Annotated in this window: 57 protein-coding genes, 2 pseudogenes, 1 riboswitch and 1 other annotated feature (2 of these 61 running past the window's edge); of the genes and pseudogenes, 15 read left to right on the top strand and 44 right to left on the bottom strand. The window is 43.9% G+C overall.

Going from position 1 to position 57,459, the window contains the following annotated elements:
- On the bottom strand, positions 1-200 hold the 5' portion of the coding sequence (locus IGJ25_RS06610; RefSeq protein WP_010747832.1) for a MarR family winged helix-turn-helix transcriptional regulator. Its footprint begins 172 nt before the window's first position; 200 of the gene's 372 nt are visible here — the first part of the coding sequence; its start codon is at positions 198-200; its stop codon lies beyond the left edge, outside the window.
- Between the two features lie 308 nt (positions 201-508).
- On the opposite strand from IGJ25_RS06610, the gene IGJ25_RS06605 reads away from it, so the two are divergent.
- Complete coding sequence (locus IGJ25_RS06605) at positions 509-1,165, top strand: hypothetical protein (RefSeq protein ID WP_118214837.1); 657 nt, start codon at positions 509-511, stop codon at positions 1,163-1,165.
- Between the two features lie 44 nt (positions 1,166-1,209).
- On the opposite strand, the gene IGJ25_RS06600 is transcribed toward IGJ25_RS06605, so the two are convergent.
- The 10 genes from IGJ25_RS06600 to IGJ25_RS06555 all read right to left on the bottom strand — a co-directional run bounded on the left by IGJ25_RS06600 (position 1,210) and on the right by IGJ25_RS06555 (position 11,083).
- The gene (locus IGJ25_RS06600) at positions 1,210-2,586 is read right to left on the bottom strand and encodes a TrkH family potassium uptake protein (protein ID WP_225000945.1); all 1,377 of its coding nucleotides are present in this window, start codon (positions 2,584-2,586) and stop codon (positions 1,210-1,212) included.
- Positions 2,587-2,664: 78 nt separating this feature from the next.
- A complete protein-coding gene (locus tag IGJ25_RS06595; protein ID WP_438779178.1) occupies positions 2,665-3,294 on the bottom strand; it encodes a V-type ATP synthase subunit D in 630 nt (209 codons plus the stop codon).
- On the bottom strand, positions 3,275-4,672 hold the full coding sequence (locus tag IGJ25_RS06590; protein WP_438779177.1) for a V-type ATP synthase subunit B: 1,398 nt from the start codon (positions 4,670-4,672) through the stop codon (positions 3,275-3,277). The genes IGJ25_RS06595 and IGJ25_RS06590 overlap by 20 nt, the downstream gene beginning before the upstream one ends.
- Positions 4,656-6,443, bottom strand: coding sequence for a V-type ATP synthase subunit A (locus IGJ25_RS06585; RefSeq protein ID WP_225000947.1), 1,788 nt, complete (start codon positions 6,441-6,443; stop codon positions 4,656-4,658). The genes IGJ25_RS06590 and IGJ25_RS06585 overlap by 17 nt, the downstream gene beginning before the upstream one ends.
- Before the next feature lie 15 nt (positions 6,444-6,458).
- Positions 6,459-6,767, bottom strand: coding sequence for a V-type ATP synthase subunit F (locus IGJ25_RS06580; RefSeq protein ID WP_005225570.1), 309 nt, complete (start codon positions 6,765-6,767; stop codon positions 6,459-6,461).
- The gene (locus IGJ25_RS06575; RefSeq protein ID WP_225000948.1) at positions 6,757-7,743 is read right to left on the bottom strand and encodes a V-type ATPase subunit; all 987 of its coding nucleotides are present in this window, start codon (positions 7,741-7,743) and stop codon (positions 6,757-6,759) included. Before IGJ25_RS06575 ends, IGJ25_RS06580 begins: the two co-directional genes overlap by 11 nt.
- 3 nt (positions 7,744-7,746) lie before the next feature.
- Positions 7,747-8,331 carry a hypothetical protein gene (locus IGJ25_RS06570; RefSeq protein WP_225000949.1) on the bottom strand — a complete coding sequence of 195 codons (585 nt, stop codon included), beginning with the start codon at positions 8,329-8,331 and terminating at the stop codon, positions 7,747-7,749.
- A 13-nt stretch (positions 8,332-8,344) separates the two neighbouring features.
- Positions 8,345-8,815 carry a V-type ATP synthase subunit K gene (locus IGJ25_RS06565; protein ID WP_005225567.1) on the bottom strand — a complete coding sequence of 157 codons (471 nt, stop codon included), beginning with the start codon at positions 8,813-8,815 and terminating at the stop codon, positions 8,345-8,347.
- The gene (locus IGJ25_RS06560) at positions 8,812-10,773 is read right to left on the bottom strand and encodes a V-type ATP synthase subunit I (protein ID WP_438779176.1); all 1,962 of its coding nucleotides are present in this window, start codon (positions 10,771-10,773) and stop codon (positions 8,812-8,814) included. The genes IGJ25_RS06565 and IGJ25_RS06560 overlap by 4 nt, the downstream gene beginning before the upstream one ends.
- Positions 10,751-11,083: a V-type ATPase, subunit F family protein gene (locus IGJ25_RS06555; protein WP_225000951.1), complete on the bottom strand. Its 333-nt coding sequence runs from the start codon at positions 11,081-11,083 to the stop codon at positions 10,751-10,753. Before IGJ25_RS06555 ends, IGJ25_RS06560 begins: the two co-directional genes overlap by 23 nt.
- A 110-nt stretch (positions 11,084-11,193) precedes the next feature.
- Positions 11,194-11,247: a sequence feature (sodium ion sensor (DUF1646 type); this cis-regulatory element may regulate processes involved in with the transportation of sodium ions), on the bottom strand.
- 673 nt (positions 11,248-11,920) lie between these two features.
- Here IGJ25_RS06555 and IGJ25_RS06550 point away from each other — a divergent pair.
- From IGJ25_RS06550 to IGJ25_RS06515, 8 genes are all read left to right on the top strand, one after another.
- Entirely contained in the window at positions 11,921-12,133 is a 213-nt protein-coding gene (locus tag IGJ25_RS06550; protein ID WP_005225563.1) for a hypothetical protein, read from the top strand.
- Between the two features lie 24 nt (positions 12,134-12,157).
- Positions 12,158-12,685 (top strand): GNAT family N-acetyltransferase, encoded by a 528-nt coding sequence (locus IGJ25_RS06545; protein WP_060793075.1) that lies wholly within the window; start codon positions 12,158-12,160, stop codon positions 12,683-12,685.
- 57 nt (positions 12,686-12,742) lie between these two features.
- Entirely contained in the window at positions 12,743-13,228 is a 486-nt protein-coding gene (locus IGJ25_RS06540) for a tetratricopeptide repeat protein (protein ID WP_438779175.1), read from the top strand.
- Between the two features lie 228 nt (positions 13,229-13,456).
- Positions 13,457-13,828 carry a hypothetical protein gene (locus tag IGJ25_RS06535; RefSeq protein WP_015509341.1) on the top strand — a complete coding sequence of 124 codons (372 nt, stop codon included), beginning with the start codon at positions 13,457-13,459 and terminating at the stop codon, positions 13,826-13,828.
- Positions 13,829-13,946: 118 nt separating this feature from the next.
- Positions 13,947-14,531, top strand: a complete 585-nt coding sequence (locus IGJ25_RS06530) for a hypothetical protein (protein WP_438779174.1) — start codon at positions 13,947-13,949, stop codon at positions 14,529-14,531.
- A gap of 103 nt (positions 14,532-14,634) precedes the next feature.
- Positions 14,635-15,057, top strand: a complete 423-nt coding sequence (locus tag IGJ25_RS06525; protein ID WP_225000954.1) for a VOC family protein — start codon at positions 14,635-14,637, stop codon at positions 15,055-15,057.
- Between the two features lie 223 nt (positions 15,058-15,280).
- A complete protein-coding gene (locus IGJ25_RS06520; RefSeq protein ID WP_005225554.1) occupies positions 15,281-15,469 on the top strand; it encodes a hypothetical protein in 189 nt (62 codons plus the stop codon).
- Positions 15,470-15,874: 405 nt separating this feature from the next.
- The gene (locus IGJ25_RS06515; RefSeq protein ID WP_086294895.1) at positions 15,875-16,726 is read left to right on the top strand and encodes an Rgg/GadR/MutR family transcriptional regulator; all 852 of its coding nucleotides are present in this window, start codon (positions 15,875-15,877) and stop codon (positions 16,724-16,726) included.
- Positions 16,727-16,799: 73 nt separating this feature from the next.
- Here IGJ25_RS06515 and IGJ25_RS06510 read toward each other — a convergent pair.
- The 4 genes and pseudogenes from IGJ25_RS06510 to IGJ25_RS06495 all read right to left on the bottom strand — a co-directional run bounded on the left by IGJ25_RS06510 (position 16,800) and on the right by IGJ25_RS06495 (position 20,527).
- Positions 16,800-18,026 (bottom strand): annotated as a pseudogene (locus IGJ25_RS06510) (glycoside hydrolase family 3 protein).
- Between the two features lie 130 nt (positions 18,027-18,156).
- Positions 18,157-18,687, bottom strand: coding sequence for a folate family ECF transporter S component (locus IGJ25_RS06505; protein WP_005225551.1), 531 nt, complete (start codon positions 18,685-18,687; stop codon positions 18,157-18,159).
- Between the two features lie 26 nt (positions 18,688-18,713).
- Positions 18,714-18,815, bottom strand: a riboswitch (THF riboswitch).
- Positions 18,816-19,047: 232 nt separating this feature from the next.
- Positions 19,048-19,230: a hypothetical protein gene (locus tag IGJ25_RS06500; protein WP_005225550.1), complete on the bottom strand. Its 183-nt coding sequence runs from the start codon at positions 19,228-19,230 to the stop codon at positions 19,048-19,050.
- Positions 19,231-19,261: 31 nt separating this feature from the next.
- Complete coding sequence (locus IGJ25_RS06495; RefSeq protein WP_074932126.1) at positions 19,262-20,527, bottom strand: MFS transporter; 1,266 nt, start codon at positions 20,525-20,527, stop codon at positions 19,262-19,264.
- Positions 20,528-20,749: 222 nt separating this feature from the next.
- Here IGJ25_RS06495 and IGJ25_RS06490 point away from each other — a divergent pair, with 222 nt between their 5' ends.
- Positions 20,750-21,406, top strand: a complete 657-nt coding sequence (locus IGJ25_RS06490; protein ID WP_225000955.1) for a Crp/Fnr family transcriptional regulator — start codon at positions 20,750-20,752, stop codon at positions 21,404-21,406.
- 55 nt (positions 21,407-21,461) lie between these two features.
- On the opposite strand, the gene IGJ25_RS06485 is transcribed toward IGJ25_RS06490, so the two are convergent.
- The 15 genes and pseudogenes from IGJ25_RS06485 to IGJ25_RS06415 form a co-directional block, all read right to left on the bottom strand.
- The gene (locus IGJ25_RS06485) at positions 21,462-21,854 is read right to left on the bottom strand and encodes an OsmC family protein (RefSeq protein WP_010747810.1); all 393 of its coding nucleotides are present in this window, start codon (positions 21,852-21,854) and stop codon (positions 21,462-21,464) included.
- Positions 21,851-22,741, bottom strand: a complete 891-nt coding sequence (locus IGJ25_RS06480) for an ATP-binding cassette domain-containing protein (RefSeq protein ID WP_002316738.1) — start codon at positions 22,739-22,741, stop codon at positions 21,851-21,853. Before IGJ25_RS06480 ends, IGJ25_RS06485 begins: the two co-directional genes overlap by 4 nt.
- The gene (locus IGJ25_RS06475; RefSeq protein ID WP_144770780.1) at positions 22,741-23,619 is read right to left on the bottom strand and encodes an ABC transporter ATP-binding protein; all 879 of its coding nucleotides are present in this window, start codon (positions 23,617-23,619) and stop codon (positions 22,741-22,743) included. Before IGJ25_RS06475 ends, IGJ25_RS06480 begins: the two co-directional genes overlap by 1 nt.
- 3 nt (positions 23,620-23,622) lie before the next feature.
- On the bottom strand, positions 23,623-24,453 hold the full coding sequence (locus IGJ25_RS06470) for an ABC transporter permease (protein ID WP_010747808.1): 831 nt from the start codon (positions 24,451-24,453) through the stop codon (positions 23,623-23,625).
- Positions 24,453-25,412 carry an ABC transporter permease gene (locus IGJ25_RS06465; RefSeq protein ID WP_002307597.1) on the bottom strand — a complete coding sequence of 320 codons (960 nt, stop codon included), beginning with the start codon at positions 25,410-25,412 and terminating at the stop codon, positions 24,453-24,455. Before IGJ25_RS06465 ends, IGJ25_RS06470 begins: the two co-directional genes overlap by 1 nt.
- 72 nt (positions 25,413-25,484) lie before the next feature.
- Positions 25,485-27,065: an ABC transporter substrate-binding protein gene (locus IGJ25_RS06460; RefSeq protein ID WP_368263984.1), complete on the bottom strand. Its 1,581-nt coding sequence runs from the start codon at positions 27,063-27,065 to the stop codon at positions 25,485-25,487.
- Positions 27,066-27,116: 51 nt separating this feature from the next.
- Positions 27,117-27,947: a MetQ/NlpA family ABC transporter substrate-binding protein gene (locus tag IGJ25_RS06455; protein ID WP_438779173.1), complete on the bottom strand. Its 831-nt coding sequence runs from the start codon at positions 27,945-27,947 to the stop codon at positions 27,117-27,119.
- Between the two features lie 256 nt (positions 27,948-28,203).
- Positions 28,204-29,298, bottom strand: a complete 1,095-nt coding sequence (locus IGJ25_RS06450; RefSeq protein ID WP_016608218.1) for an aminotransferase class I/II-fold pyridoxal phosphate-dependent enzyme — start codon at positions 29,296-29,298, stop codon at positions 28,204-28,206.
- On the bottom strand, positions 29,288-30,487 hold the full coding sequence (locus IGJ25_RS06445; protein ID WP_118214825.1) for a MalY/PatB family protein: 1,200 nt from the start codon (positions 30,485-30,487) through the stop codon (positions 29,288-29,290). Before IGJ25_RS06445 ends, IGJ25_RS06450 begins: the two co-directional genes overlap by 11 nt.
- Positions 30,477-31,445, bottom strand: a complete 969-nt coding sequence (locus IGJ25_RS06440) for a homoserine O-succinyltransferase (RefSeq protein WP_010747802.1) — start codon at positions 31,443-31,445, stop codon at positions 30,477-30,479. Before IGJ25_RS06440 ends, IGJ25_RS06445 begins: the two co-directional genes overlap by 11 nt.
- 399 nt (positions 31,446-31,844) lie before the next feature.
- Positions 31,845-32,615, bottom strand: a pseudogene (locus tag IGJ25_RS06435) (C39 family peptidase).
- Between the two features lie 138 nt (positions 32,616-32,753).
- Positions 32,754-33,365: a hypothetical protein gene (locus IGJ25_RS06430; protein ID WP_005225537.1), complete on the bottom strand. Its 612-nt coding sequence runs from the start codon at positions 33,363-33,365 to the stop codon at positions 32,754-32,756.
- Between the two features lie 118 nt (positions 33,366-33,483).
- Positions 33,484-34,371: a 16S rRNA (adenine(1518)-N(6)/adenine(1519)-N(6))-dimethyltransferase RsmA gene (gene rsmA, locus IGJ25_RS06425; protein ID WP_005225536.1), complete on the bottom strand. Its 888-nt coding sequence runs from the start codon at positions 34,369-34,371 to the stop codon at positions 33,484-33,486.
- Complete coding sequence (gene rnmV, locus IGJ25_RS06420) at positions 34,368-34,940, bottom strand: ribonuclease M5 (protein WP_225000961.1); 573 nt, start codon at positions 34,938-34,940, stop codon at positions 34,368-34,370. The genes rsmA and rnmV overlap by 4 nt, the downstream gene beginning before the upstream one ends.
- A complete protein-coding gene (locus IGJ25_RS06415) occupies positions 34,933-35,703 on the bottom strand; it encodes a TatD family hydrolase (protein ID WP_005225534.1) in 771 nt (256 codons plus the stop codon). The genes rnmV and IGJ25_RS06415 overlap by 8 nt, the downstream gene beginning before the upstream one ends.
- 185 nt (positions 35,704-35,888) lie before the next feature.
- On the opposite strand from IGJ25_RS06415, the gene IGJ25_RS06410 reads away from it, so the two are divergent.
- From IGJ25_RS06410 to IGJ25_RS06400, 3 genes are all read left to right on the top strand, one after another.
- Positions 35,889-36,605 (top strand): hypothetical protein, encoded by a 717-nt coding sequence (locus IGJ25_RS06410; protein WP_438779172.1) that lies wholly within the window; start codon positions 35,889-35,891, stop codon positions 36,603-36,605.
- A 173-nt stretch (positions 36,606-36,778) separates the two neighbouring features.
- Positions 36,779-37,639, top strand: coding sequence for a metallophosphoesterase (locus IGJ25_RS06405; RefSeq protein WP_010747797.1), 861 nt, complete (start codon positions 36,779-36,781; stop codon positions 37,637-37,639).
- A 134-nt stretch (positions 37,640-37,773) separates the two neighbouring features.
- Positions 37,774-37,947, top strand: coding sequence for a hypothetical protein (locus IGJ25_RS06400; protein ID WP_010747796.1), 174 nt, complete (start codon positions 37,774-37,776; stop codon positions 37,945-37,947).
- A gap of 28 nt (positions 37,948-37,975) precedes the next feature.
- On the opposite strand, the gene IGJ25_RS06395 is transcribed toward IGJ25_RS06400, so the two are convergent.
- Positions 37,976-39,733, bottom strand: a complete 1,758-nt coding sequence (locus IGJ25_RS06395; protein WP_318248586.1) for a metal ABC transporter permease subunit — start codon at positions 39,731-39,733, stop codon at positions 37,976-37,978.
- A 1-nt stretch (position 39,734) separates the two neighbouring features.
- Complete coding sequence (locus IGJ25_RS06390) at positions 39,735-40,457, bottom strand: metal ABC transporter ATP-binding protein (protein ID WP_010747795.1); 723 nt, start codon at positions 40,455-40,457, stop codon at positions 39,735-39,737.
- A gap of 573 nt (positions 40,458-41,030) precedes the next feature.
- Between IGJ25_RS06390 and IGJ25_RS06385 the strand changes: the two genes are divergently transcribed.
- Positions 41,031-42,545, top strand: coding sequence for a flavocytochrome c (locus IGJ25_RS06385; RefSeq protein WP_438779171.1), 1,515 nt, complete (start codon positions 41,031-41,033; stop codon positions 42,543-42,545).
- Positions 42,546-42,629: 84 nt separating this feature from the next.
- Here the strand turns inward: IGJ25_RS06385 and IGJ25_RS06380 are convergent, their stop codons facing one another.
- From IGJ25_RS06380 to IGJ25_RS06365, 4 genes are all read right to left on the bottom strand, one after another.
- Positions 42,630-44,696 (bottom strand): beta-galactosidase, encoded by a 2,067-nt coding sequence (locus IGJ25_RS06380; RefSeq protein WP_225000963.1) that lies wholly within the window; start codon positions 44,694-44,696, stop codon positions 42,630-42,632.
- 9 nt (positions 44,697-44,705) lie between these two features.
- Complete coding sequence (locus IGJ25_RS06375; protein ID WP_010747791.1) at positions 44,706-45,560, bottom strand: sugar ABC transporter permease; 855 nt, start codon at positions 45,558-45,560, stop codon at positions 44,706-44,708.
- A 3-nt stretch (positions 45,561-45,563) separates the two neighbouring features.
- Positions 45,564-46,799 (bottom strand): carbohydrate ABC transporter permease, encoded by a 1,236-nt coding sequence (locus tag IGJ25_RS06370; RefSeq protein WP_016608233.1) that lies wholly within the window; start codon positions 46,797-46,799, stop codon positions 45,564-45,566.
- Positions 46,800-46,937: 138 nt separating this feature from the next.
- Positions 46,938-48,209, bottom strand: a complete 1,272-nt coding sequence (locus IGJ25_RS06365; RefSeq protein ID WP_225000964.1) for an extracellular solute-binding protein — start codon at positions 48,207-48,209, stop codon at positions 46,938-46,940.
- 254 nt (positions 48,210-48,463) lie between these two features.
- On the opposite strand from IGJ25_RS06365, the gene IGJ25_RS06360 reads away from it, so the two are divergent.
- Positions 48,464-49,462, top strand: a complete 999-nt coding sequence (locus tag IGJ25_RS06360; protein ID WP_081116594.1) for a LacI family DNA-binding transcriptional regulator — start codon at positions 48,464-48,466, stop codon at positions 49,460-49,462.
- A gap of 82 nt (positions 49,463-49,544) precedes the next feature.
- Here the strand turns inward: IGJ25_RS06360 and IGJ25_RS06355 are convergent, their stop codons facing one another.
- The 8 genes from IGJ25_RS06355 to IGJ25_RS06320 form a co-directional block, all read right to left on the bottom strand.
- Positions 49,545-50,066 (bottom strand): GNAT family N-acetyltransferase, encoded by a 522-nt coding sequence (locus IGJ25_RS06355; RefSeq protein ID WP_438779170.1) that lies wholly within the window; start codon positions 50,064-50,066, stop codon positions 49,545-49,547.
- 17 nt (positions 50,067-50,083) lie between these two features.
- Entirely contained in the window at positions 50,084-50,845 is a 762-nt protein-coding gene (locus tag IGJ25_RS06350; protein ID WP_438779169.1) for a YibE/F family protein, read from the bottom strand.
- A complete protein-coding gene (locus tag IGJ25_RS06345) occupies positions 50,842-51,873 on the bottom strand; it encodes a YibE/F family protein (protein ID WP_225000965.1) in 1,032 nt (343 codons plus the stop codon). The genes IGJ25_RS06350 and IGJ25_RS06345 overlap by 4 nt, the downstream gene beginning before the upstream one ends.
- A 168-nt stretch (positions 51,874-52,041) precedes the next feature.
- Positions 52,042-53,001 carry a D-2-hydroxyacid dehydrogenase gene (locus IGJ25_RS06340; RefSeq protein ID WP_015509314.1) on the bottom strand — a complete coding sequence of 320 codons (960 nt, stop codon included), beginning with the start codon at positions 52,999-53,001 and terminating at the stop codon, positions 52,042-52,044.
- Entirely contained in the window at positions 52,998-54,329 is a 1,332-nt protein-coding gene (locus IGJ25_RS06335) for an APC family permease (RefSeq protein WP_010747783.1), read from the bottom strand. Before IGJ25_RS06335 ends, IGJ25_RS06340 begins: the two co-directional genes overlap by 4 nt.
- A 123-nt stretch (positions 54,330-54,452) precedes the next feature.
- Entirely contained in the window at positions 54,453-55,673 is a 1,221-nt protein-coding gene (locus IGJ25_RS06330; protein WP_438779168.1) for an MFS transporter, read from the bottom strand.
- A gap of 188 nt (positions 55,674-55,861) precedes the next feature.
- On the bottom strand, positions 55,862-56,461 hold the full coding sequence (locus tag IGJ25_RS06325) for a YczE/YyaS/YitT family protein (protein ID WP_005225521.1): 600 nt from the start codon (positions 56,459-56,461) through the stop codon (positions 55,862-55,864).
- Between the two features lie 107 nt (positions 56,462-56,568).
- Positions 56,569-57,459, bottom strand: partial view of a response regulator transcription factor gene (locus IGJ25_RS06320; protein WP_225000967.1) — the 3' portion only. Its footprint extends 594 nt past the window's final position; only the last 891 of its 1,485 coding nucleotides appear in the window; its start codon lies beyond the right edge, outside the window; it ends in the stop codon at positions 56,569-56,571.

Genomic DNA, 57,459 nt, shown 5'->3' with positions numbered 1-57,459 from the left:
GCACTTTGACTCAGATCAAAATGGGCGATCAAATCATTGAGGCGCATGCTATGATTGGGGGTCTTTTCTAAGTAATAAAGCACGTAATACTCATTCAAAGACAGATTGCTTTCTGCTTTGAGGGCTTGCTCCAAACGAGCTTCGATCGCTTGATGCTGATTCGTAAAGGCTAACCATTGCCCCATCCGTTCTTTTTCCATCCTCTTCACCACCCATTCTTCTATACCAAGGTATTTTAATCTAGATCCCTGTGTTACGCAAGCCGCCAGAAATGGCTAACACTTTATTATACAAAACTAGCCAGCTGCTGCGGGCATTCATGAATATTTTATGATAGAATTGACAAAAAATTCAGCAAAATCTCCCTATTCTTTTTCAGTGTTATGGACTACAATATCTTTAACACCAAAGAATATTTAAACACTATATCAACATAATTGTACATTTTCACACAATAATTTGTTTTTTTTAGATGTTTTAGTATTCGTAGGAAAGGATGAAACAAACGATGAAAAAAACAATTTCTTTGATTGGGACACTGACGCTGGTCAGTGTGGGGCTTTTGACAGGCTGTAACAACGAAAAAGATACCGCGCAATCAACCAGCGAGCTAAGCCAAAGTCATGTGTCTACTGTAAGCAAGCAAAGTACGACGATGCAAACGACTGAAAGCAGCTCCTTAGCGTCAACCTCTACTTCAGAAACTTCAACCACAAGCCAGCAATCGACGGACCACTCTGACGCAACGCAAACGACAGCAAGCTCAGTATCCAATGAGTTTCCATATGCGGTTGATCTTTCCCAATATGGCCCTTCACTGACGTTTTATTTCCATGGCGTCAATGTACCAGATGCTGTCACGATTCAAAATACGAGCCCATTGATCATTTCGATCGACGACAGCGCAAGCTATGAAGCACAAGTCGATACGATCGCAACAAAAGAGATTCGCGTGTTTTCTGCGAAAAACAATGAGATTCGCACCGTAAAAGTGAACACTCAGTTGACCTTTGCAAAAGGGATCACTTCCAATGGAAATCCTGATTTTAGCCACAACCTGTACCTATTTACAAATAAGGAGGGTGGTCTATCTTTGATCACACCGAACTATGCGGGAAATGTCAGCGATGACCAACGAGATGTGATGTTAGAAGTACTTCAATAAACGAAAAAAAAGGGAAACGAAGCGTGCTTCGTTTCCCTTTTTCGTTACCCGATCATCACGGTTTCATCAGGATATTTGTAGCCAGCTTCTTGTTTGTTGGCTTTTTTCATCAATGAAAAAGCAACGGTCATGATGCCGACTCGACCAATGAACATCAAAAAAATAATCAAAAGTTTGCCAAAAACCGACAAGTAAGGCGTCAACCCCATGGTCAATCCCACCGTTCCAAAAGCGGAAAAAACTTCAAAGGCAATGGTTGGCAACCCAAAGTTTGGGGTTTGCGGCATACGCTCAGTGATCGACAATAAGAAAATCGCTACGAAGCATAACGTCAAGGTAAGGAAGAACAACGTAAAGGCACGCGATACAGCAGATTCTTTGATCGTGCGACCAAAAACTTCCGCTCGACTGCGCCCTTTCAATAAGCTGCGGATCTTGATGATCAAGACCGCAAATGTCGTTGTCTTCAATCCCCCAGCAGTTGATCCAGAGGTCCCACCGATATACATTAAAATCATCGTCAGCATCAAGCCTGCTTGACTCATTTGTCCGTAATCAATACTGAAAAATCCCGCGGTTCTTGGGGTGACCGCTAAGAAGAGGTATTGGAAAAAACGTTCGATGACCGAATCACCCGTGATCAACTGTGAATTGGCTTCGGTCAAAAAGAACCCTGCCGTTCCAAAAACCACCAAAACGATCATAGCGATCCATGCCAAGCGGCTATGCAAGGACCGTTTTTTGGACGCCGTATGCAGGAGATCGAACCAAACGAGAAATCCCAGACCACCTGCGATGATCAAGAAACTGATGACCCCCAGCACAAATGGGTCGTTTTGAAACCCTACCATGCTGTTGCCGAACAAATCAAACCCAGCATTACAAAAGGCCGAGATCGCATGAAAAACACTGTACCAAAGGCCTTGCTCCCAACCAAAACGGGGCACGAATGCAAAAGCCAGCAAGATGATCCCACTGACTTGGATCAAAAAGGCGATCCGAATCAGGTACCATGCCAAATGGATCTCTCCAGACATTCGGTCCAGATTCAATGATTCCCGCAAAATCATCCGAGTACTAAGATGGACTCTTTTTCTCGCCAAGATGTAAAAGAAGACGGGAATCGACATGAAGCCGATCCCACCGATCTCAATCAGCATCAGCAAGATCCCTTGGCCCCACAGGTTGTAATGATCGGCTACGGTCAAGGTCGAAAGACCCGTCACGCAAACAGCCGATGTGGCAGTAAACAGCGCATCTAAAAAGTTGGTGCCTTCACCACTTTGGGTGACAGCCGGCAGCATTAGCAAGCCAGTTCCTGCCAATATCAGCAAAACGAAGACCAGAGTGACGATCTGCGGAATCAAAAAGCGTTGCGATGCCAGCTTTTTTTTCAAACGATTTCTTTTTTTCATTTTCATTTCCTTTGACCTTTTGCAAAAACCAATGTCTTAGTAATCCAAGTTTATTGCATTTATTTTTTTTCTTATCATACCATTTTATTTTGATTTATTCTTCACTTTGATCATTCTTGTTACGTTTGCTCGTTCATTTTCTTCCAGCCGCATTTTGATTCCATAAATGGCTTCTTCCAGCTCGGGAATCGTCAAATATTCTAGGGCATTGACGCGTCGGCGCGTCCGTTCGATTTCCCCTGCCATCAATTGACAGGTCTTTTCGATTTCCGTTAGCTCCAACAGCTTCGGCATAACGTCGGTAAAACGGGCGACCGCATTATCTAACGGAACATTGGAATTCAAAAAGCCGTACTCGATCGGCGCTTGCATCACCGTATCGTCGTAATCAAAATGCATCACTGGCACTTCCACACTCATGATATTTTTCGTGGATAACTCAAGGGAGACTTCAGTTACTGGTAAAATAAACATTTCTTCAATATATTTTTCATTGATCGTGGCATTGGCTAAGCGAAATGCCTTCATGGCACGCTGCAATTGTTCTTCGACTTCTTTACGCAAGCGGTAATTCTTTTTGATCAACTCAATAAATTGACGCATGAGTTCGTCTTGTTTGTCTTTTAATAATTTGTGTCCGCGTTTGGCTGTCGCCAATTGTTTGCTGAGGCGCGACAGCTCCATGCGGGTTGGATTAACGGTTTTTTGCGCCATTGTTCTCCTCTCCCGGTAAGTATTCCGCCAGTAGGGCATCGCTGATCCGCTTCAGCTCGACTTTTGGCAGCATCGCCAATAATTCCCACCCTAATTCCAAGGTTTCGATAATCGAGCGGTTGGTGCGATACCCTTGGTTCAAGTATTCATTTTCGAAGCGTTCCGCAAATTTGGCATAGGTTTTATCTACTTCCGACAATGCCGATTCTCCTAAAACGACTGCCAATTCCTTGGCTTGCTTTCCTTGAGCATAGGCAGAAAACAACTGGTTCATCGTTGCGGCATGGTCTTTACGGGTTTTTCCTTCACCGGTCCCTTTATCTTTTAACCGTGACAATGACGGCAAGACATCGATGGGTGGCTGGATGCCGTTTTTATACAAATCACGAGACAAGATGATTTGTCCTTCGGTGATATAGCCGGTCAAATCGGGAATCGGATGGGTTTTGTCATCTTCTGGCATGGTCAAAATCGGCAGCTGGGTCACTGAACCTTTCAAGCCGCGAATCCGTCCCGCACGTTCATATAACGTGGATAGATTGGTATAAAGATACCCAGGATAACCCCGACGTCCTGGCACTTCACGACGAGCAGAGGAGATCTCCCGCAAAGCTTCACAGTAGTTGGTCATATCCGTCATGATCACCAAGACATGCATGCCCTTTTCGTAAGCCAAGTATTCGGCTGCCGTCAGTGCCATTTGGGGAGTAGCGATCCGCTCGATCGCTGGGTCATTGGCTAGATTCATAAAGACGACAGAATGGTCGATGGCGCCAGTTTGACGAAAATCTTCCATGAAATATTCTGCTTCTTCAAAGGTGATCCCGATGCCAGCAAACACAACAGCGAAATCGTCTTCCGAGTTCAACACTTGTGCTTGACGCGCAATTTGCGAAGCCAATTCTTTATGAGGCAGACCAGAACCAGAAAAAATCGGCAGCTTTTGTCCCCGAACGAGCGTATTCAAGTGGTCGATCGATGAGATCCCCGTTTGAATAAACTCATCAGGATAATCCCGCGCTGCTGGATTGATCACTTCGCCGTTGATGTCCATAAATTTTTCTGGGACGATCTCTACTCCGCCATCTTTGACCCGACCTAAGCCGTCAAAGACTCGCCCGATCATTTGCTCGGAAACGCCTAATTCCAAAGGATGTCCTAAGAAACGCACCGCAGATTCCCTCAAATTGATCCCGCCGGTTCCTTCAAAAATTTGGACCAACGCTTTGTCTTCTTGGATCTCCAGTACTTGTCCTTGCCGCGTTTCGCCGTTTTGCATGCGGACTTCGATCAACTCTTCGTATTTGACACCGGAGACGCGATCGACGGCCATCAATGGTCCGACGACTTCTCCAATCGTTTTATATTCCTTGATCATCGGTGCGGTCTCCTTTCTGTAAAATTTCTTTCATCGTTGCTTTGATCTCTTGATGCAAAGCAGGAATTTTTGCTAATTCCGTTTCAGGCAAGTACTTCATACGTGCCACTTTGTCTCGCAATTCTTCGGTTCCTGCATAGATTTCTGAAAGATACGCACCTAGTGTCAACGCATCTTCCGCTTCTTTGTGGAGCAGCAAAATCGTTTCCAGCATTTTGAACTGCTTTTCACGAGAGGTAAACGTATCGACGTCGTCAAAAGCGTTTTGCTGCAAGAAATCTTCTCGCAATGATTTGGTGGTTTCCAGCAATAACTGATCTTTTTCGGACAAAGCGTCGATGCCGACAAGTCGAACGATCTCTGACAACTCAGATTCTTTTTGCAGCATCCGCATGGCTTCTGTTACTTGTTTGGACCAATCCACTTGCATTTGTTGGTCCAAAAAGGCACCCAATTCATTTTCGTATAAAGAATAGCTCTTCAACCAATCGATCGATGGAAAATGACGCTTTTGCGCTAAGGTGGCATCTAAGCCCCAAAAGACTTTAACGACCCGCAACGTATTTTGGGTAACTGGTTCTGAAATATCGCCGCCTGATGGTGAAACGGCGCTGATGGCAGTGATACTGCCTTCTTGATCAGAACCTAAGCAAATCGCTTTTCCAGAACGCTCATAATACTCTGCCAAGCGGCTGCCTAAGTAAGCTGGATACCCTTCATCCCCAGGCATTTCTTCCAGACGACCAGACATTTCTCGCAGTGCTTCTGCCCAACGTGAGGTGGAATCCGCCATGATCGCCACTGAATACCCCATGTCTCGGAAGTATTCCGCAATCGTGATCCCAGTATAAATCGACGCTTCTCGAGCGGCTACCGGCATATTGGAGGTGTTAGCGATCAACACGGTTCTCGCCATTAAAGATTCACCACTACGAGGGTCGATCAACTCTGGAAACTCGTTCATTACATCGGTCATTTCATTGCCGCGTTCGCCGCAGCCGACATAGACGACCAGATCGACATCCGCCCATTTGGCGATTTGGTGTTGAACGACAGTTTTCCCTGCACCAAATGGTCCTGGAACGGCTGACGCCCCGCCTTTAGCGATTGGAAAGAAGGTGTCGATCACTCGCTGGCCAGTAATCATTGGTTCGACTGGATTCATTTTTTGCTTTACTGGACGGCTATGACGAACGGGCCATTTTTGCAGCATCGTGAAAGACCGTTCTCCTTTGGGTGTATCTAAAACATAAATCGTTTCATCGATGGTAAATTCCCCCGCATAAACAGCCTTGACTGTTCCTGAAACGCCATGAGGAACCATGATCTTGTGATTGATCAACGGTGTTTCTTGCACGGTGCCGATGACCATCCCGGTACTGACTACTTCGCCGACTTCGACTGTCGGTACAAAGGGCCACTTTTTCTCATGATCCAACGCAGGCAATTGCACCCCACGCGTCAAGAAGTTGCTTTGGGTGACAGACATGAAGGTTTCTAAGGGACGTTGGATGCCATCAAACATTTGTGACATGATCCCAGGCGCCAATTCGACGGATAGCGGTTCACCGGTGGTTTCGACTGGTTCACCAGGTCCGATCCCAGACGTTTCTTCATAGACTTGGATCGAAGCGACGTCGCCGCGCATTTCGATGATCTCACCGACCACGCCTAAATCTCCTACATAACAGATATCTTCTAAACTTGCATGGCCCATATTTTTGGCTAGCACCAATGGACCAGATACTTTAATAATTGTTCCTTTTTCCACAACATCGGCTCCTCTCTATAGTATGTTTTGTCCAACTGCTTTTTCGACATTTTCTTGAATCATTCGCTTGCCGATTCCTCGGGAACCATCATAATCAGGAATCAAGATGACTGCAGGTGTCATTTTTTGTTGGACTTTTGCTAATTCATCGGGAATCAGCTCGGCACATTTTTCAGTCAGGTAGATGATCGTACTGTTCTTCATTAATTTTGCCAGCGCCTGCTTCACTTCTTTTTCTTCCGAGGCATAGCAGACCTGAAAGCCAAATAGTTGAAAAGGAATGACGGATTCTTTCTCGCCGATTACGCCGATTTTATGAGTCATAGTGCCGCATCCTTTCTCTGAATTGTTCTTCCGTAAAGCCACTGCGTTTGCCTACTAGCAAGATACGCAGATTTTGCAGTTCCAAAACCTTAGCATTCAAAAATGCGAGTAAAGGCAGTGGTCCTAAAGCATCCGTTTGGGCTTGGCCATAGCTTTCTGTGATCAAATTGTCTTGTAAAAGTGCCAAGCCAGCAAAGTCGATCACCTGTTCATGAATCAAAGGCCGCAATACTTCCTGATAATCACTTTCTAATAAGAAGGCTAAAAAGTCACTATAGGACGCATCCGCAAACGCTAAAAATTCTTCTTTCGGGATACTGCCGACACTCACTAAGACTGCCTCCATAAAACTGCGCGATCGTTTTTGAAGTACACAACGAGCGGCAATCGTTATATTGGTCAGATCGATCATCTTGATGACAGCTTCTTGTAGCTCAGGGATCTTGATTTCATCTGCTAGTCGCCGTTGTTCATGTAAATACCGGCGATCGTAAATGATATCGATGCCTTGTAGCACGGCGCCGCCTTCTAGGTACTCCCGCACTTCTTGGATCGTAGTCACGATTTTCTCAGGCAATACCTCTGAGGTTCCCGTTTTGATGGCGGTCCGACACTCATCGATCGTGTAAAAACCATCTTCGATCAGTAGATGATCATAATCTTTTCCAGTGACTGACTCTTTGGTCAAGACTTTTAGATTATGGAAAGTAAAAGGCATCATATACAGTCGGAGGATCTCTTGATCAGGAACCAGCTCGGCCAATTCTTTGATCGTCTTTAACAATTCTTCATCGAGATAGGTTTCGAATCGTTCATGAAAATCTGGCTTCAAATAGCGTTGATAATGGGTCTGCTGCAAGACAGCTTCGACTTCAGCAAACCCTTTTGCCGCAATCATTTGTTCCATTTCTTGCGGCTTTAGCAACGTCATCTCTTTCAGCCGAATGATTGGATTCAATTGATGATAGTTCCTCATGGATCAACCTCCTTGTTGTATGATCTGCAACCACCGTTCCCGGGTTTCTTTCTTGTATTCATCAAGCAATACCTGATAGGTAAAATTGTATTGAATGCCGTTGTCATCCACCAAAAAGCCTGCTTCTGTCAATGGTGCGCCTGCTTTGATTTGATACGGTAGTTTTGATTGACAAGACGTAAGCCAAGCGGCATCTAGATGGGCTGCTTGCTCAGGACCAGCGTGGAAGGTCACCGTCCCGCTGATCGGCAGCTGTTGCAGCACATTTTCAGCAAATGACTGCAGCTCTTCTGGCGTCCAGGCAACCATTTGTTGATACGCTTGCTCAAAAAGTTGTGTCAGGTATTCGTTTTGTTTCACCATTTGCTGCTGCTTAGCGGCACTTGCTTGGCGATTTTGCGCTTGATGATAATTTTTTTCGGCTTGCTTTTTTGCTTGCTGGGCACGAAGCTGCAAGTCCGACTCTTTTTTCGCCCAGTCACGTGCCATCGTTTCACTGATCCTAGCACGTTCAGCGGCAGCCAAACGTTCCCGTTTTGTCTGCGCTTCTTGGTCTAGTTCAGCAATCATTTTGTCGATTGCATCCATACCTTCGCCCCCTTTAAATCGTTCCTAAAAGTAAGAAAGAAATAACAAAGCCTAAGATGGCATACATCTCAACCATTACTGAGAACATGACCCCTTTAAAGAAATGCTCTGGTTTCTTCGCTAAAATTTGAATCCCAGCTGCAGCGACCTTCCCTTGGGCCATTCCTGAGAATAAGCCAGTAAAGGCAACTGGCAGTGAGGCCATCAAGTACGCCATACCAGTCACTGTCGACATTTCACCACTTAAGCTACCATAGATCATAAACGCAATAACGAATCCGTAAAGTCCTTGCGTTCCGGGAAGCAATTGTAAAATCAAGGCTTGTCCAAACTTCTCCGGCTGATTCGTCGTTAAGGCTGCCGCTGCTTCACCAGTTTGGCCCACCCCTTTGGCTGAACCGATCCCAGAAAAGATCGTAGCGATCCCCATTCCGATAATTGCAAACACCATACCACCATTGTTATTAATTAAGTAATCAATCATTTATTGTCTCCTCCATTTTCTTTATCAAAATCAACGTATTTCTCACTTGGCTTAAAGGTTTCAAATTGGCGCCCCCCACCAGTGAAAAATTTTCCGAAAAACTCTACATATTGTAAACGAGCGGCATGCACATACGCACTCAGTAACGATAAAAAGATGTTTAAAGCTTGTAGGACAATCAATAAGAGAATGCCCACAGAAAAACGAGCGGCTGGCGGCAAATAGCCCACCAATAAGTTGAAGGCTGCTGCGATACTCCCACCAGAGATCCCTAATGCCATCAAGCGGCTATAGCTGACAAAGTCGCCGATGTAACTGGTCACACCGTATAAGTCATACAAGCCTAAAAAGAAGCCGCCCACTTTGGTTTTCCCTTTAAGAATTGGTACCACGATGATCAATAAGGCACTAAAGCCTGCTAAAATCAAGCCGACGGTTGTTAGTGCTGGGACATCGATCAAAAGATTGCCTGCGGCTGCCACTAAAAGACCACTCAAAAGGCCTAGCCACGCAAAGCCTTCGTTGACTGCACCTAAAAGATCCTTTTTGCGGATATTTTCTTTGGCTGCTAAATAAAGGCCTGTAAACAGTTGGATGCCACCAAAAATCATGGATAGACCAAAGATCGCCATAAAATCTTCGGAGGGCGATAAAAGTTGGAAGGGCAATGTAGCACCAAAGAAGGAGCCGTAGATTACGCCCCAAATCATAGTTGGCACAGACAAAATCTGGAACAATTTCAGAAACCGTTTGGTCCCTTTGGGCAAACGCAAGGCGTGTAGCCCAATCGTGGTCGCGACAGCCATTAATGCACCATAACCTAAGTCAGCCACCATCATACCAAAGAAAACATAGTAAAAAGGTGTCATCCATGGGGTTGGATCGATCTCATCGTATTTTGGCAAGCTGTACATTTCCGTCAACATTTCAAAGGGTTGAATAAACGAGGCGTTTTTTAGCTTCGTTGGCACTTGATTGGCAGCGATCTCCTCTGCAGTGGGTTCTTCAAATGAATAGTAAATCTCGTTGGCAAAGGATTCTTGGACCATTTCCGCCACTAACGGCTGATCCTTTTCTGCAATCCAGCCGCGCAAGAGGGCAAAGGTCTGACCAGCTGCTAAACGCTGTTGCATCATTGCCCGATTCTCACGAGTCAAAAACAGTTCTTCCGCTTGCTGCAGCAGGATCAGCCGTTGTTTGTGCTGACTGATTTCTGTAATCAGTTCTTTGCGCTGCTGCGTCAAGGAGGTCAAGGCTTGTTTCGCATTTTGCAAAACCACTTTTGGTGATTCGGATGTCAAGCCAGTTTCTTTCTTCACCCCATATCGGTGAAACAATTGGAACACTTGCTCTTCGATCGCTGTTAAAAACAGGCAGCTGAAATTGACTTTTTTGGGTTCAGAATAGATCACTTCGATATGAACCTCTTCCAATTGACGCAAGGCTTCAGCTAGATCTTCCCAGCGTGGGCCTTCGACACTCCCAGCAAAAAAAGTTGTATGTGCAGGCGCTTCGATCTCCAAGGGTACGTCAAGATTTTGCCATTGTGTCGCCCATTCTTCCGACTGCGTCGCTGCTTCGATCGCTTCGATCGTCTCTACCCAGCGCTCCTGCAAATTCTCGACTTCAACCAGCTCCGTTAATGCTGCGGCTTCATCGAAGCTTGTTTCAAAGTCCGACAGCCGCAAGGCATCTCGTTGCCATTCCGTGCCTTTTTTCGCATCACCATTTTGACGAATAAAGCGGATCGCTTCTTGCAGTCGACGAATCATTGGTTGATGAGAAGCACCTTCTGGGGTGGCTCCTGCAAAAAATTCCCGCAGCCAAGTTTCGTTGGCTTCCTGCTCAAATACGTTCTCGATTTCAACAAACTGCATCGTTTGCAGCTTCGTCAATAACCTTTCTTGGTAGTGCTTCGGGGTGATCAACGTTAGTTTATTTAGTTTGGTTACTGCCATAAGTCCCGATCACTCCTTCAACGATCTGTTGAACCGCATGCTCTTGGAAGCTTTGCATATTTTTTTGGTAACGATCTAACACTTGCTGGTTCTCTTTTGCCAGCTGCTGCTTTTGTGCTGCTAGTGACTGTTGCAACTGCTCTTCGATTGTTGCTTGTTCTTGAGCAAGCGCCTCTTCCAAAGCGGCTGATCGCTCTTGCAATACTTGTTGCTGCTGCGCTTCTTCCGACTGCAATTCTTTTTTCAAAGCGCGCAATTGCTGTTCATTGGCTTCTTCTGCTTCTCGTAAACGAGTCAAAGCTTCTCTCATCGATTCCCCTCCTATAATGATTTGTATTCTCAACTGAAAAATAAACAAAAAAAGCATACCTCACGAAGAAGTATGCTGATATGAAAAAAGGCCAGCATTCCTCCAAGAATGTTTGCCTCACCCCTTGGCAAACCTGATCCTTGAAGCATAAAAAATGCTCAACCTTTGTCTATTTTATTTTTCAATTCCTGAACTATTATAGCAAAAAACGGCGTTCTATTCAAGTGAAATCATCTTTTGTGAGAAAAAACCGTTTTTCACCTATTACTGATTCACTTGCTACCTGCCCAACTTTCCACCTAACATTTGCCAGGGATCGGATTGTTCTTACTAAATTGAAATCGGTCAAAATCAATTTAAGACTTAGAATGGTATGAATGAAGAACGTTGAGATTTTTTGAAAATGCTAGACATCATTTGATTGGTACCCAAAAGGAGATAACAGTTCCAACAACCCATTCGATCCCTGACAAATCTTAAGTGAGAAGTTCGCTTATTTCGCTTCTCTTTTTATCGGTGGCAGCGGTTGTCCCTTTTCTTCACAAATGAAATAACCGCCACGATAAAGGCATGTGTAAATTTTACCCGGTTCCATTGTTAAAGGAAGCCCATTTTTTAAATACATCGGTTTTCTTTCCATTGCGCTCACCTTGTCTTTCGTGGGAAAATCAGTCAAAATAAAAAACAACAGCTATTTCTAATCTTATTTTCAAGATTACCAAAAATCAAATCAATTTTCTAGTTTTTTAATCAAAATATCGCAAATATATCGATCATTTTATAAAAAGATGGATATTTAACAAAGTGTGTGTAAAGAATGAACAGGAGGAAAAAAGGATGTCAGATGAACGTTGGTTTCAAATTAGAAGAAAGCGAAACATCGAATTGGTTCTTTGTTTGCTCGTCGTCCTGCCGATGGTCTATGGCTTATGGTTTCAGCTCGCTTTTTTGATCCACTACATGTCGTTTTTGTTTCTGGTGGCAGTCTTCACTGCAATCTACGAAGGAATTCGTTGGATCTGGGCTTTTATTAGAAAAAAACGAGCGTGAAAAAGCTTGGCTCTGCTATAATAAATGAAACGAGCAGAGAGGAGTGCTTCTATGAAACGAATCATTATGGCTTGTGACTTACAACATGCCCCCAAAGCTTTACAAGAATCCGCCCTTTCTTTTGAGCCGTTTCTCCCGAATTCTCGAAGTGTCGCAGAACTTTTTTATTCCGCCTATCATGAAACGACAGATGACGAAGGGGAATCGCTTGCTGACTGGCAAAGAGAGCTGAGAGAGACCGCTGACGGAAAATACGGTCCCTTGATTCCAGAGCTTTCTTTTCAGTTACAAAAGGATGATCATCCTATCGGTGCCGTAGTAACCAGCACGTTTCAAGAGCTTCCCCTGCTATTATTTGTCGTTATGGGCGCAGCCTTTAAAGGCAACGGCTTATCCAAGTTGCTGATGAAGGAAGTGATTCAACGAGCAAAAGCCATGGGGCTCACTCGCCTTTATCTGGTAGTGACGGTTGAAAACCAGCCAGCCTACAAGCTGTATGAAGCATGCGGTTTTTCTTTTGCGGGTGAAAGCTGGGCAGATCTTTCCCCTTAGCTATGCTTACAAGTTATCTAAGTCATTTTCTACTATTTGAAAAGGAGCTTCGAACCAATGAATGAACGACTAGCTGCTGCGATCCAACTGCGGGCTGAAAAAAGGCTGCAACAATCAAATGAACAATTGATACAATTAGCTGCCAAAAATCCCCAAGATGCCTTTATCCACTACCAAACGGCTTGGAGCTATGATCTTTTAGGGGAAGAACAACAGGCAATTCCTTATTATGAACAAGCAATCGCGTTAGGGTTATCAGAAAACGACTTGCCAGATGCCTACCTAGGTCTAGGTAGCACCTATCGTGCCCTCGGCAATTATCAAAAAGCCGAAGAAGTGTTTTTACACGCGATGAAGCAGTTTCCAAAAAATCATGCTTTGCAAACCTTCTATGCCATGACACTGTTTAATCTCGCCGAGTATGAGCAAGCCACTAAACGATTATTGACCCTGCTTGCCGAAACCTCTAGCGATCCAGACATCCAGTCTTACCGACAGGCACTTTTGTTTTATGCGGATAAACTCAATGAGACATGGGCATAAATTTCCCCTATGAAGCAGCTCCTCCGCTCCCTTTTCTCGTAAAAGGAAGTCTTTTTTTTTTCATATTCCCACGATCATCCTTTGCTACCAATGACTGTCCGCTGAACCTTTCCCTCCAAGCAATGCTACCTATCATTATCGAAATTTTCGATAAAAAACCAGTTGACGGCTCTCAACAAATCTGTTAGTTTATCTATGTTTTTTTAATAACTTATTGGAGGAATGACTATGCCCTTTATTGTCTATTTTTTCCTATCCTTATTGATCATTTATATTCCGACACCAACCCTTTTGCTGTTTTTTCAAAAACTCGCCTCGCAGCATGACAATCTGACGGCTTTCAGCAAACTTTTTCTATTATTGATGATCTTGCTGGATTATTACTTAAGCTATTATTGGTTAAAAAACTGCAAAGTCAAAAAAGCGCACTACCTTTATTTAGTCTTTGTCAATGTCTTCGAATGGCTGATCCACTTCTATCTTTATTCACGATTTGAAACGATCAATCTACTAGTCATTTTGTTGTTCCAGACTGTGCTTTTGTGCTGCATGGTTTTCTTCCCTCTGTCGGAGAAGTTCCGCTCATTCCTTTTTACCTAAAAAAGAGCATCTTTGGTTTCCACATATGAAAAATTCCAGCTTCTCAATCATTTCTTTCTAAGAACCAATTTACACGATAGCTCACCTTTGTTACGATTGATAAAAAGGATGTGTTGTGATGTCATTGATCGTCTTGATTGACGCACAAGCCGCAGGGAAAATGACTGTGGGCAAAGAACTGGAAAAACGATTGGATGCAAAGCTTTTATTCAATCACCAGACCATTGATCTTTTTGCGAACTTTCTTGGCTATAGTCCCGCAGCATTCGCTTTGTCTAATCAAACACGGATCGAACTCTTCAAAGCCTTTGTTCAAAATGAAGCCAATAATACGACAAAATCAATCATTTTTACGGTCTTGATTGATTTCGATCAAGCGGGAGATTTAGCTTTTTTACAAGAGATCGCCCAACTATTTACCGATGCCCAGCAAAAGGTCTATTTTATCGAACTAGTGGCTGATATTGAGGAACGCTTAAAGCGCAATTGCCATGAGGACCGTTTAGCCGCTAAGCCGTCAAAAAGAGCGCTGGATTTTTCTAGAAACGAGCTTTTGTCTTCGTTTGAAAACTATCGTTTAGAAAGCCTGCCACAGGAATTAACTACCCTTTTTCCAACGATTCCTTCGCTGAAAATCAACAATACCCACTTATCACCTGATGAAGTAAGTCAAACAATTATTGCCCATTTTTCCTTGACTTAAGTCTAAAAGAAACGCCATTTTCAAGCTTTGCTTCAATACGAAATTGTCTATTGACTTTGACGCTGCGTCAAGCGGTATCCTCTAATTAAGAGGAGGTGTCAAAATGAACGTTTATGTTATGCCAATGTTTTATCAATTGAAGACAAAAGATATTGAACAATCATCAAAATGGTTTGCAGAAATCTTGGGGTTCCAGTCATTGTATCAGTTTCGCAATCAAGAAAATCAAGTGACGATGGACCATCTGCGTCTTGCTGACTACCAAGATTTGATGCTGATTGCCGCAGACTCGTTCACTGTTGGCGATGGGGCAATTTTGAATGTAGCGATGATTGATCTTCGGAATATCGCTCAAAAAATTCCCGAAAAGTGGATCGTGGAACCTTTGATGGAAAAGCCGTGGAATGCCCTTGAAATGACCATCAAAGACCCCAACGGTTATTTGTTTACCCTAACAGAGGCGATAAGAAAAAACGAATCAGACTTTCAAACCTTGATGGACCAAACCAAGGATTACTTACAATAAAATGGAACCGAGTAAGAAGGATGGCTTTCTTACTCGGTTCCTTTTTTATAAAACTTGATTCTGGCAACAATGACGAAAACGAACGCTCCCTAAATTTTACTAGGAAGCCTTTTCCCCATCAGATATACCAATATACCTTTTTAGTATATTTTTAAATATTGAAGGTAATTATTAACACAATCAACTCAGAACATGCTACACTATTTAAAAAGGAGGATTTCCTATGGAAAAGAAATCGCAGCTTCCGTGGTACAAGCGCAAAAAGTTCTACCTTCCAGTTGCCGTCGTCCTCGGCGTGATTGGGGTTCTTCCCAGTCTCGTTTCTCTTTTCGGGGTCTCGATCGATGATGAATTCAATCCTGATTACTATTCTGATCCAAATGAACCAATGTTCAAGAAAAAACAAAACTGACTGTTGCGATGCCGTATGTGAGGTTTTTTGACCAACAAAAAAAGAGCAATCACTCGCTGTTGTGTTTGCTCCTTTTTTAAAAGGGATTCGGCAGACCTACGCGCCTTGACAGGGTAAGCTGTTTGGGGAGAGGGCGTTTGAATGCGCGAATGAACAGTAACTTATTACGTGAAACCACTTATACTTTTTCCTGTTAAAAAAATCAATTGCTAACCAATCACAAAGGATCGATTATTTGAAGAAAGAAAAAACGTTAGCCATTAGTTCTACAACTTCCCAGGGAAAACTAAAAAAATCAAACATCCATTTCTCCTCCTTTAATTGACTTTCTTCAAGTTTACCCGCAAAATAAAGCTGTAACATATTTGGACTATTTTTCCGTCCACTTTTTTTAGGAGGGATTTTTTGAAGGCCAATGACTTGTTAAAAGAGTTACGAACGGAACGAAATATCTCACAGCGAAAATTGGTTGAGAACATTTCAGAACGCAGTACACTGGCAACCTTTGAACAAAAAGGGCACCGCATCGCCTTTGATATTTTGCACCAATACTTGGACCGCTTAAATGTCACTTTGGAGGAATTTGAGTATCGCTTGGATGACAATCAAGTCAGCGAGAAAAAGCAGCTATCCAAACAGTTGACCACCGCTTACTATGAAAGCAAGTATTCTGAAGTCCTTTCTTTGATCAACAAAGCCCAAGCGCTGTATAAAACCACGAAGGATTTCTTCTATTATGTCCTGTATAGTCAATTCTTTTTGATTTTAGAGAAAAAAGGCGTGGTTACCGACGAGGAAGAACGTTGCATCATCGAAGCGACCATCAAGAAATACTTGGAACGCATCGACACGTGGGGAAAGTTTGAAATCTCCTTATTTACCAATCTGCTTTTCCTTTTTTCTGACGAGTACATCTTGTATCAAATGAAACACCTGAATAAAAAAATTTTTTACAGCAATACGCTAAGTATCAATTATCAAATCTACACAAAATTGCTGACGAATGCGGCTTTCTTGTTTATCGATCGCAAAAAACCTGCCGAGTTGGCGCATGTGCTGACGTATCTAGCCGATCACCTGCCGCCGGACAATGATCGTATCCGCTTGATGATTCGTTATTTCGAAGGCATCTACGCCTTGTTTCAAGGAGATCGTACGCTGGGAATGGCCACGATTGAAAAAGCACTGGATTATCTGCGTTTTATTGGACAAGAAGCCTTTGCCAAAGAATTAGAGGCACTGGCTCAGAGTATCTAAAAAAAACCTGCTGCTTCCTCTCAGTAAGAGAACGACTCTCTTACACGGAGGAAACAGCAGGTTTATTTTTTTCTTAAAGTAAATGCAATGCTTCTTTCCAGAGCAAGACCCGTTTGACGGAAGCATTCAAATCAGCTTCTAAATAGCGGCCATCTTCAACCGCTTGTACCACAAAAGGAATCTGTTCTTGATAGGTAGAGGAGATCACTAGATCATTTCCCGCCTGCAACGCCTGTAATGCGGCTTCTTTTTGCGGAATGAACTCAGAAAGTCCTGCCATATCCAAGTCATCCGTCATGATGACCCCTTTAAAATGCAATTCATTTCGCAGCAGCTCATGCACGGGTTTTGAAATAGAGGCGGGTACGGTCTTATCGATACTATTGACGATCGTATGGGCGACCAAAATACTATCGGCACCAGCTTTGATCCCTGCGGCAAAAGGCAGAAAATCCGTTTCCCGCAGTGCAGATAGCGGGCGGTCATCGGTGACGATTTCGACATGCGAGTCACGATTGTTGCCATAGCCAGGAAAATGCTTCAAGGTAGACCCAACGTGGTGTTTCTGTAAAACATGAACCACACGTTCTACAAACGCACTCGTGCCCTGCGCATCCATGCCAATGGTTCGGTCGTAGATAAAGGACTGCGGATCAGTGGAAACATCGGCAACGGGAAACAGCCCAGCATTGATGCCATAAGCTTTTAAAATTTCCGCTTTCTTTGCTGTATCTTCTTCGATCGCTGACCATCCACCTTGGGCATACAGCTGTTGTGGTGAGAGAAAACGCTGATCCGTAAGGTTCGGATTGCGGCTGATGCGAGTCACTGTGCCCCCTTCTTCATCCATACCGATCAACAGCGGAATGGCGCTGGCTGCTTGGTAATCTGAAATTTTCTGTTTCAAGCTCTCCGCCGTCTCATTTTCGGTATCACGGCCGAATAACAGATAGCCACCAAAGTGATACTTTTGAAGCTCTTCGATTTGATTGCTTTCTGGCACACGCACAAAAAACAATTGCCCGACCTTTTCCTCCAAACTCATCGTGGCGATTTTTTCTGCTATTGCCTCTTCTGGCTGTTCTTGCGTGGAAGTTGAAACAGAAGTTGACGTGGAAACTGAGGTGGTTTCCTGACTTTCCCTGCTTTCTTCCTATGTTTCGTCCCTCAAGCTGCTTTGCTGGATCATGGCTGGCTCTTCAGTTTGCTGTTTTTGCTGTTCTATCATCCACTTCATCCCTCCCATTGCTGCTAAGACCAAGAAAAGAAACAGTCCCATAGCGAGTCCTTTTTTATTCATAGGTTCCCCTTCCCCTCTAAACAAGTTATTGAGAATGATTAAGCCAATCCTTAGAAAGAAAAAAGTGAACCACTGACGAAATATTCGCAGATGATTCACTTCAATGGATGTTATCGTTCTTTTTTACTCGTTAAACGAACCGTCGGATCAGCCGTTTGTATGGTACCGCACGCCCTACGATGTAAATCAACGCAGTTTGTATCGGGAACATGATGACTGCTTTTAGCAAGCGGACCGACCAGATCGCCCAGCTTGTCAGAGGAATATTCAACATCATAGCTAACCAGATCGGTGTTAAGATCAAGGTTATTAAAAGTGTATTTAACAAGACGACCATCGCCGCTCGTTTTAATGTGACTTCTTTCCGATAAAAGAAGTAGCCATAAATCAGTCCACCAACGAAGGCATTGATGGTAAAGCCGAAAAAGTAGGCTGATTTTGGAAAAATCACCATTCCTGCGATATCGGCTAATGAGGAGCCAACTGCTGTCCAAAACGGACCAAACAGCATACCCATGATCAGCTGTGGTACAAAGGAAAATGTGATTTTGATATAGGAGGTTTCAAACCCCAAGATTTGCGACAAGACGACCATTAAGGCAATCAAAAGTCCCATGACCGCAATCATGTGTGCATCGACTTTTCTTTTCATAGCGAGCATCTCCTTTTAGAGTTGCTACAAATTCATGCAGCGAATGCGAAAATAAAACCGCGAACGAATGATCGTTCTTCGTCCGAAAGGCAACATCCCATCCTTTCAGCACTTGACGCTTTATTTCCTACTCTGATTTTTTTTAGGTATTGCTACCCAGACACACTATAGCATACAAGCGCGGACTGCTACAATTTTTCTTGCTTATTTTCTTGTACAAAATCTGCCAATGTTCGCTTTTCTTTTTTTGTGCATCAAAAAAACGCTTTTCTCATGTGAATCTTTCTACCACCAGTAAGTGAGCAGGAAACATTCTCAAAAAAAAGCGTTCATTCCTGTTTCTTGTTTCCTTTCAAGCCTTATGACAATTTACCCAATCAGATTGTCATTGATCAATACCGATTTGATGTCGCGTAATTGATGATCGATAGCAAGCTGTTCATGGGTCATTGTTGCGGTAACCTCTTTCATGGCATGCATTTCTTCATTCAATTCGTTGATGTTCGTTACTAATTTGTTCAATGCTTCAATAATCAATTGATTGTTATCCATGGTGAAACACTCCTTTTTGTAATGGTTGAGGTTAGTCTTCTTCGTTGATTGGCTGCTTCATCGTACCAACGGCGGCAACTGCGCGTTTCGTTTTATAAAACAATTTGTATAAAACAAGGACGACGACTGGGATCAGTCCGCATAAGATGTAGATTTGCGAATAATCAAACAGACCGTGTAAGCTTCCTAGTGCATAGGGACCTACGCCTAAGCCGAGATCCAGCCCGATGAAATAAGTGGAGAGTGCTACGCCGACTCGGTGAGGATCGACTTCTTTCAGACAGACGGCTTGGCCATTGGACATGAAGGTGCCATAGCCCAAGCCGACAAAGCAACCCGCAAGCAACAACATCCAGCTGTTGCCAGTAATACTCAATAAGAAAAGACCAAGGGTCAAGAATAGAAAGCTAGGATACATGACCGCATCTGCGCCATGACGGTCAAACAGTTTGCCCGTCATTGGCCGTGTGAAGGTCACAGAAAGTGCATAGACGATGAAGAAAAAGGCACCGGCCGTTTCCAACCCAAGGTCACTGGCGTAGATCGATAAGAAGCCGAGAACGCTGGAATAAGCCAACCCGATCAAAAAGGCAATCCCAGAAATGAAAAAAACTTTTGGTTCGACAAAACTTTTGACGGACCATTTTTGCAGCTGTGCTTTGTGTTCTTCCGTCAATGGGATGTTTTTGACCGGGAACCAGAAACAAGCGATGGCTGTTGCGATCGATAAAATAGTTGCTAACCAAATAATGAAATCAAAGCCGACCGTCGGTAGTAAAAGCATACCAATAAAAGGTCCGACCGCCGCTGCTAAACTAGTACTTAATCCATAGTAATTGATCCCTTCGCCATGTTTGGAAGCTGGGATATAAGCGGTGACGATCGCATTAGCCGCAGTCGAGACGGCACCATAAGCAAAGCCATTGAAAAAGCGCACTGCATCTAAAATATAAATGTTGACTGAGACCAAATAAGCAGCGGTGGTAATGACATAAAACAATATCCCCCAGCGCAAAACGGCTTTACGACCAACTAATTCTAAAATTTTCCCAACATACAAGCGAGCGATCAAGGTCCCGATAATGTAGATCCCCGCTGCCAAGCCAGCTTGTGCAGTGGATGCCCCTAACTCCTGCGTGGCAAATTTCGCGGTGATGACGACAAAACAATAATACACGAGAAAGACGATAAAATTGATCAAGGTAATCGTGATAAACCCTTTGTTCCATAGTTTTTCATTTTTAGTTGACGGCAACGAGCTGACGACTCCTTCTTGATTGGTTTCCCTATCTGACATGTTTCTTCCATTCCTCCTGTTTGTGCTGTGATGCGTTTTACTATACCGAAACTTCCTCTACTTGAAATGCGCTTTTGCTGTTAAAAAAGAGCATTAACAAGAAACATTAACATTTGTTATTGCTTTTTCACCAGAAATGTCTTTTAATGAAGCATGAATAGAGGAAATTTCAGATTTTTTTCAGAAAATGTTGGGTTAGCATGAAGTGAAGGAGTAACGTGGGTGGAGAAACAGATATTACGTGATTATTTAGAAAAACAAGAAATACCGGTCGTTATCCGTAAGAAAAAGAGTTACTTGACATATGAAGGCATCCCGGATCGCTACGTCTATATTTTAAAAAAAGGCATCATCAAAACTAGCGTAGTGACCCATGAAGGGCGCGAATTCAACTTGCGCTATTTGACGGATTTTGAGATCGTCTCTTTGTTTAAAGACGAATCCTCTCAAGAAGTCGAAGCCCCTTTTAATGTGCGGGTTGAATCAGAAGAAGCCGAATTATACAAAATCGTGCGGGATCAATTTTGGGCAGATGTCAATCGTGATCGCCTGCTGCAGGATTATGTCAAAGAGTATTATCGAAGAAACTTGATGGATACGATGAAAAAGATGCAGCAAATGCTGATGAACGGCAAATTTGGTGCTGTCTGTACCCAAATCAATGAGCTGTATGAAACGTTCGGAATCCAGACAACAGATGGTGTCTTGATTGACTTTGAAGTCACCAATGAGGAGATCGCTCGCTTTTGCGGCATTACCTCTGCCAGCAGTGTCAATCGAATGATGCAAAAATTACGAGAATCTGGCGCCCTAAAAAGTGTCGATCGCAAACTATTAGTGACAGATATCGACTTTATTCGGGAGAATATTATTTATTGATCAAAAAAAAGACTTTGTACGCCTATTGGTTTCAGGCACACAAAGTCTTTTTCGATTAAATAAACGTCACTGTTTCCGTCACTTCGATAGCTGGATCTAATGATTGGATCACGGGGCAATTTGGTGAAACGAGTTTTAGGCAACGGGTCGCTTTGTCATGGTCGGCTTCAGCGATTTTCGCATAAAACTGAATGTGGATGGCACTGACTGGTTGGGCTTTTTTGTTGTCGTCCCGGTCATAGCTGACTTCGATCTTTTCGATTTCTGCTGTGATTTTTGAATTCTCTAGGACGGATGCGTATACATAGCCGCCGCAAGCAGCGACCGCACTCACCAGCATTTGGACTGGCGAATAGCCTTTTTCCCGTGCTAACACCCAATTGCCAGTTGGGGTCGTCATTTCAAATTTGTCGCTTCCTTGATGGATCGTCAATGTTTCTACTGTCATCGTTTTTCTCTCCTCACAAAATGATCCGGTTCAACTTCGACCCATTCATACAATGGTGTCAAAGTAATCGTGCTTTGAATCTCCGTTTGTTCCATCGCACCTCTTGCTAACACAGGATCAGCGATCGGCGCTGCTGCTAATAATTTCTTCGTGTAAGGATGCAGCGGATTGTCAAACAAACGGTCGGTGGGTGCCAATTCAACTAGTTTCCCTTGATACATGACGGCTGTTCGGTCACTGATATGACGAATCACGGACAAGTCATGGGAAATGAACAAATAAGACAATGAAAACTCTTTTTGCAGACGCAGCAGCAATTGGATGATCTGAGCCTGAATGGAGACATCTAATGCCGAAGTCGGTTCATCACACAAGACGAACGCCGGGCGATTAACCACCGCACGAGCGATGCCGATCCGTTGCCGTTGTCCGCCGCTGAAACTGCGGGGCAGTTTATGGACATCATCACCCGTGATCCCGACGATCGCTAAGATTTCTTTGGCTTTCGCTCGGGCAGCATCTTTCGTTTCATGATACAACGGCTCCATCACCAGTTCAAGTGCCGTCATGCGGGGATTCAATGATGAATACGGATCTTGGAAAATGATCTGCATTTGCTGATACGCTGCTTTGCGATCTTCTGCCGTCAATGCTGTTAGCTCTTTGCCTTCGAAGAAAATCTCCCCGCTTGTTAAGGTCTCTAAATTTAAAATACTGCGTCCTAAAGTGGTTTTCCCACTCCCAGATTCCCCTACTAGCCCCAATGTCTCGCCCCGATGGATCGTTAGGCTGACATCTTCGACCGCTCGGACTTCACTGACAGTGCCGCGCCAGTTTTTGCTGCGAAAGGTTTTCGTCGCATGTTCTACGCGAATCAGTTCTTCCATTATTCTGTCACCTCCTGATTGCGCCAAACGCGATGGGTCTTAGATAACTGCGTTTCTTGCAACTCATCTGCCAATGTCTCATGATAGTCAAAGACTTTTAATTCGGCATGCTTGTCGCCTAAATGGGCCGCCTGCAATAATTGTTTCGTATAAGGATGCGCAGGTTGATAAAAGATTTCTTCTGTGGTGCCTTCTTCCACGACTCGACCTTGATACATCACTTTAATAAAGTCGCACATTCCTGCAACGACCCCAAAGTCATGGGTCACAAGGACGACGGAAAGCTGGTTCTCTCTTTGCAGATTTTTGATCAAGGCCAAAATCTGTGCTTGGATCGTCACATCTAAAGCCGTCGTCGGTTCATCTGCGATCAGCAATTTCGGTTGCGCCAATAAAGCCATGGCGATCATCACCCGCTGACGCATCCCCCCTGATAGCTCGTGGGGATATTGTTTCATGCGTTGCGCTGGAAAAGGTATGCCGACCTTCTCTAACTCTTTGACAGCGATTTCTTGAGCTGCTTTTTTCGATACGTTTTGTGAGCGGCGAATCACTTCGATCAAATGATAGCCAATCGTACGCAAAGGATTCAACGAAGTCATCGGGTCTTGAAAAATCATGGCGATCGGTAATGTTCGACGATCGGTCACTGCTGCTCCTTCAAATGTATAACTGCCATAGTGATCGGTCACCTTATCAGGCAAAAGATCCATGACACTTTTCATGGTCATACTTTTGCCACTACCAGATTCGCCGACGATCCCAACCACTTTGCCTTTTGGAATCACTAGATCCAGCTTTTTGACTAACGGTTTCGGACCGGTTTTGCTGTGAAACGTCACATTCAACGCTTCGATCGCTAATAATTCTGTCTTCATCGGTCACACCTCCCTTTGCAAGACATGTTTGATCATGTCGCCGATGTTGTTGAAGGAATAGATGGTGAAAATAACAAAGAGCCCTGGAAGGATCGCCATGTATGGTGCCCGCTGCAAGCTGTTTTGCGCATTTTGCAACAGACTGCCCCACGAAGCCATCGGCTGCTGAATGCCTAATCCGAGGAAGCTCAACGCTGATTCGGTCATGATCGCTCCAGAAATACTTGCGGATGCCGCAACGATCAAGGTTGGCAGTACTGCTGGGAAAACATGCTTCACGATAATACTGAATGAAGAACGACCGATAAATTTCCCGTAAGCAACATACTCCCGTTCTTTCGCTGCTAACGTTTCACCACGAATCAAACGAGCGATGTTCATCCATGAAAACCCGCCGATCACAATAATGATCGTGGTTAGTCCAGGACGTAAAAAGACGCTCAAAACGATCACTAACACCAGCCAAGGAATTGATGACAACACATCGACGAGCCGCATCAGCAAGTTATCGATCCATCCGCCAAAGTAGCCAGAAACAAGACCGACAAGGGTCCCGATAAACGTCGCAGTGATCATTGCCAACACACCTACAAACAAGGACACCCGACCGCCGTAGACGACCCGAATAAAGTAATCCCGCCCCACTTCATCAGTCCCAAACAAATGAGCCCAGCTCGGTGGCTGTGACATGTTGCTGACATCCGTTGCATTGGGATCGATCGGGATCAAAGGCGCAACGAGCGATAACACGATCAATAACGTCAAGAAAACGACAGAAAAAGTATAGATGGGCGAAGCAAGCATGACTTCACTGATTTTTTTGAAACGTTTCATTACTTGCTCCCTCCTTTACGGATACGTGGATCAACCACGGAATATAATACATCCGCTAACAAATTCCCTAAGATGACCAGTGTTGCTGACAGCAGCATGATCGCCATGATCACAGGATAATCGAGGCTTTTCGTTGCACTCATCAAGTAAGGTCCGACGCCCGGCCAACCGTAGATCGTTTCTGTAATGATCGCACCGGTAACTAACATCGGTAACGCCAAGCCGATTTGTGTGACAACGGGAATCAAAATATTGCGACTAATGTGACGACTGAAGATCTGCCATTTGCTGGCGTGGAATGCCCGTTGCACCATCACGTAGTCTTCTGATACTTGCTGAGTCGCTGATGCCCGAATATACCTTGTCAAATCTGGGAAGAAGGCGACAGTCAATGTGATATAAGGCAAAATAAAGTGCTGCAGAAAATCGCCAAAATCCCCTTCTTTGCCGACTGTATACATGCCAATGATCGGGAACATATTCAATAAGTAACCAAATACATAAATCAAGATCATCGCAAACCAGAAGGTCGGCACGGCGATCCCTAGAGATGCTACAGCGTCAATGATCCGATCCCAAATCTTTCCTTTGTTGGCAGCGGCTAACAGACCTAAAATGATCGCCAGCAATAAAGCCGTCAAATATGCAGGGATCACTAGCCGCATCGTATTCGGGATCCGAGTCGCAAGTTCTTGTGAAATGCTGCTTTGAGAAACCAACGAAAAGCCAAGATTACCAGTAAGAACATTTCTGATCCAAAGAAAATATTGAACCAAAAAGGGTTGATCCAAGCCATAGCGCTGCCGCAACAGATCGATTTGCTCTTGTGACATATTCGGTGTCGTGATGGAATCGATCACATCATACGGGGCGATATGTATTAGTGAAAATACGATAAAAGAGATCACAAATAGCAAAGGGATTGCTTGCAATACTCGTTTTGCAATATATCGAAACATAATTGACCTTCTTTCTTTTTCATAGAAAAAAGCTGTGATAAAAAAGATTCCTCTTTATCACAGCCAATGGATTTACTTGATTGTCAATTTAGACATATCTTCGAATGTATAGATTGGGATCAAGCCTGCATCTTCTACATTACCAATTCGGTTATTGACCGCTAAGATTTTCTTGTTGTCAACGATTGGGTAAATGATCGCTTCGTCAGCAATGGCTTTTTGCAGATCATCGTACAATGCTTCACGCTTGTCTGTGTCCAATTCAACTGCTGCTTGCGCAAACAAATTGTCAATGGTTTCGCTATTGCTTTGGAAGTAGTTGGCACTGCCGCCAGTTTCGAATAAACTGCCGTATAAGTCAGGGTCATTCCCCATGATATACCCGCCAAGGAACAGGTTGTATTTCGTTGAATCAGGTTTTTTCAACTCAGTGAAGATCGCAGTACCATCGCCCCCTTCAAGGGTAACTGTGATGCCTGCTTGTTGCAATTGTTGTTGGATCAACGTAGCTTGGATCGTTTGAGCTGGATCAGTTGAGTTGAACGCCAAGTTCAATGACAAATCAGTGACACCTGCTTCTTGTAAAAGCTCTTTTGCTTTTTCAGCATTTGTTTCATATTTCTCGACATCTTCGGTAACGTATGGATTGTTCGGTGGTAAGAATGAATACGGTGTTGCATAATAGTCTTCATCTAAATACGCTGCTTGATTTAATTCATCTTTGTTCAAAGCATATAAGACTGCTTGACGGACCTTCACATCTTGTAATGCATCTGAATGAGTATTTAAGCCTAAGTATCCAATGCGGTTTTCTGTATAGGGATAAACAGAAATTTGCGTATCATCTAAGTCTTCGATATCTGAAGGCAAAACAACGGCTGCGTCAACTTCCCCTTTTTGCAAAGCAACTTTGGCCGTATCAGTACTTTCAATGATCCGCAAGGTCACGTTTTGAATCGAAGGCTTGCCGCCATAATAATTTTCGTTGGCTTCAAAAGTAAAGTACTCACCACGTTTGTATTCTTTCAATTGATATGGACCCGTACCAACTGGTTTTTCAGGCAGTTCACTGACCGAAAAGTCGCTAACATCTTTAAAGATGTGCTCTGGAATGATGTATGTTTCGGTTGCGATATTGCTGATTGCTGCTGCACTCGGTGTTGGCAACACAAATTTCACGGTGTATTCATCCACTTTTTCGATCGCGATCGGCTGGTCGTCGACCCAAAGCGAATCGGCATTGCCGTTTTCTTTTTTGACTTTTTGTTCATACGTGAAAACAACGTCATCGGCGGTAAAATCTTCGCCATCTGACCATTTGACATCTTGTTTCAAATGCACGGTCAATGAAAGGCCGTCTTCCGCCGGTTCCACTGATTCCGCTAACGCATTTTTCGTCGTTCCATCTGCTTCCACTGTAACGAGTGGAGAATAGATCATGTTTGTCACTGTCAAGCCCCAGCGATCACTGGTGTTGATCGGGTTGGTGGACGATGGGTCCCCGCTGATGGCATAAGTGAATGTTGCATCATCGCCAGCACCAGCTGCACTGCTGGTTGCCGTTTCCTCTGTATTTGATCCACCGCAAGCTGCTAGAACGAATCCTAGTCCGACGACGGCAACACTTGCTAAACCTTTTTTCCAATTGATCATTTTCCCATCCTACTTCCTGTTCCTATATAATTATAGTAGATTTTTTGCTTTTTATTCCCAAACAGGGATACTTGATTTCTTGGTAACTTCGTCAATAATTGCTTTTACTTCATCGGTCTGATAATACGCTACGACCGTTTGGTACACATCATTTTCTGCTTCGTCTGCTCGCGCAGCAATGACATTATAATAGGGCGTGGAGGAGTCAGCCACAGGTTCTAAGAAAATCGCATCTTCTGTAGGAACCAAGCCAGCATCGACTGCCATGCCGTTGTTGATCAAAGAGATGTCGACATCGGTCATTGCCCGAGCCGTTTGATTGGAATCAAGCAGCTCAAATTTCAAGGCTTTGGGATTCTCAGTGACATCACTGGTTGTTGGCAGTAACCCTTTTGATTCATCCAAAGTGATCAAACCGGCCGTTTGTAAGAGTAATAGTGCGCGGCTTTCATTTGACACATCATTGGGTAAAGCCACCGTAGCACCATCTGCCAATTCGCTGACATCAGTGATTTTATCGGAATAAATACCAAGTGGGTTTAATGTCGTATACGCAATCGTCGTGTTGGAATAACCACTTTCTTCGTTGACATTATCCATAAAAATTTCCGTCAATGCTGCGTGAAGATCGATTGACCCATCCTCTAATGCGACGATTGGTTGGCGATAATCGATGAACTTCACCAGTTGCAAGTCGATATTTTCGTTTTCCTTCAATTCTTCCTGCACATGTTCCCAGGCTTCATTTTGTTCGCCAACGACACCTAATCTGACGACGGTCGTTTCTTCATCCGCTTGGTTGGTGCCACAAGCAGCCAAGCTAAACAAGGCAAACAGCCCAATCACTCCTGTCGTCAACACATTTACTACATTTCTTTTCATCCCTTTTTTCCCCTTTTGTTCCCTCCTCAGATCAATCGTCCTATTTCCTTGTCGAATGGCCCAACTAGACCAATTTCCCCTCTGTTTCTCAAAACAACCTACTTTTTCAAAGGAGAAATGGTTAATCCCTGTTGCCGTCAACCGAAAACATCGGACTCACTATTCATATGTAGTGTAACTTTATCCTATACAACTAAAACTGTCAATAAAATTACTCTACAAAAGTAAGTTTTTCACTAGCTGATCTGTGGTTGGGTTATTTGAATATCTTCAGTGCATTTTCTAAGTCATCAATCAAATCTTTACTACTTTCGATCCCAATGGAGATCCGTAAAAGATCCGGCGTCAATCCATAAGATTCTCGTACCTCTTGAGGAATATCTGCGTGGGTCTGTGTCGTTGGATACGTGATGAGACTTTCCACACCACCCAGGCTTTCCGCAAAGGTAAAGACCTTTAATGCCGCTAAGAAGCCGCTGATTTTGGTTTCATCAAGCACCCGAATACTGATCATCGCCCCTGCATTTGGGTACAGCACCTCTTTGACCGCCGGATGGGCTCGTAAAAAGCGGCCAACTTCCTTGGCGTTGGCTTCCTGTCGTTCAAAGCGCAACGGCAGCGTCTTTAAACTTCGGATAAATAACCACGTATCAAAGCTGCTCAAGGTCGGGCCTGAAGTATTGGCTAAATAATTCAAACGCTCCCCTACTTGCGCATCTTTGGCGATCACGACGCCAGCCAAAATATCATTGTGACCTGATAAGAACTTGGTGCCTGAATGGATCACTAGATCCGCGCCTTCTTCTAAGGGCAGCTGTCGTAATGGCGTCAAAAAGGTATTATCTACGATCAGCAGCGCCCCATGGTCGTGAGCAAGCTTGGCGGTTTCAGCAATATCCGTCACGGTCATCAAAGGATTCGTTGGGGTCTCTAAAAAGACAGCCGTTACCTCGTCAGTTAATTTTTCACTTAATTCTGTTACAGTGCTGAAGGTATCGAAGAATGCCCGTTGGCTTTTTTCCAATTCTGCAAAATAGCGAAAGCTGCCGCCATACAAATCACGAGAAACCAAAAAGCGACTCCCGCTGGTAAATAAGTCAAAAATCAAAGCGATCGCACTCATGCCAGAGCTGGTCACTACTGCCCGAGCTCCTTTTTCTAATTCAGCAAGACCTGCTTCTAAGATATCACGGGTCGGGTTTTTGGTACGGGTATAATCATAGCCAGTACTTTGCCCTAACTCGGGATGAGCAAAGGTCGTGGAAAGATAGATCGGTGGGCTGATCGCCCCAGTTTGCTGATCCGAATGATTGCCTAATTGTGCCAGAAAAGTTGCTGTATCAATCGTCATGTCGTTCCTCCTTTTTGATTGCCTCGATCATGCGATCAAGGGCTTCTTGAATGATCGTCGGTGTTGTCGCAAGATTCAGACGAATCAAGCCCTGACCGTCTTGTGAAAACCATTCCCCATAGTCGACTGCCAGACCGGCAGTATCTTGGATCACGTGCTTGGTTCGTTCTTTGGCAATGACTTGCCGCAGATCCACCCAGAGAAGATAGGTTCCTTCTAATGGCAGGACCTCAATTTTGGGAAATGCTTCTTGCAGTTGCTGGCGGACCATTTGTTCGTTGGCAGCAATCACCAAAAGCAGGTCCGCTAGCCATTGATCCCCCGATTCATACGCGGCTTTCGCAGCCACCAATCCCAAACGATTGACTTCCGTCTGCTTGTATTGTCGGCACCACTCCTCATAGGCTCTACGCATCTCTAAATCAGGAATCCAAACATGAGAGAGCAATAATCCTGCTAAGTTGAAAGTTTTTGAGGGCGAATCCAGAACGATCAGCTTCTCAAAGCCGAACCCCTGTGCCACTGTCACGGCTGAAACAAATTGCTGCTCACCGAGTATCAGCTCACGATGGATCTCATCGGCGATCACGACAACCTCATGTTTTTGGCAAATGGCCAATAACTGATGCAATTCTTTCTCTTGCCAGACCCGCCCTACTGGATTGTGGGGGGAGCAGAGAATAAATAGTTTCACTTTTTCTTCAATGATTTTGGCTTCAAAAGCAACAAAATCGATTTGATAAGAATTCCCCACCTTTTGCAAGGGTGCTTCTATCAAGCGCCTTTTCGTCTCTTTGATGCTGTCAAAAAAGGGATAATAGACGGGTGGCTGGATCAAGATGCCATCGTCTGGTTCTGTGAAACAATGAAGCAAATCAACCAAAGATTGGACGACCCCTGTGGAAAACGAGAGCCATTTTTCTTCGAATTTCGTCCCCCAGTGGCGATCTTGCCAAGCTTGATAGGCTAAAAAATAGCCTGAGGGGGGAATCGCATAGCCAAAGGTTCCTTGAGCAACCAGTTGCTGCAAGGCTTCTTCCACTGCCTTTGGCGCAGCAAAATCCATATCAGCTACCCATAAAGGCAAAAGCTTTTCTCCTTGGAACCGTTGATCCACAAGATCCCATTTTAAAGAATCAGTGCCTTTTCGCTGTCTAGCATAGTGGGAGAGAAAATGCTCAATCGTCATTGATACTCACCCGACCTTCTGGCTCACTGCCAATTCGGTATCCTTCTTTCGTCGGCGTGACGGACAGGTCATACGGCGTTCGCAAATAGGTTTCATTGATCCAATTGCTGAAAAACAAAGAGGCATGTCCCCGCCAACGGTTGGTAATCTTTCCGCCTAAACGGTCATAGGCAAAGTAATTTTTGGGCAATGCGGTAGCTAAGCCCCGTTCCATGTCTCGCAAGTACTCTTCATTCAAGGTCGTTGTGTGGTATTCAAAATGCCCTAGCAAGAAGGCATTTTTATGATCTTCTGATACGAAGATGGAAGGCCCTGTTTCAACACCCGCTGCCAATATTTCTAAAGGCGCTTGGGCGAGCTGGCCTTCATCGATGCCAGTATAGCGCGAATGGGGCGTATAAAAGACGTCGTCAAAACCGCGAACGAGCGGATGAAAATGCGTGACTGCTTGTTCGAAGACGCCGAACAACTTGCTTGGGTACAACACTTTGTCGATACCATAATGGTAATAAAGACCAGCTTGTGCCCCCCAACAAATATGCAGGACTGAAGTGCAATTCGTCTGGCTCCAATCCATGATCTCTTGCAGTTCTTGCCAATAATCAATGGCTTCAAAGGCCATTTTTTCAACAGGGGCACCAGTGATGATCAAGCCGTCGAATCGTTGGGACTGGATCACTGAGAATTCTTGATAGAACTTTTCCATGTGATCGACAGACGTGTTTTTACTTTCGTGGTACTTCATTTTCAGTAAAGTTACTTCAATTTGCAGCGGACTTTGGGAAAGCAGGCGCAGCAATTGATTTTCTGTGGCGATCTTTTTCGGCATTAGATTGACGATTGCGATCTTCAAGGGACGAATCTCTTGTTTCGCCGCTTTATGCTGCAGTAAGGCAAAGACATTTTCTTTTTGCAGGACCGCTGCAGCGGGTAGTTCTTTGGGAATAATGATCGGCATTGCTTCAACTCCTTACAGATAAATTTCTTGTTGAAAAGAAGGCGAATAGTTTCGGCTGTGAGAAACAAAAAAAGCCGCCCTTTTATCCTTACGGATAAAAGGGACGACTTGATGCGCGTTACCACCCTAATTCGTGCTATTCTCACAAATAACACCTCAACAGTACACTATGATACTTGGCGCTGTAACGGGCGCATGCCGTTTTGCTGGCGTGAACCAACAAAAAAACTCAGAGCTCATCTTCACTGATCACCGCATGTCTCCTTTTTCACCAACCGGAGTCTCTGTACCTTTGTTGATCTGCTACTCTTCTCTTCAACGTTATCGATTTCTTTGTTTAATTTTAAAAAATTATAATTGTTTTTTCATTTACTGTCAACGGCAAGTTAGGGGTTTTTCTTAGATTTCTTCTAAATATAAGTATTGCTGACCCATTTTTTCATAGATCGCTGCTAAGTCTTCTTTGCTGACTTCACGATCCTTATGTCCATAAGGGTCGTTGACATACATCGTCTCCCCATCGATGCCTGTGATCACCACCGAATGGATCAATGCCGTCACAAGGATTTCGCCATTTTGGGTATTCCATTGAAAGAAATCCGCATCGGTAGGTACTTGTAATTCTAACGTCGCAATCATCCAAACTGGTTTCCCAGATTGCAATACTTTGACGATCTCATCAAAGCTTTTGTCTCGTCCACTAATGACTTCGTATTGCTCTTTTACAATCCTTTCGGCGACATCGGTGATCGGTTCTACGTCAACCCCCATCGCGCTATCACCGCCATAGATGTTTCCAACAAAGCCTTCTCGCGGATCTCCATGGTGATAATAATCCTCATAAAGCGGGACATACGCTAATTCTTCCGCCAATTGATTTTTATTGGTATCAAATCCGTAAAAATTCAAGAGCATCGATAAAGCCGTTACCTCACAGCCATTCCCTAACGCCACTTCATCGAATTGATTTTCTAACGGAACATCCAATTGAATAACCTCACTGTATTAAGGCTCTGGTGTTTGTTCTTCATCCGAAAGTGCTAGTGTCAATTCATCCTCTATCTTTTCAAAGGGGGACTGCCCGTTCTTACTGTCATAAAAAATCAGCAGAAAGAAGAGCATCAAGACGAACATACCTAAAAGTAACCGTTTTAACTTTTTCTTCTTCATCTACTTCCTCCTCTTGTATATTATAACTTATTTCTGTTTATTATTTCACTATAATAAACTTTTTAGGAAGGAGTATTTTCTTAATCTAAACACAAAAAAATAGACCCGTTTAGGCAGCGGGTCTATTCAAACTGGCGCTTATGCCGCTTTCTTCTGTTTCTGAATAAAGCGTCCTTTTGCTTTTGAAAACGAACGAATATCAAATTGTTTGCTTAAGGCACCTGCAACAAAATAAGCCAAATTGAAATCGATCAAGCTATGGATCAAACCGCCGATCCCCATCAAAACGAACAAGAAATAGTAGAAATTACCATCGAATGCGGTCCCTGGTACATTTCCTGTGAAGTAAAAGGCGGCAACGACTGCCATTTCTACGGCAGAATGGATCAATCCGATAATCAAGTTAAAGCTCTGAAATTTGATATTCAATAAAGAGGGTTTGCCATTTTTCAGTAAAATATCTGGGTGCTTCTGTAAATAAAAGGCACCGATGACGGCAAAAACAACATGGGACAATGCCCGTAAAGCAATGATTGGTGGCAGTGTTAAGAAAAAGCCAAAGGTCGTTCCTAAAGCTACCGCGATCGCCATCGCAGGTGAAAAGAACATCGCCACAAAGACGGGCACGTGGCTAGCTAAGGTAAAAGATGCTGGTCCGATGACGATTTTGGGCATTACCATGGGAATGACGATCCCCATGCCGATCAACAATGCAGCGATCGTTAAATGGCGGATGGAATGATTTTTCATTTATACTCTCTCCTTCAATGTGTCATGACAGTTCTGTCTTGCTTATTCTACTGGTATTTCCACGAGGTGTCAAGACACAAAAAAACGAATGTTTATTCAACATCCGTTTTTATTGAAGTTATCCTTTACGCGCTTGCATTTCATTGCTTAATTTGGCAAATTCCGCTAACGACAGCGTTTCTCCACGTCGTTTCGGATCGATCCCACTTGCTTCTAAGCTGTCTGCCAACCACTGTTTGGTTGTTTCATCTTTTCCATAGCTATTTTGCAAATTGTTCCAAAGGGTTTTACGACGCAGCTGAAAGGCTGCTTTCGTTAATTTGAAAAACTCTTTTTCATCGGTGACTGCGACTGCTGGTTGTGATCGACGCGTCAATTTCAAAATAGCCGAATCAACATTCGGTTGGGGCACAAAAACGGTTTTCGGGACGATGAATGCCAGTTTTGCTTCCATGTAGTATTGCACAGCGATCGACAACGAGCCATAGGCTTTAGTCCCGGGAACTGCTGAGATTCGATCTGCCACTTCTTTTTGCATCATCACGACCATTTCATCTACTTTTACCTGAGACTCTAAAAAGTGCATCATAATTGGCGTAGTGATGTAGTAGGGCAAATTTGCGACAACTTTTAATGAAGCAGCCGTATCGCTGAATGCTGACTGAATGGTCGTTGCCAGATCTGCTTGCAAGACATCTTGATGAATGATTTTCACATTTTGATATGGCTGCATTGTGTCGGCTAACACTGGGATCAACCGATCATCAATTTCAAACGCCAACACTTGCTTGGCATGTTTTGCCAACTGTTCGGTCAGCGCACCGATTCCAGGACCAACCTCAATGACGTTTGTCGTCTCGTCGATGCCTGCAGTTTCTACGATTTTCCGTAAAATATTCGGTTCTGTTAAGAAGTTTTGCCCTAAACTTTTTTTAAAGGTAAAGCCATGTTTCGCTAAAATCTCTTTGGTTCTTGAGGGGGTTGCTATATCCCGTTCTTCCTTCACAATTCTTCCTCCACTATTTTCATTGCTTCTGCCAACTCTGCATCGGTGATACGAAACATTGTCAGCCGCTTCTCTAATTGTTTGCCGTTCGTATAGCCGATGCGTAAAAGATCCCCCAACTGCTCTCGTTTCTCTTTCGCTCCAGCCCCTGCGATCAAGCCATACGCTAACAACTGTTGCCGATCAATGGTCCCCTCACTGACTTCATTTGAAGCAATCGGGGTTACGACTTTTCGCAAGGCTTCTTTCAACGCTTCATGGCTGGCGTGTTCCACGCCTAAACTGCCCTTGCTTTTCGGTGCTGCCTGACTGCGCGGTAAAAAGGCATGCTTGGCATCAGGAACGACTTCCATAATGATTTTGCGGATCTTTTCTCCCGAAAAATCGGGATCGGTAAACACGATGACCCCTCGTGTCTCTTGGGCGTGCTCGATTTGATCAAGGATCGTGTCATCGATCGCCGAACCGATCGTCTCGATGGTATCTACATCGAACACTTCTTGCAATCGGCGGGTGTCGTCTTTGCCTTCGACGACAATGATTTCTTCGATTTTCGGTTTACTAGTCATTGATCCTAAACAAGCGATGGGCATTTTTTGTCGTGTAGGCCGCAACATCAGCCACCGCTTCTTGCCGCAGCTCCGCGATTTTATCCACTACATAATGAGTATAGCCCGGTTCATTGCGCTTGCCACGATAAGGAACAGGGGCTAAATACGGCGCGTCAGTCTCAACGAGCAGCCGATCTTGTGGCACGACTTGCGCAGCTTCTTGTACCTCCGTCGCCTTTTTGAAGGTCACGACACCACTAAAGGAAATATACATTCCTAGGTCCAAGAACTTTTTCGCCCATTCGCCGTCCCCACTAAAGCTGTGCATGATGCCGCCGATCGTTTGGACTTTTTCATCCTTTAAAATCGCATAGGTATCTTCTAAGGCTTCACGGGTATGAATACTGATGGGCAGCTGATGTTCACGGGCGATCGCCATTTGCCGACGAAAGACCTTTTCTTGAACTTCCTTCGGATCCTCCATCCAGTGATAGTCTAAACCGATTTCACCTAGGGCAACGACTTTTGGTTGTTCCAAGCGCTCTTGCAAATAGGTTTCCACTTGTGGGGTATAAGAACCAGCTTCGGTTGGGTGCCAACCGATAATACTGTAAATGCCAGGATATTCTTTGCTTAATGCTAACGATTTTTCAATCGTTGGCTGATCGAAACCGACGACCGCCATCTCCGTTACTCCTAGTTCTTGCGCACGGGCGACCGTTTCGGGAATGTCTTCGTTAAACTGTTCTGCATTCAAATGTGTATGAGAATCAAAAATCATGAAATCTCCTCCTTAGTCCTTCTATACTCTAGCATATTTTGACGGTTTAAGAAACGAATCCTCTTCGCTTTTTTCAGCAGTTTAAGAAAACTTTCAGCAAGCAAAAAAAATCCGCCCAAAGTTGGAGGACGCCGAAGCTGATTTTCTCTATACTGAAGGTAACGAAATCGTATGGAGGTGGAAATATGGAACGATCAAAAATTGATCCCGGCCGCTTTTTTTCTGACCAAAAAGCAGCCACGAAAGGCACGTTAAAACATCAATATCATTACTATCGGCAGCAAAATGCCCATCAAGCATTCAACAGCGATTTTCAGCGAAATTTCCAGCATGATTTCCCGAATTTTGCTACCTGGCTAAAATTGCAGCAGCAGACACCACAAAAGAATCAAACAGCGACTTTTTCTCACTGGTTATTGGTTGGTTTCTTCGGACTTTTGACAGCAGCAAGTTTTTCGCAACAGCTCTTATTCCTACTTTTTGTCTTTGTCTTAGCCGCTCTCGTCAAAGGACCTGGCATGATCGTATGGGGCATCGTGTATTCCTTCTTAGTTAGTCTGTTCCCGCCATTGGGTATCGTTCTTTCTGGCTTATTTTTCTTACTGACCCTGCGTCAATTAACCAAAAACGTCACTTTCGTTTTGACTGCATTGTACTTTTACGGCTATCCCTTTATCATCACAGCCCTCCAACACTTTACGAATTGGGACCCGCAATGGCTGTGGGTCGGCAGTATCGGTTTTGCCTTGATCAGTGGCCATTTTGTCTTAAAGCAAAACTATCCCTTTGCTTCAAGTAAAAGTCTCGCATGGGCGATCATCTCCGTCCCTTATGATTGTGTCATGGCTTTGATCCCCGTCAAACACAAAGCACGCTTTAAACGTTTGGTGAAAATCAAATAATTACGATCTAGGATACAAAAGTCGGCTATTACAGCCTCTTTTGTATCTTTTTTCCATGGAAGAAACAAACGAAATACGATGGATATTTTTTGTTATTTTTGCTTTCGCATGATTGCTTTTTTTGTAAGAATCTACTATGCTAGAAACTAGCAAATCAAAAAAGGAGCCACGCCATGTACACCCTCATTCTTATTGCATTCCTCCTTACGGGCTTGCTAGTTTACTCCTTTATTATTGAACCGCATCTTCTCAAACAACGGCACTACCTCATAAAAAAAGACAAGCGCACCGTCTTAGATATTTCAAAGGCTTACGATCTTTATCAAGCAGAAAGCAATCTCGTGATCGCCCATATCAGCGACCTTCATTTTTCTCGTTGGTACAAACCACGGCGAATGAATCGCATCATTCGATCAACGATCCAAAACAAGCCGGATCTGATCATCATCACGGGGGATCTGATCGATAATTATAAAAAATGGCCGCATCGTTCAACCAAGCGACTGATCGAAAAGCTGAAAAAATTGCAAGCGCCTCTGGGTAAGATCGCAGTTATGGGGAACCATGACCATTTGAATGACGGGCATTACTTTGTTAAGGAAATATACCAGCATGCAGGGTTTACCTTACTTGATAATGAGTCAGTTTTTGGTTCTGATGACAAGACGTCGATGAATATTGTCGGTATCGATATAGAAAGTCCGAAAGTCAGTTTTACCTATGAAGCAACCTTAGCAGAATGGCAGCTGCTTTTGCTCCATGAACCCGATTATGTTTCTCGGATCACCAATCTGCCAAACTTCGACTTGATTCTTTCTGGCCATAGCCATGGCGGGCAGATTCGCTTGCCTTTTTATTATGCGAAAACCAAGGGCGCGTTGAAATATACCGATGGGCTCTACCTTTTAGGCAATGAGACCTTATTAAGTGTTTCCAGCGGGGTTGGTATGACCAAGATTCCCGCCCGACTCGGTGTCCCACCTGAGATCCTTTATTACCATTTAGAACCGCAACAGCAATTGAACGTTTCTTAACTGTTCATCGGTGCAATTGGGAAAAAATCAGCGACTCGTTTCAGCAAACGTTCGATTCGCTGATTTTCTTTTTTCGCCTACCGTGTTAAAATATACTAAATAAACACTTTTCAACAATTAGGAGGAACCAAAAAATGCTCATCTCGGGAACGCTTTGGTTTTTGATCGCCTTCTTCGCTTATACAGCCTATGTATACGGTCAGGGGTTGTACTTTCCTGTCATCGCTTTTCTTGCTGCTTTGATGGGCTGCGGATTTTATCTCTTTGCCTTTCTCCAGCACAAAAATACGACGAAAAAACATCCTTAGCCAGAACGAGCTAAGGATGTTTTTTGCATTATTGATTCAAGCCTTGATAAATCGTATCGAGATTCCACTTCATCATGTTATAGTAGCTGTCGCCTTCTTCTCCCGGCTCTGCAATCGAATCGGTAAAGACGGTTCCGAATATCGGAATACCTGCATCACGAGAAACACTTTGCATCGGACGAGTATTGACGCTGCTTTCGACAAACAAGGAAGCGACGGCTGAATTTTGCAGCTGATCCACTAAGTTCTTGATTTGCGCAGGGGTTCCTTCTTCTTCGGTATTGATTTCCCAGATATAGGCAGACGGTACACCGTAGGCTTTGGAGAAGTATTTGAAGGCTCCCTCACTGGTGACGATCAATTTCTTCTCTTCGGGAATCGATTGGAAGTTTTCCTTCGCTTGCTGATCCAGTTCTTCTAATGAAGCCAAGTAGCGTTCAAGGTTTTCTTCATAGAAAGAGCGATTGTCAGGGTCCTTTTCGCTCAAGCGTTGAGCAATGTTGCGGGCATAGATCATACCGTTTTCTAGATTTAACCAGGCATGAGGATCGGCTTTGCTGTGGTCTTCATCGTCAGAAAGATAAAGCACATCCACGCCATCACTGACGGCAAAGTAATCTTCATTTTCTACCTTATTGGCATTGTTCATCAATTTGATAAACCAGCCATTGCCGCCAGTTTCTAGATTCAAGCCGTTGTAAAGGATAAGATCGGCATCGGTCGCTTTTCGAACATCTTCCACTAAAGGTTCATATTCATGGGGATCACGCCCCACTGGTACGATACTGTGAAGATCGATTCGATCACCGGCAATGTTTTCCGTAATATCAGCAATGATCGAATTGGTCGCTACTACTGAAAGTTTCCCTTCTGTTTGGGCCATCTGTCCGTTTTGCTGTGCCAAAAAGAAGCCACCAGCTACAGCTGCCGTTGCTAAAACCGCTGTCGCTGACCAGCGTTTGACTGGACTGGTCTTTTGTTTTGGTGAGAACAAAAAACCGATCACGAAAAAGGCTCCTGCGGTCAAAACGATACTTGATCCTGCGGCAATATTAAAGCTGTACCCGATAAACAAGCCAATAAATGAGGCGAAACCACCTAAAACCCCTGCGATGACCATCATATGCTTCAATTGTTTTGTATAAAGATAAGCTGTTGCTGCTGGAGTGACTAACAGAGCCACGATCAAGATCGTTCCGACGCTTTGCATCGCTGTCACTGAAACCAAAGTCAACAAGAACATCAATAAATAGTGATAGGCTTGCACTTTCATCCCAAAGGCCTTTGCCATCATCGGATCAAAAGACGTGATCAACAGTGGACGGAAGAAGAGGATGATCACTGCCAGCACAAGGATAGCGATAGCGATCGTCAGCCATTTGTCGCTGTCTTGCACCGCTAGCACATTCCCAAACAAAATGTGAAACAAATCAGTCGAACTATTTGCTACTCCAATCAAGATAACCCCTAAAGCTAGAAACGAACTAAAGGTGATACCGATCGCCGTATCGCTTTTGATCAAGCTGTTATTGGCGATATAGGTAATGATCATGGAAGCCAAGATCCCAAAGAAGATCGCCCCGACAAAAAAATGAACGCCGAAGATATAAGACAAGGCTACCCCTGGTAAGACCGCATGAGAGATTGCATCCCCCATCAAGGACATCCCTCGTAAGATAATAAAACAACCGATCACCCCTGCGACGATCCCGATCGCGACTGCCGTGATCAAGGCATTTTGCAAGAAATGATAGTTACTTAAACTCGTAAAAAAGCTTGTCAACATGTTAAACGCCTCCTTTCACGATGATCGCATCGCCAAATGTTTGCTTCAAATTGCTCTCGGTAAAGACTTCACTGACTGGTCCCGCAGCGATCAGGGTTTGATTGAGCAGAACCAAGTAATCAAAGTATTCGGTGATTTTCCCCAGATCATGGTGAACGATAAAAATCGTCTTGCCAGCATCTCGCAAGTTACGCAACAGGCCGACGATGATCGCTTCACTGGTGGCATCGATCCCTACAAAGGGCTCATCGAGGAAAATATAGTTGGCATCTTGCACCAACGTTCGAGCAATCAAGACCCGCTGAAACTGCCCGCCGGACAATTCCCCAATCTGACGTTCCGCAAAGGATTCCATTTCTACCGCTGCCAGAGCGGCTGTCACTTTCTGCCAATCGTTTGCTGACATCCTTTGGAACATGCCCATCTTAGGATACAACCCTAAAGATACGACTTCTTTGACTGTGATCGGAAACGTGTAATCAACCGCGGTCTTTTGTTCGACATAGGCAATTTCCTTTTGAAAGTCTTTTAACGCTTTTTTGTCGACACTCATGTTCCCACTGGAAGGGATCAATTTCAACGCCGCTTTAATCAGCGTCGACTTCCCTGCCCCATTTGGACCAATGATCCCTACGATCGACGGTTTTTCTACTTGAAACGACAAATCCGAGATCACTTGATGATCGCCATCATAGGCTGCGGATATTTCTGAAAAAGTAATCATTATTTTCACTCCATTTCCATAGTTAAGGATAGTTTATTTATTTTTTAGGTAGACCTAACTTATTTTTATTATACAAGAAAGGATTTGTTTTGCAAGACAGTTCTCTTGATTTTTTTAAGAAACACCGCAGTTTCTTGGCAATGACTCTTGAAAACTAAGATTCTATCTTTATTTATTGAGTAAAAGTTGGTGCCCACAAACACGGATGCCATCAATTTCTCTCTATCTTTTGAGCGCAAAGCATTCGATTTATTCTTAATAAAAGAGATCATTCCTCGGCACCTCAGTGACGTACGTTTTTTCAATAACAGAAGAGAGGCGAATCAAAGCCTCTTCGCTTTCTCCCTTCATGATGAATACCAAACAAATCAAAGAATCAATAATTCTTCTATTTCCATAAATTCACGAATTCACTCTTTTTTATGATGACCAAGAAACCCTTTCATCTCGACTAAAACGCTTTATAAATTAAACTTTTCTAATTATTATGTGATTTTTCGAACAAAAGCTAAAAATAACATGACAACTATGTTAGTCTTTGATTTGGAAAAAGTTTTAGGAGGAATAAAAACAATGAAGAAAATTTTCCAAACACTATTAGTCCTAACCTCGTTAGCAACTTTGAGTGCTTGTGGCGCTGATTCACAAACAAGCAGCAGCTCAAATACTGGTTCATCTGCTAATGAAGAAACAGATGCAACTTCTGCTGCATCTGGTCAAGAATACACAGACCCTAGCGAACTTGCAGACAGCTACGATGTCGTGATCGTCGGTGCAGGTGGCGCTGGAATGGCCGCTGCGATCCAAGCAAAAGAAGCTGGCGCAAACCCAGTTATTTTAGAAAAAATGCCAATTTCTGGTGGGAATACATTGAAATCTTCTGCAGGAATGAACGCTTCAGAAACCAAATTCCAAGAAGCAGAAGGCATCGAAGATTCAAACGATTTATTTTATGAAGAAACATTAGCTGGTGGTCACAACACCAATGATGAAGAATTGTTGCGCTACTTTGTGGATCATTCAGCAGAAGCAATCGATTGGTTAGATTCCATGGGTATCACTTTAGACAACTTAACAACGACTGGCGGGATGAGTGAAAAAAGGACGCACCGTCCATCGGATGGTTCTGCTGTTGGGGAATACTTAGTTGATGGCTTGATGCGCAACATCCATGAATTGGAAATCCCAATTTTTGTGAATGCCGATGTCAAAGAAATCAATGAAGAAGATGGTCAAGTCAACGGGGTGACCGTTGAAGTAGAAGGAACCGAACAAACCATTGATGCCAAAGCAGTTGTCGTTACAACAGGCGGTTTCGGTGCCAATTTCGACATGATCACCGAATACAAACCAGAATTGGCAGACTACGTGACAACGAACCAAGAGGGTTCGACTGGTGATGGGATCAAAATGATCGAAGCATTAGGTGGACAAACGGTTGATTTAGAGCAAATCCAAATCCACCCAACAGTGGATCAGTCTAAATCACTGTTGATCACTGAAGCTGTCCGTGGAGAAGGCGCGATCTTGGTCAATCAAGAAGGCGAACGGTTCTTCAATGAAATGGAAACACGAGACAAAGTCTCTGAAGCGATCATTGCCCCACCTGAAAAATCAGCAACGTTAGTTTTTGATGCAGGTGTCAAAGAACGCGTGACAGCCATTGATTTTTACGAGCAACAAGGGTTAGTCAAATCCGCTGACACGATCGAAGAATTAGCAAAAGAATTGGACATGCCAGAAGCAGCGCTTGCTGAAACGATCGCTACGTGGAACAGCAGTGTAGCTGCTGGTGAAGACGAAGCCTTTGGACGCAGCACAGCAATGGACAACGATTTGTCAACAGGACCTTACTATGCCATTGCCATCGCTCCTGGTATCCACCACACGATGGGCGGTGTGAAGATCAACACCAACACAGAAGTGATCGCTACGGATAACGAGATCATTCCAGGTCTTTTTGCAGCCGGTGAAGTAACTGGTGGGTTGCATGGTGAAAACCGAATTGGCGGTAATGCCGTTGCCGATATCATCATCTTCGGACGCCAAGCAGGAACAAAAGCTGCCGAATTTGCACAAGAAAATTAAAACACTCTCTATAAAAAAGAAGTACTTACGTTTTTTTTCATCAACGTAAGTACTTCTTTTTTCATATAATTGACACAATAGTCTTTATTGATCTGGTGCTGTCACTTTGATAATCTGCACCTCATAAGGCGCCAACTGAAGCTTTTGGTTTGTCGTTTTTCCAGTAAGCAAATCGATTCCTGAAGTTGCTACCTCTACTTCTTGATTTTCTTCGGAAAAATTCATCACAAAATAATAGGTGGTCGGAGCGAGCTGCTCTTGCTGACTTTCTCTACTTTGGATCGACACGTTCGTTGAACCTTGACGGACCCACTCATTTTGTATGCGAAGCTGTTGTGTTACTTCTTGATAGAAGTCTTCCAAAAAGGCTTGATCCGTCCGTCCCCCAAGATAGTAGGCACTTCCTTCACCATAATCATTTGCGGTCACTGCAGCTTGACCTTGATAAAAATCAGCACCGTAGACCCCTAACGTTTGGGCAGTGTTTGTTTGAACAACACTACAATAATCATGAATTTGGTACTGCTGCTCCTTCATTAAAAGCAGATTTTTTTGTTTCGGATATAACGTATCGATTTCTTTCACAGACACACCAAACAGTTCTTCTAACTCTTGGGGCCAGCCCCCTAAATAGGTCAAGTCCGTTTCATTCACGATCCCCGTCAAATAAGTGGAAACCAGCGTCCCGCCATTTTTCGTATACTGTTGAAACTTTTTCATAGTTTCTTTTGGTAAAAGGTAAAGCATCGGAGCGATGATCAATTGGTAAGAATCAAAGTCATGGTCTTTCGTGATGACATCAACCGCGATGTCATGATTCCAAAAATAGCGATAATGCTCTTGCAACGTTTGTGGGTAGCGTTTGCTCTCCAAACCAAAACCTTGCGCATCATTGAGCGCCCAATTGTTATCCCAATCATAGATGATCGCCACTTTGGCTTTTTTGTGCAATCCTTTGATTTCTTTGATTTCTTCTAAGGCTTTTCCCACTTCTACTACATCTTGAAAAACACGATTCTGTTCGTCGTTGTCATGGTCCACGACGGCCCCATGGAACTTCTCAGATGAGCCTCGAGATTTTCGCCATTGGAAATAAAGATTACTATCTGAACCGTGAGCAATAAATTGCATAGAAGACAACAGATGCATCCCGGGGCGTTTCGTGCGATTGACTGGATGCCAATTCACACCACTAGGGGTTGATTCCATGATCAAAAAGGGTTGCTTTTTCAAGCTACGGTACTGATCATTGATAAACCCAACCTTACTTGCCAAATCAGCGGTCGTTCCCCAATCATTATGCCAAGCAGGATAACAATCCCAACTAATGACATCTACATGCTGGGCAAATTTTCCATAATCAAGGCTATAAAAGGGAATCAAATCTCGGGTATCTGCCATGAAATTCGTTGTGATCGGTACATCTGGAGACAAACGACGAATGTCTTTGATCTCATGTTCATAGAAATCAATGGTCTGATCGGTCACAAAACGATGCCAGTCTAGATTTAGTCCATGAACTTGCATTTCGCCGATCGGTGAAGGAGATTCGATTTGCGACCAATCGGTGATCGTATGGCTCCAGAAAGGTCCCCACCAGGCCTCATTCAAGGCTGCTAATGTTTGGTACTTCTGCTTGACCCACTGACGAAAGTTTTCTTGGCAAATGGGACAATGACAATCTCCAGAATACTCATTGGAAATATGCCACATCAATAGTGCTGGGTGATCGTGGTAGCGTTCAGCTAATTTCCGATTGATGATCGCCACTTTCTCACGATAGATTGGTGAAGAAAAGCAGTGATTGTGACGCCCGCCGTGTAACATTTTTTCCCGTTTTTCATTGGTTCGTAGAACTTCAGGGTATGCTTTAGACAACCAGGCAGGACGCGCGCCGCTTGGCGTCGCTAAAATGACGTTGCTGTTTCGTTCGGCGAGCTCATCCATGATTTTGTCTAACCATTCAAATTGAAACACCCCTTCTGCTGGCTCTAAGGCACTCCAAGCAAAAATACCAAGGGAAAATGTATTAGCATGAGCTTTTTCCATTAGTTCTAAATCTTTAGCTAAGATCTCGGGATAATTTAGCCACTGGTCAGGATTATAATCCCCACCATGTAAAAAGCGTTCTTCTAAGTTATATCTTGTCATCTTCTCTTCCTATCCTTTTGTGCCACCAGCGGTCAAACCGGAGACAAAATGTTTTTGTAATGCAATAAAGACGAGCGCGATCGGAATACTGATCAAAATAGCCCCTGCCGCAAAAGTTGTATAGCTGGCTCCCATTTTATCCGTGACTAATTTGTATAACCCGATGGGTAATGTATAGTACTCAGGATTACGTAAAATCACAGAAGACAGGGCAAAGTCTCCAAGTGGTCCAGTAAAGCCATTCATGGCAACGACTGCCAGCATGGGTCGTGATAAAGGAATCAAAATTTGCCAGAATATTCGCGTATTGCTTGCGCCATCTATCTTGGCACTCTCGTCTAAATCTAACGGGATCGAGTCAAAATACCCTTTCAATAAGTACGTGTTCATGGGAATCTGGCCCCCAACGTAAATCAAGATCAGCAACCAATGGCTATTGATCAAGCCGAGCATTTGCGCCAATACAAAAATTGCGATCAAGGCAGAGAACTGCGGGATCATTTGTAGTAGTAAGAACAGCATCAACCCATTTTTACGGCCTGTAAAACGAAATCGTGAAAAGGAATACGCCGTCATGGAGACAAAAATCAGTGACAAGAACATGGTGCATACACTGATTTTTAATGAATTCAAATACCATTGACTATAATAAAGCGAGTTGTCACCAGCAAATAATTTCGTGTAGTGACTTAATGTCGGACTCGTCGGAATCAAACTCGTACTTACTAAACTGTTCCCAGGATTAAAACTAGCACCGATCGTCCAAAGTAAAGGGTAGACGATCACTACTACCGTAAAAATCAGTACGAGATACGTCAAGGATAGGCGGACAAATTTTTGTTTCTTCATACTTGCTGCCTTCATATCTTATCCAACCTCCTTGAATGAATTTGTTCGGCGGAATTGCCATAAAGCAATCGCGATCACGACGATCGATAAGAGAATCGTCAACGCTGCTGCCAGTGCATATTGACTATTTTGCATCGTTAGCTTATAGATCCACGAAACCAAAATATCGGTACCACCAGCGGTCGAACCAGGAACTGCTGGTCCACCAGAATTAAACAGATAAATGATATTGAAATTGTTGAAGTTAAACGTATATTGCGTAATCAAAATCGGTGCCATTGCATAAAGCAATAATGGCAATGTGATTCGGCGGAATTTTTGTAAAGCTGAAGCACCATCGATGGTCGCCGCCTCATACAAATCATCAGGAATGGATTGCAGCGTTCCTGTAGTCACGATAAAAATATACGGAAAGCCTAGCCAGCCTTGAATCAGTAGCAAAGCTAAGCGGGTCCAATTCGCACTCGTTAGCCAAGGAATCGGTGAAATCTGGAAGAAATTCAAAATCGAATGATTGATCGCACCAAAGGAATCATTGAACATTCCTGAAAACACCAAAATCGTAACAAATCCCGGAACTGCCCATGGGAGGATCAAAATCGTTCGAAAGAACTTTTTGAGTCGTAATTCTTTTTGATGCACCAGCACCGCTAAAAATATTCCGATAGAAACTTGTAACGTTGAGGCGATCAAGGTCCAGATAACTGTCCAGCCCAGAACATTGAAGAAGGTACTACGCCAAATATCGACAGTAAAAATCTTCTTAAAGGTCTCTAATCCCACCCAATCTGCTAAATTGGCAGGTGCAGAATGATACAGATCATAGTTCGTAAAAGCTAACGCGATACTAAAGAGAATCGGAAAAATAACAGAAAACACGAGTAAGAAAAATGCTGGGCTACTCATTAAATAAGGATAGCCTTCTCTTAATAGTGCCTGGTAGCTTTCACGGATAGAGTTGACTGGTAGCTCATTGTCTCTTAATTCACCGTTTTTATAGGCATCACGGATGTTTAAATAATAGAACAACAGACCAAAACCGATGACGATCAAGGCAACTAATCCTTCTGCTAATAAAAAGATGGAATTGTCTCTCGGCACTTCCACGCCTAATGTCACGATGCCCCAAAGTCCCATATTAAATAAATCTTTAAAGACGACAAGATACATAGCAAAAAAGAAGAAAAATAAAGCGCCTTTGATTTTTTGCCGATTATAAAATTGACCGAATCCTGGTATGATCGAGAATAGCATTGCTCGTTTTGCATACGACTGCGTGTTTTTCACATTTTCGCCCCCTGTAAGAAAAAGCCGCTGACAAACGTTTCGTTCGGCCTTACTTGATTCCTAGTGATGAATGACCTCCGAAACGTTTGTCCTTGAGACGACTTTCTAGTTTTGAATTGCCGCAATGGCTGATTTGATCTGTTCGACTGCTTGTGGTAAAGCTGTTTTCGGTTCAGCCTTTCCAGTAGCAATGGTTTGCAATGCGGCATCCATTGGTTCCCATACTGAATTCATTTCAGTGATCCCAGGCGTTAGTTCTGCGTGTTGGGACTGAGCGGCAATGGCTGCAGCACTTTCACTTTCTTGAACTGCTGGATCATCTGCCAATGAAGCAACCGCTGGTACTTCCTGTGTTTTTTCATAACGAACTTTTGAATTTTCCTCATTGCTGATAAATTTGACGAACGCTTCAGCTAATTCAGGGTTTTGGGAATAGCTACTTACGTTGTAGCTTTTGACACCGATAAAGGAACCCATATGTTCACCATTGCCTAATAATGGCAATTCTTTCACACCATAGTCGATGCCCGCTTCTTTATAAGGAGACAAGTTCCATGGTCCCGAGATGACAGCGGCAGCTTTTCCTTCCGTAAATAAAGAGTCCAACACATTGATTCCTTGTTCACCGACCAATCCCGATGGAAAAACACCTGCATCATAAAACTGTTGGATATAGTCTGCCCCTTCGATCGCGCCTTCATTAGCTAATCCAATATCTTCAGGGTCATAGGATCCATCGGCATTCTCGCCAAAAACATAACCGCCATAACCGCTCAATACACCTTGTGCGTAATAAATTTGATCCCATAATGCCAGTAACCCATAACTGTCAGCACCTAAAACAGACTTGGAATACTCCAGCCACTCATCCGTTGTCTGTGGCAAGTCATCTTCGGAAATTAGTTCTTTGTTATAATACAAAATTTGTGTTTCAACCGCTTTTGGTAAGCCGTAGACTTTGCCGTCAACGATTTGCGATTGCATTGCTGATTCTGTATACAGCTCTTGTAGCGTTTGATCGACTGTTAATTCTTTCAACAAACCTTCGGTAACGGCTGTACCGATTTGATCGCCAGGAATCGTGATGACATCCGCACCTGTACCAGCGGGTCCATCCAATCGTAAATCTTCGATCTGTCCACCATAGGCTTTTTCGACCACTTTGATCGTCACATCGTGTTCTTCTTCAAATTGTTTGACTGCCTCTTCAATCCCAACTGATTTTGCTTGGTCTTCCCAGACCAATAGATCATAGTCCTTATTGCTGCCACTATTTGCTGCAGTACTATCTGTCCCTTCACTTTGTGGACCGCAAGCACCTAATCCTAAAGCTGCTACACTTAAAAAAAGAACTCGAGACATTTTTTTCATCATCATTTCTCCACCTTTTCTTTATTTTGCAAACGCTATCTTCTTGTTTATAATAAATTATTTTACTTAATATGTAAATAGTTTTACTAAATTAATTTCTTCAACGGGGTAAATAAACGGATAAAATCAAGGTTTATCTCAAAAATAATTTTTCAAAATACCACCACGCTCTAAACTTTCACTATTGAGTAAATATATTTAGTAAATTCATTTACTTGGTAAAGTTGTTAGCGTATACTAGAAGAAAGAGGTGAAGAAGATTGGTTACAATAAAAAAAATTGCCGAGCAATCAGGCTTTTCACAAGCGACTGTTTCCCGATTATTGAAAGGCGACGAATCGTTGTCGATCGCTGCCGATACGCGTCAAAAAATTATTCATACCGCTTTATCACTAGGTTATGATCGCTCAAAAATAAAAACAACACTAGAAAAAATCGCCGTCCTTTTCTGGCTGACAGAACAAGAAGAGCTGCAAGATGTCTATTTTCGACAATTGCGTATCTCTTTAGAAAAATATGCGAAAATCAACAATTTGGAAATTCAACTGATCACCCATGAAGATGATGTTTTAGAAACACTGCAAGAAGTCGCCGGATTTATTGGGATTGGCTCTTTCACTGAGAAAGAAACGCAGCAGTTCAAATCCGTTTGCCCCTATGGCGTCCTTTTGGAAATCAACCCCTGTCCAGAGTTGTTCGATACGGTCAAACCTGATACTGATCGAATGACGCAACTGGCGATCGATCTATTTTTAACAAAAGGATACCGAAAGATCGGCTTTATTGGTGGTGCTTATCTAAATCCTGATACCCAACGTGCAGAAATGGATAGTCGCGAGGTCATCTTCCGTCAAACGCTGGCTCGTCGAGATGCGCTCGATGAGGCGTTCTTATTTAGTGGTGGCAATTTTTCCGTTGAAACCGGCTATCGTTTGGCGAAAAAAATGGTGGAATCCCTTGGTGACAATTTGCCAGAGGCGCTCTTTGTGGCTTCTGACACCATCGCAGTTGGTGTGCTCCAAGCGTTAAACGAACGATCCATCATCATTCCTGATCGCTTGGAATTAATCAGTATCAACGACAATGAGATCGCAAAATTTGTGGCTCCCCCTCTAACAACCTTTAAAATTGATGTGGAGGAAATCGCCAAAACCGCGATCGATTTATTGGTGGATCAGATCGTTCATCCTCGAGCGATCACCAAAACAGTCCTTTTAGGGGCTGAACTCATCGAACGAAAAAGCTTTACGCAAGCATAAAAAACGCCCCTAGAAAGTTAGAAAAAGCTAACTTTCTAAGGGCGTTTTATTGTCTAAATCGAAAAAAGCACTCTTTCGTTTTTCACATCTCTTTCGCCACAGCATACACAAGATGCGGCATGTCCACTTGCCGATAGTGTTTGACAAAGCGATCCACCAGCTTCATTCCATTGCGCAATGCCACATTTATGGAGGCTTGATTGGTCTCACGAATGATCGAATAAACACTGGCGGCATTCAGCGTTGCAAACGCATAGTCTTTACAAGCCTGGGCGGCTTCTGTGGCAAACCCATGATGCCAGGAGTTCTTTTGAAACAAGTACCCAATTTCTAAAACGGCTTCTCCCTTGACGTCTTGCCATGTCAACCCGCATTGACCGATCGCTTGCCCGGATGCTTTCTCAATCACTAGCCACAAGCCAATGTGATCGTTTTGATAGCGTTGCAGCTGTTTGTCGATCCAACCAGTGACTTCTTGCTCACTGAAGGGTCCTTCATAGGCAATCATAACTTCTGGATCTTGCAAAATCTTTTCAATTGCTGTTCGATCGTCATGACTCATTTCTCGCAGGACTAATCGCTTAGTTTCAATTAGTGGTTCCATGGTGGTTGCGCTCCTTCCTATTCCATTCGGTTTCTTTTCAAAAAATACCAACTTGCTGCCCATGCGGTGATGGGTAAAATAATCACCGCTGCCAGACCCGTGATCAAACAAACGACCAATTCTGAGACGAACGCCTTCGAATTGATCATTTCACCAAAGGAGATCGACAAATCTTGAAACCACGCAATCAACGCCAGATTACTTCCCATAAAGGCAAACAATAAGGTATTGATCGTTGAAGACAATACGTCTGATACCACGGTCATACTACTTTTACTTAATGCCTTGATCGAGACTGGCGGGTTTGCTTGAAAAAGTTCATAGGTCGCAGTGCTGATCGCCATACTCCCATCTGCCACCGCCCCCGAAAAACTCATCAAAATGATCGCAGTCATCAATGTCTTAAAATCGATGGCTACATCAAAGGAATACATCGCCAACTCATCCAGTTCCTCTGCCGAAAACCCATGCAGATTCATTGCAGAGAGCACAAGCGGAAATAGTAGTAGAAAAATCCCTAGAAAGACCAACACACAGACAAAGGCAATTTTGGTTTTCTGATTGACGCCGTTCACGAAAAACAAGGTGATCGCCGCCACGGTTAAAAAGGCAACACAAGCCGCTGGTAAAATCGGTGTCCCTCGGTCAATCAGGACCAGCAGCGCTAGAAAGACAGCCACATTCATAAACAGACCAGTGACTTGAAACAGCCCTTCGATCCGAAAAACAGCGAAGGTCAGCAAGAGAAAAAGCAAGCTCAACACAAACAAAACATTCATTTTGCTTTCCTCCTTTGTAGTTCAAAGCAAAGGAGCGTCAACGGTACCGATAAAACCAGCGCAAAGCCGCCGCATAATGTACGCACTATTTCTAAAGAAAGATGCATCGGCAATGCTTGCGACAGCAGCCAGCCATTTGCTAGGTAAAACAATAGCGCTGGCATACTCCCACTTAAATAAGCAAACAACAAGACATTGATCATCGAAGAAGTCGTATCTTGCGCGATGGACCGACCGATCGCTAATCGTTCCTTGCGGCTAGTCTGGGGATTGATGCGCTGGATCTCATCTAGACTGGCAATCAGCATGACAATATTGTCCATGCTGGCACCAATCGCGCCAATCAGCAGACTCCCTAGATAGACACTGCGATACGGACGGGTCAGAAACGACATTTCTTCATAGCGCAACCCATGATCTTGCAAAAGATCCATGGCGAACCGACAGAGAAAAAACGCCAAGAGGACGCTGGCTAACGAGGCAATGATTTTACGGCTGTCGATCGTACGAAAGCCATAGGAAATCCCCATCGTCAAAACCAACGAGCCGATCGTAAAAACGATCATCAAAAAGACCAATGAAAAGGAGCTGTTGCCTTTGTGAAACCAAAGAAAAAGGAGCAGCAAGCCAGTATTCACAAAGATACTAAGTAAAGCCCGCAAGCCCTTTTTGCCACCAATTGCGACTACTGCCATCAAAAATAAGGCAAGGAAGAAAAAGAGATACCCATCCCGTTTTTGTGCTTGTACCTGCCAGCCATCCCCTTCTTTTTGCAAAAGCAGCTGTTGTCCGGTCTGATACAATGGATGAATCGCACCGTTGGGGGTGTATTGCGTAGTGACTGTCCGTAGTACCCCAGCTTCTTCTCCGTTACGAACGATCCCTTGGATCTGCTGCTGGTCGGAGGTGACTTGAACCGTTTGTACTTCTATGATCGGCTGTGCATAAAAGCGGCTGCTTTGGGTTTGGATCAGCCAGCTCAAGACCAGCACGCTAACAAAGGCCGCTAGATAATAATACTTTTTCAAGATCGTCTCCTTTCATTTTCAGCAAAAAAAGACTTAGACAAATCCCCAGTCCTACGACCGATCACCTTGTGAGGCTGGATGACTGGTCGAAATGGTTACTGTGTCGGCGAGACTAACTGCTTTGCTAGTCGCCTGTTTTGTCAAAGTCCTTTTACTTGCTCGTTTTGCTTACACGACATTTTGCGGTGTACCTGCTTTAAAGCCGCTTAAGTTCGCCACAGCAATCCCCATCAAACGACGCCGCGTTTCGACGGGTGCCCAAGCGATATGCGGTGTCAAATAGCAATTTGGCGCCTGTAATAAGGGATTGTCAGCTGCGATCGGTTCTTTTGAAACGACATCTGCCGCCAAGGCTGCGATCTGCCCTGTTTGCAGCGCTTCAGCAACTGCCGCTTCATCGATCAAGCCGCCACGGGCGGTATTGATCAGGATCGCAGAAGATTTCATTTGTGCCAATGCTGTGCGATCGATCATTTTTTCTGTCTCAGGAAACTGCGGAACATGAAGGCTGATGATATCTGCTTCTTGATACAATTCCGCCAGCGAAACTTGTTTTGCCCAATCCGCTTGTGCTGGTTTTGGTCGATGATTAAAGTAGATCACCTTCAACTGAAACGCATGAGCGATCGTGGCAACTGCTTGAGCAATTGCACCATATCCAATCAGCCCAATCGTTTTGCCTGCCAATTCCATCAATGGTGTCTGCCAATAAGAAAAATCTTTGCTGGTTTGCCAGTCGCCCTGATGTACGGAACGATTATGGTGTCCCACTTGATTCGTCACTTCCAGCAGCAAAGCAAAGGTCGCTTGTGCCACTGCATTGGTACTGTAGCTAGGAATATTGGTCACGGTGATTCCCTGTTCCTTCGCTGCTGCCAGATCAACGACATTGTATCCAGTTGCCAAGACCCCAATGTAGGTCAATTGCGGACATGCTTTGAGCACATCTGCGGTGATCGGCGTTTTATTTGTCAAAATTGCTTCGGCATCGCCGATTCGCTCAATAATTTCTTGTTTATCTGTATACGAGGTACGATCATACACCGTCACCTCTCCTAATTCTTCAAACCCTTGCCAAGACAAATCTCCTGGATTCAACGCATAGCCATCAAGTACAACGATCTTCATTCTTTCGCTCCTCTCGCTTTTCCTTTTGCTTTTCCATAAAAAACGGGAATTCCTAGTAACGTCACGCCGATTCCCACGACTGCTAACCACGTGTCAGTGATCAAGGTCATGATCAAGATAAAACAGCCGCCTAAGATCGCAATCAAGGGAATGATTGGATAGAAGGGAACTTTATACGGACGCTTCATCTGCGGTTCTGTTTTTCGCAAACGAAAAACTCCTACAAATAATAATACACTAAAGAACCACATAACAAAAACCAGCATATCGGTCAAGAGATCAAAGGTGCCTAAAAGCATCATGATACACGCGATCCCTAATTGTAAAAAGGCCGCCGCATAAGGTGCATTGGTGGTTTTACTTAAGGTGGCAAAGGTCTTGCTGAAAGGAATCTCATCTTCCAATGCCATGGCATAAGGAACTCGTAAACCAGTCATTGTATAGCCGTTCAATGCGCCATACACAGAGATCAGGATACCGATCGTGACCAGTTTTCCGCCAAAGCTGCCAAACAAGGCCATCGCAGTTTCTGAGGCACTGTTCAAATTACCAGCGATTTGATCGATCGGCAATGTTTTTAAAAAGGCAACATTGATCAACACGTACACCAAGGTAACAAAACTCAACCCAAAGATGATGGCTTTTGGTAAATCTTTTTCAGGTCGCTTCATTTCCCCAGCGACATTACCGACTCCCATCCAACCGTCATAAGCAAAAAGGGTTGCTAAGAGGGCACTACTGATACCAGCTGCAAGCGATCCTTGAGTATTGGAAGAAAAATCCACCAATGAGACCGATACTTGCCCTGGTGTCAACAGACCTGCCACGATGATCACCGCAATCGGGATCAGCTTGACTGCTAACGTGACGGACTGGACTTGAGCAGCGGCTTTTGTTCCCAAAAGATTGATCAAGGTCACACTCGTTCCGGTCAAAATCGATAAAGGAAGCAAATAATTGCTGGGTAGATGAAATAAGTTCAAACACTGGGTCGCAAAAATAATACTTAAAGCCGCCACGTTCGCTGGAAAGTAAATGATACTTTGTGCCCAGCCTAATAAAAAGGAGGGTAATTTTCCATAGATTCTTTCAATATATCGAATGGGTCCGCCAGTCTCAGGAATCGCCGTCGCTAACTCCGCCACCGTCAAACCGCCGCAAATCGTTAGAAAGCCGGCAAGCAGCCAAACCAACAAGGTCAAACCGGTGGATTGGGTCTGCTGGACCACAGCCGCTGCTTTGAAAAACACGCCGGCGCCGATCACCGTTCCCATTACTGTCGATAATGCCCCAAAAAAACTGATTTCTTTTTTCAATTGACTTTTCACAACATCACTTCCTTTTTAAATGAATAAGTCAAAGTATAGCGGATAGAAACTATCTTGACTAGAGGAATTTCAGAAAACAAAAAGCAAATACCATGAAAAGACGGCATTTGCTCCAAAATTTTTTTATTCTTTTGTGGATTCTTGAAAAACCAGCAACGGAAGCTGTCGTTTTTTGTGCATTTGTTGAACCAAATAAATTCCTGCCAGCAAGATGATCGGGAAAACGATCGCCCCTAGAATCCCAACCTGCAGCTGTTGTCCCGTCCATTCGACGATACTGCCGACCACAGCGGGTCCGATTGAACACCCTAAATCTCCTGCTAATGCCAAATAAGCAAATAGCGCCGTTCCGCCGTTGCGAATGTACTGCGCAGAAAGACTAAAGACCCCTGGCCACATGATCCCTACGGCAAAACCGCTTAAGCCGCAGCCAAGGAACCCGATCAATGGCAATGAAGCAAAGCCGATCATCATATACGCCAATAGGCAAAGCAAAACACTCAAAAACATAAAGCGTTTCAAATCGATGCGTTCCCCGAACTTGCCGTAAAGCAAGCGGGAGATCCCCATCATCAAGGCAAATACCATTGGCCCTGCTAAATCGCCTAGCGTCTTGCTAACGCCTAAGCCCTGTTCGGCAAAGGTCGATGCCCATTGGCTGACTGCTTGTTCGCTGGCTCCAGCACAGACCATCATCACCAGAAACAGCCAAAAGCTTTTCAAGGAAAAGAGCTGCCGAGTGGTCAACCCTCGTTCTCCTTCGGCAACGATTGGCGCCAGCGGGACTTTGGTAAAGAAAAACAAATTGACCAACGGGATCAGCGCCCAGATGATCGCCAAAATCGGCCACTGTTGAATACCGAACACCATGAAGAACGCCGTTGAGAACAAAACGACCCCCACGTACCCCCAGCAATAAAACGAGTGCAGCATGCTCATCGTTTTTTCCTTATGTTCCGTTGGACAGGCTTCAACGATGGGACTGACTAAGACTTCCAGCAAGCCACCGCCAATGGCATACAACAAAACCGCTGCTAACAATCCGCTAAACGGGGTCGGAAGCCATAAGGGAAAAACGGCTAGACCAATCAAGCCGATCGCTGCAAAAAAATGCGCGGCTACGATCGACACTCGATAGCCGATGCGGTCTACAAAAAAGATTGCTGCAAAATCGACGGCTAACTGGGTCAAAAAGTTAAAACTAACCAGCAAAGTAATCTGGCTGATCGGTAGCTGGTATTGGCTTTGAAAGGTCAAAAATAATAAGGGGGCAAAATTATTGATGACGGCTTGAACGATGTACCCTACAAAGCAAGCCGCAATCGTCGAACGATAACTTTTCATTTTCACTTCTCCTTTACTCGTCTTATCAGTATACCAAGTCCAATAAGACACTAACCATGGAGAAAACACTTTTTTTACCCAGAGAATCTTAAGGAAATCAGGATTTTTCTTCCTTCAGATAATTCCCTTAAATGGAAGCAGCAAAAAAGCTGTCTGTAAGGACAGCTTTTTCCGACTTATTTTCAAGGCTAGGCGTTTTTCTTCCGAGCAGCGATGGTTTTCATGGTGGCTTCAAAGATTGGGCCAATAAAGACGATACACAAGAGAGTACCTAACCCAACACTGGCGCCTAACGCAAAACCGATCAAGACCATGGCTGCATCCAAGCCGATACGGATCGTTTTTTGCGTCAATTTGCTTCGTTTGTAGATCAAGGCAGTCAAGGCTTCTAACGCCGCTGATCCTTTGTTGGAAGAAACGTAGATACCAGCGCCGATCCCAAATAAGATCGGTGCTGCGAAAATAGCGATCCAAGGATAAAAAGGCAAATGAATCGATACTTTGTCCATCACTGGTTCAAAGATCCCGATCAACAGGCCTAAGCCGATCCCGTTGATAAAACTGCCAATGCCTAATTCGGCACGATCAAAGACTGCAACGATCAACAAAACAATAATATTAAAACACAAACTGGCAATCCAAAAAGGGACATCAACAAAATTCAAAATTCCTAGTAAAAACGTACTGATCGTATCATAACCTTGATGGGCGGTGATCAATAAGGAAATGGCCAACGCAATCAGCCCGGTACCTATCAAAACTTGTGCAAATTTTTTGGTTTCTTTCACAACATCACGCTCTCTTCTTTATTTTTCCTCTCTTAGTTTACCGTGAAAGCGTCACAATTACTATCATTTAATCACAAAAACGAGAATTTTTTTGAAGAAATCTAAATTCAATCAAGGGATTCATAATGCTGTTCATAGGTATCGCGAAACTCTTTGGGGGTCAGACCATTCAATTTCTTAAACATTTTGGAAAAATAGTTGGTATTGTTGTAACCAATACGATCGCCGATCTCACTGATCGTGGCTTTCGAATGAAGCAACAGCTGCTGGGCTTGCTTGATCCGCACCAGATTGACGTACTGATTAAAGCTCATTTCCGTTTCTTTCTTAAAGAGCTGCCCCAAATAAACGACGCTGACATGCAGTTCTTCTGCCGCTGATTTGACCGTCAAATCATGGGTATAGCCTTCTTCGATCAGTTGGATCGTCTTTTGAACGATCTCCGAATAGCGTTTTTGCGGCGGCTGCGATTTCGCCAGCTCCAGCACATCATCAAAGAGCTGCCGCAAATCTGCCAGTGTATTAGACTCACGAATCCGTGCCAAAATTTGTTCATGGTTTTCATGAGAAAGTACTGGTAGCTGCCGATAAATATCATTGAACAACAAGAACGAAACATAGCGAACATGCTCAGGGTCTGCTTGGGTTTGTTCCAAAATAGCGAACATTTTATCCAGCTCATGTTGGATCGTTTTGACATCCCCGATGGTCAGTGCTTTGTTAAAAGACAGAAACGGGAGTTCTTCGTTTCGCTCTAAAATATCCACGTGGATCGTCTGTTCTTGTAAGAACAGATCTGGGTAGAAGGCTTGCAGTGACTGAACCTGTTTGATTTTTTCATAGGCTTTATACAAATTCTCCCACTCGTTGATGGTTTCGCTCATGATCAACTGCCAGTCTGTACTACTGAGCTGCTGTGCCAGTGCTTTTAGGTCAGCGTTGATTTGCTGCCTTGGTCCAGCAGCAGTAATGATCACTTGGTTTTCATCTAATCGCCC

It is taken from the genome of Enterococcus sp. DIV0240d (assembly GCF_051711245.1).
Lineage (GTDB): Bacteria > Bacillota > Bacilli > Lactobacillales > Enterococcaceae > Enterococcus_D > Enterococcus_D casseliflavus.
This window is presented reverse-complemented; position numbering and strand designations above follow the sequence as displayed.

What these genes read in the sequence shown, in the direction of transcription:
- IGJ25_RS06470 (WP_010747808.1), bottom strand. Translation starts at nt 24,453, where the DNA reads ATGAAACGTTTCAAAAAAATCAGTGAAGTCATGCTTGCTTCGCCCATC.
- IGJ25_RS06405 (WP_010747797.1), top strand. Translation starts at nt 36,779, where the DNA reads ATGTACACCCTCATTCTTATTGCATTCCTCCTTACGGGCTTGCTAGTT.
- IGJ25_RS06410 (WP_438779172.1), top strand. Translation starts at nt 35,889, where the DNA reads ATGGAACGATCAAAAATTGATCCCGGCCGCTTTTTTTCTGACCAAAAA.
- IGJ25_RS06605 (WP_118214837.1), top strand. Translation starts at nt 509, where the DNA reads ATGAAAAAAACAATTTCTTTGATTGGGACACTGACGCTGGTCAGTGTG.
- IGJ25_RS06555 (WP_225000951.1), bottom strand. Translation starts at nt 11,083, where the DNA reads ATGAGAGAAGCTTTGACTCGTTTACGAGAAGCAGAAGAAGCCAATGAA.
- IGJ25_RS06430 (WP_005225537.1), bottom strand. Translation starts at nt 33,365, where the DNA reads ATGAAAAATCATTCCATCCGCCATTTAACGATCGCTGCATTGTTGATC.
- IGJ25_RS06460 (WP_368263984.1), bottom strand. Translation starts at nt 27,065, where the DNA reads ATGATCAATTGGAAAAAAGGTTTAGCAAGTGTTGCCGTCGTCGGACTA.
- IGJ25_RS06465 (WP_002307597.1), bottom strand. Translation starts at nt 25,412, where the DNA reads ATGTTTCGATATATTGCAAAACGAGTATTGCAAGCAATCCCTTTGCTA.
- IGJ25_RS06525 (WP_225000954.1), top strand. Translation starts at nt 14,635, where the DNA reads ATGAACGTTTATGTTATGCCAATGTTTTATCAATTGAAGACAAAAGAT.
- IGJ25_RS06575 (WP_225000948.1), bottom strand. Translation starts at nt 7,743, where the DNA reads ATGAGGAACTATCATCAATTGAATCCAATCATTCGGCTGAAAGAGATG.
- IGJ25_RS06550 (WP_005225563.1), top strand. Translation starts at nt 11,921, where the DNA reads ATGTCAGATGAACGTTGGTTTCAAATTAGAAGAAAGCGAAACATCGAA.
- IGJ25_RS06415 (WP_005225534.1), bottom strand. Translation starts at nt 35,703, where the DNA reads ATGATTTTTGATTCTCATACACATTTGAATGCAGAACAGTTTAACGAA.
- IGJ25_RS06340 (WP_015509314.1), bottom strand. Translation starts at nt 53,001, where the DNA reads ATGAAGATCGTTGTACTTGATGGCTATGCGTTGAATCCAGGAGATTTG.
- IGJ25_RS06485 (WP_010747810.1), bottom strand. Translation starts at nt 21,854, where the DNA reads ATGACAGTAGAAACATTGACGATCCATCAAGGAAGCGACAAATTTGAA.
- IGJ25_RS06475 (WP_144770780.1), bottom strand. Translation starts at nt 23,619, where the DNA reads ATGAAGACAGAATTATTAGCGATCGAAGCGTTGAATGTGACGTTTCAC.
- rnmV (WP_225000961.1), bottom strand. Translation starts at nt 34,940, where the DNA reads ATGACTAGTAAACCGAAAATCGAAGAAATCATTGTCGTCGAAGGCAAA.
- IGJ25_RS06580 (WP_005225570.1), bottom strand. Translation starts at nt 6,767, where the DNA reads ATGACTCATAAAATCGGCGTAATCGGCGAGAAAGAATCCGTCATTCCT.
- IGJ25_RS06495 (WP_074932126.1), bottom strand. Translation starts at nt 20,527, where the DNA reads ATGTCAGATAGGGAAACCAATCAAGAAGGAGTCGTCAGCTCGTTGCCG.
- IGJ25_RS06540 (WP_438779175.1), top strand. Translation starts at nt 12,743, where the DNA reads ATGAATGAACGACTAGCTGCTGCGATCCAACTGCGGGCTGAAAAAAGG.
- IGJ25_RS06530 (WP_438779174.1), top strand. Translation starts at nt 13,947, where the DNA reads ATGTCATTGATCGTCTTGATTGACGCACAAGCCGCAGGGAAAATGACT.
- IGJ25_RS06535 (WP_015509341.1), top strand. Translation starts at nt 13,457, where the DNA reads ATGCCCTTTATTGTCTATTTTTTCCTATCCTTATTGATCATTTATATT.
- IGJ25_RS06390 (WP_010747795.1), bottom strand. Translation starts at nt 40,457, where the DNA reads ATGATTACTTTTTCAGAAATATCCGCAGCCTATGATGGCGATCATCAA.
- IGJ25_RS06480 (WP_002316738.1), bottom strand. Translation starts at nt 22,741, where the DNA reads ATGGAAGAACTGATTCGCGTAGAACATGCGACGAAAACCTTTCGCAGC.
- IGJ25_RS06350 (WP_438779169.1), bottom strand. Translation starts at nt 50,845, where the DNA reads ATGAATGTTTTGTTTGTGTTGAGCTTGCTTTTTCTCTTGCTGACCTTC.
- IGJ25_RS06370 (WP_016608233.1), bottom strand. Translation starts at nt 46,799, where the DNA reads ATGCTATTCTCGATCATACCAGGATTCGGTCAATTTTATAATCGGCAA.
- IGJ25_RS06455 (WP_438779173.1), bottom strand. Translation starts at nt 27,947, where the DNA reads ATGAAAAGAAATGTAGTAAATGTGTTGACGACAGGAGTGATTGGGCTG.
- IGJ25_RS06330 (WP_438779168.1), bottom strand. Translation starts at nt 55,673, where the DNA reads ATGAAAAGTTATCGTTCGACGATTGCGGCTTGCTTTGTAGGGTACATC.
- IGJ25_RS06445 (WP_118214825.1), bottom strand. Translation starts at nt 30,487, where the DNA reads ATGACGATTGAGCATTTTCTCTCCCACTATGCTAGACAGCGAAAAGGC.
- IGJ25_RS06570 (WP_225000949.1), bottom strand. Translation starts at nt 8,331, where the DNA reads ATGGATGCAATCGACAAAATGATTGCTGAACTAGACCAAGAAGCGCAG.
- IGJ25_RS06565 (WP_005225567.1), bottom strand. Translation starts at nt 8,815, where the DNA reads ATGATTGATTACTTAATTAATAACAATGGTGGTATGGTGTTTGCAATT.
- IGJ25_RS06355 (WP_438779170.1), bottom strand. Translation starts at nt 50,066, where the DNA reads ATGGAACCACTAATTGAAACTAAGCGATTAGTCCTGCGAGAAATGAGT.
- IGJ25_RS06505 (WP_005225551.1), bottom strand. Translation starts at nt 18,687, where the DNA reads ATGCTCGCTATGAAAAGAAAAGTCGATGCACACATGATTGCGGTCATG.
- IGJ25_RS06450 (WP_016608218.1), bottom strand. Translation starts at nt 29,298, where the DNA reads ATGACGATTGATACAGCAACTTTTCTGGCACAATTAGGCAATCATTCG.
- IGJ25_RS06395 (WP_318248586.1), bottom strand. Translation starts at nt 39,733, where the DNA reads ATGTTGACAAGCTTTTTTACGAGTTTAAGTAACTATCATTTCTTGCAA.
- IGJ25_RS06600 (WP_225000945.1), bottom strand. Translation starts at nt 2,586, where the DNA reads ATGAAAATGAAAAAAAGAAATCGTTTGAAAAAAAAGCTGGCATCGCAA.
- IGJ25_RS06595 (WP_438779178.1), bottom strand. Translation starts at nt 3,294, where the DNA reads ATGGCGCAAAAAACCGTTAATCCAACCCGCATGGAGCTGTCGCGCCTC.
- IGJ25_RS06545 (WP_060793075.1), top strand. Translation starts at nt 12,158, where the DNA reads ATGAAACGAGCAGAGAGGAGTGCTTCTATGAAACGAATCATTATGGCT.
- IGJ25_RS06365 (WP_225000964.1), bottom strand. Translation starts at nt 48,209, where the DNA reads ATGATGATGAAAAAAATGTCTCGAGTTCTTTTTTTAAGTGTAGCAGCT.
- IGJ25_RS06520 (WP_005225554.1), top strand. Translation starts at nt 15,281, where the DNA reads ATGGAAAAGAAATCGCAGCTTCCGTGGTACAAGCGCAAAAAGTTCTAC.
- IGJ25_RS06375 (WP_010747791.1), bottom strand. Translation starts at nt 45,560, where the DNA reads ATGAAGGCAGCAAGTATGAAGAAACAAAAATTTGTCCGCCTATCCTTG.
- IGJ25_RS06440 (WP_010747802.1), bottom strand. Translation starts at nt 31,445, where the DNA reads ATGCCGATCATTATTCCCAAAGAACTACCCGCTGCAGCGGTCCTGCAA.
- IGJ25_RS06500 (WP_005225550.1), bottom strand. Translation starts at nt 19,230, where the DNA reads ATGGATAACAATCAATTGATTATTGAAGCATTGAACAAATTAGTAACG.
- IGJ25_RS06400 (WP_010747796.1), top strand. Translation starts at nt 37,774, where the DNA reads ATGCTCATCTCGGGAACGCTTTGGTTTTTGATCGCCTTCTTCGCTTAT.
- IGJ25_RS06380 (WP_225000963.1), bottom strand. Translation starts at nt 44,696, where the DNA reads ATGACAAGATATAACTTAGAAGAACGCTTTTTACATGGTGGGGATTAT.
- IGJ25_RS06560 (WP_438779176.1), bottom strand. Translation starts at nt 10,773, where the DNA reads ATGGCAGTAACCAAACTAAATAAACTAACGTTGATCACCCCGAAGCAC.
- IGJ25_RS06590 (WP_438779177.1), bottom strand. Translation starts at nt 4,672, where the DNA reads ATGATCAAGGAATATAAAACGATTGGAGAAGTCGTCGGACCATTGATG.
- IGJ25_RS06385 (WP_438779171.1), top strand. Translation starts at nt 41,031, where the DNA reads ATGAAGAAAATTTTCCAAACACTATTAGTCCTAACCTCGTTAGCAACT.